Source organism: Paenibacillus sp. IHBB 3054 (assembly GCF_051594305.1).
Lineage (GTDB): Bacteria > Bacillota > Bacilli > Paenibacillales > Paenibacillaceae > Paenibacillus_AQ.
Window position 1 is genome coordinate 230,685 of the sequence record NZ_JBOFBG010000004.1, and the last position, 57,526, is coordinate 288,210.

53 protein-coding genes, 1 pseudogene and 1 other annotated feature (2 of these 55 only partly in view) are annotated in these 57,526 nt (G+C 48.6%); of the genes and pseudogenes, 10 read left to right on the plus strand and 44 right to left on the minus strand.

What is annotated here, in order from left to right; translation table 11 throughout:
- The 7 genes from ACQ76X_RS07795 to ACQ76X_RS07825 all read right to left on the minus strand — a co-directional run.
- Positions 1 to 265 carry the 5' end (the start) of an ABC transporter ATP-binding protein gene (locus tag ACQ76X_RS07795; RefSeq protein ID WP_438492773.1) on the minus strand. The gene continues 512 nt to the left of window position 1, outside the view, so 265 of the gene's 777 nt are visible here — the first part of the coding sequence; its start codon is at positions 263 to 265; its stop codon lies off the left edge, out of view.
- Between the two features lie 44 nt (positions 266 to 309).
- Positions 310 to 2,661, minus strand: a complete 2,352-nt coding sequence (locus ACQ76X_RS07800; protein WP_438492774.1) for an FtsX-like permease family protein — start codon at positions 2,659 to 2,661, stop codon at positions 310 to 312.
- Positions 2,662 to 2,896: 235 nt separating this feature from the next.
- On the minus strand, positions 2,897 to 4,072 hold the full coding sequence (locus ACQ76X_RS07805) for an alanyl-tRNA editing protein (RefSeq protein WP_438492776.1): 1,176 nt from the start codon (positions 4,070 to 4,072) through the stop codon (positions 2,897 to 2,899).
- 92 nt (positions 4,073 to 4,164) lie between these two features.
- Positions 4,165 to 4,929 (minus strand): TSUP family transporter, encoded by a 765-nt coding sequence (locus ACQ76X_RS07810; protein WP_438492778.1) that lies wholly within the window; start codon positions 4,927 to 4,929, stop codon positions 4,165 to 4,167.
- Positions 4,930 to 5,094: 165 nt separating this feature from the next.
- Positions 5,095 to 6,261 carry a metallophosphoesterase gene (locus ACQ76X_RS07815; RefSeq protein ID WP_438492780.1) on the minus strand — a complete coding sequence of 389 codons (1,167 nt, stop codon included), beginning with the start codon at positions 6,259 to 6,261 and terminating at the stop codon, positions 5,095 to 5,097.
- Positions 6,262 to 6,275: 14 nt separating this feature from the next.
- Positions 6,276 to 6,716 carry an NUDIX hydrolase gene (locus ACQ76X_RS07820; RefSeq protein WP_438492782.1) on the minus strand — a complete coding sequence of 147 codons (441 nt, stop codon included), beginning with the start codon at positions 6,714 to 6,716 and terminating at the stop codon, positions 6,276 to 6,278.
- A gap of 222 nt (positions 6,717 to 6,938) precedes the next feature.
- The gene (locus tag ACQ76X_RS07825) at positions 6,939 to 7,490 is read right to left on the minus strand and encodes a hypothetical protein (protein ID WP_438492784.1); all 552 of its coding nucleotides are present in this window, start codon (positions 7,488 to 7,490) and stop codon (positions 6,939 to 6,941) included.
- A gap of 234 nt (positions 7,491 to 7,724) precedes the next feature.
- Between ACQ76X_RS07825 and ACQ76X_RS07830 the strand changes: the two are divergent.
- Positions 7,725 to 8,293, plus strand: a pseudogene (locus tag ACQ76X_RS07830) (YdeI/OmpD-associated family protein).
- Between the two features lie 88 nt (positions 8,294 to 8,381).
- Here the strand turns inward: ACQ76X_RS07830 and ACQ76X_RS07835 are convergent.
- The 3 genes from ACQ76X_RS07835 to lysS form a co-directional block, all read right to left on the minus strand.
- Entirely contained in the window at positions 8,382 to 8,561 is a 180-nt protein-coding gene (locus ACQ76X_RS07835) for a hypothetical protein (protein WP_438492785.1), read from the minus strand.
- Between the two features lie 238 nt (positions 8,562 to 8,799).
- Positions 8,800 to 9,519, minus strand: coding sequence for a YebC/PmpR family DNA-binding transcriptional regulator (locus ACQ76X_RS07840; RefSeq protein WP_438492787.1), 720 nt, complete (start codon positions 9,517 to 9,519; stop codon positions 8,800 to 8,802).
- A gap of 91 nt (positions 9,520 to 9,610) precedes the next feature.
- A complete protein-coding gene (gene lysS, locus ACQ76X_RS07845; RefSeq protein ID WP_438492788.1) occupies positions 9,611 to 11,170 on the minus strand; it encodes a lysine--tRNA ligase in 1,560 nt (519 codons plus the stop codon).
- Between the two features lie 64 nt (positions 11,171 to 11,234).
- Positions 11,235 to 11,498: a binding site (T-box leader), on the minus strand.
- A 184-nt stretch (positions 11,499 to 11,682) separates the two neighbouring features.
- On the opposite strand from lysS, the gene ACQ76X_RS07850 reads away from it, so the two are divergent.
- Positions 11,683 to 12,252, plus strand: coding sequence for an ABC transporter permease (locus ACQ76X_RS07850; protein WP_438492789.1), 570 nt, complete (start codon positions 11,683 to 11,685; stop codon positions 12,250 to 12,252).
- A gap of 71 nt (positions 12,253 to 12,323) precedes the next feature.
- On the opposite strand, the gene ACQ76X_RS07855 is transcribed toward ACQ76X_RS07850, so the two are convergent.
- The 3 genes from ACQ76X_RS07855 to ACQ76X_RS07865 all read right to left on the minus strand — a co-directional run bounded on the left by ACQ76X_RS07855 (position 12,324) and on the right by ACQ76X_RS07865 (position 15,612).
- A complete protein-coding gene (locus tag ACQ76X_RS07855; RefSeq protein WP_438492790.1) occupies positions 12,324 to 13,439 on the minus strand; it encodes a 5-methyltetrahydropteroyltriglutamate--homocysteine S-methyltransferase in 1,116 nt (371 codons plus the stop codon).
- A 15-nt stretch (positions 13,440 to 13,454) separates the two neighbouring features.
- Positions 13,455 to 14,387 (minus strand): LysR family transcriptional regulator, encoded by a 933-nt coding sequence (locus ACQ76X_RS07860; RefSeq protein WP_438492792.1) that lies wholly within the window; start codon positions 14,385 to 14,387, stop codon positions 13,455 to 13,457.
- A 106-nt stretch (positions 14,388 to 14,493) separates the two neighbouring features.
- Positions 14,494 to 15,612 (minus strand): phosphodiester glycosidase family protein, encoded by a 1,119-nt coding sequence (locus ACQ76X_RS07865; RefSeq protein WP_438492795.1) that lies wholly within the window; start codon positions 15,610 to 15,612, stop codon positions 14,494 to 14,496.
- 172 nt (positions 15,613 to 15,784) lie between these two features.
- Between ACQ76X_RS07865 and ACQ76X_RS07870 the strand changes: the two genes are divergently transcribed.
- On the plus strand, positions 15,785 to 16,273 hold the full coding sequence (locus ACQ76X_RS07870) for a GNAT family N-acetyltransferase (protein WP_438492796.1): 489 nt from the start codon (positions 15,785 to 15,787) through the stop codon (positions 16,271 to 16,273).
- A 90-nt stretch (positions 16,274 to 16,363) separates the two neighbouring features.
- Here ACQ76X_RS07870 and ACQ76X_RS07875 read toward each other — a convergent pair whose 3' ends face one another.
- From ACQ76X_RS07875 to ACQ76X_RS07905, 7 genes are all read right to left on the minus strand, one after another.
- Positions 16,364 to 17,647 (minus strand): TPM domain-containing protein, encoded by a 1,284-nt coding sequence (locus ACQ76X_RS07875; RefSeq protein ID WP_438492798.1) that lies wholly within the window; start codon positions 17,645 to 17,647, stop codon positions 16,364 to 16,366.
- Positions 17,648 to 17,787: 140 nt separating this feature from the next.
- On the minus strand, positions 17,788 to 22,272 hold the full coding sequence (locus tag ACQ76X_RS07880) for a hypothetical protein (RefSeq protein ID WP_438492800.1): 4,485 nt from the start codon (positions 22,270 to 22,272) through the stop codon (positions 17,788 to 17,790).
- Complete coding sequence (locus ACQ76X_RS07885) at positions 22,259 to 23,017, minus strand: DUF6063 family protein (protein WP_038591513.1); 759 nt, start codon at positions 23,015 to 23,017, stop codon at positions 22,259 to 22,261. Before ACQ76X_RS07885 ends, ACQ76X_RS07880 begins: the two co-directional genes overlap by 14 nt.
- 11 nt (positions 23,018 to 23,028) lie before the next feature.
- A complete protein-coding gene (locus ACQ76X_RS07890; protein ID WP_438492802.1) occupies positions 23,029 to 24,537 on the minus strand; it encodes a hypothetical protein in 1,509 nt (502 codons plus the stop codon).
- A 176-nt stretch (positions 24,538 to 24,713) separates the two neighbouring features.
- Entirely contained in the window at positions 24,714 to 25,310 is a 597-nt protein-coding gene (locus ACQ76X_RS07895) for a GNAT family N-acetyltransferase (protein ID WP_438492804.1), read from the minus strand.
- Between the two features lie 147 nt (positions 25,311 to 25,457).
- The gene (gene thrS / locus ACQ76X_RS07900) at positions 25,458 to 27,371 is read right to left on the minus strand and encodes a threonine--tRNA ligase (RefSeq protein WP_438492805.1); all 1,914 of its coding nucleotides are present in this window, start codon (positions 27,369 to 27,371) and stop codon (positions 25,458 to 25,460) included.
- Positions 27,372 to 27,843: 472 nt separating this feature from the next.
- A complete protein-coding gene (locus ACQ76X_RS07905; RefSeq protein ID WP_438492807.1) occupies positions 27,844 to 28,524 on the minus strand; it encodes an HAD family hydrolase in 681 nt (226 codons plus the stop codon).
- A gap of 156 nt (positions 28,525 to 28,680) precedes the next feature.
- Here ACQ76X_RS07905 and ACQ76X_RS07910 point away from each other — a divergent pair, with 156 nt between their 5' ends.
- Entirely contained in the window at positions 28,681 to 29,166 is a 486-nt protein-coding gene (locus tag ACQ76X_RS07910) for a DUF6803 family protein (protein ID WP_438492809.1), read from the plus strand.
- Positions 29,167 to 29,205: 39 nt separating this feature from the next.
- Here ACQ76X_RS07910 and ACQ76X_RS07915 read toward each other — a convergent pair whose 3' ends face one another.
- Positions 29,206 to 29,802, minus strand: coding sequence for a TetR/AcrR family transcriptional regulator (locus ACQ76X_RS07915; protein WP_076109325.1), 597 nt, complete (start codon positions 29,800 to 29,802; stop codon positions 29,206 to 29,208).
- Between the two features lie 101 nt (positions 29,803 to 29,903).
- Here ACQ76X_RS07915 and ACQ76X_RS07920 point away from each other — a divergent pair, with 101 nt between their 5' ends.
- Complete coding sequence (locus ACQ76X_RS07920; protein ID WP_438492811.1) at positions 29,904 to 30,941, plus strand: alpha/beta fold hydrolase; 1,038 nt, start codon at positions 29,904 to 29,906, stop codon at positions 30,939 to 30,941.
- A 92-nt stretch (positions 30,942 to 31,033) separates the two neighbouring features.
- Here the strand turns inward: ACQ76X_RS07920 and ACQ76X_RS07925 are convergent, their stop codons facing one another.
- The 8 genes from ACQ76X_RS07925 to ACQ76X_RS07960 form a co-directional block, all read right to left on the minus strand.
- Positions 31,034 to 32,416 carry a sensor histidine kinase gene (locus tag ACQ76X_RS07925; protein WP_438492813.1) on the minus strand — a complete coding sequence of 461 codons (1,383 nt, stop codon included), beginning with the start codon at positions 32,414 to 32,416 and terminating at the stop codon, positions 31,034 to 31,036.
- Positions 32,413 to 33,120 (minus strand): response regulator transcription factor, encoded by a 708-nt coding sequence (locus tag ACQ76X_RS07930; protein WP_438492814.1) that lies wholly within the window; start codon positions 33,118 to 33,120, stop codon positions 32,413 to 32,415. Before ACQ76X_RS07930 ends, ACQ76X_RS07925 begins: the two co-directional genes overlap by 4 nt.
- Before the next feature lie 211 nt (positions 33,121 to 33,331).
- Positions 33,332 to 34,522 carry a cell wall-binding repeat-containing protein gene (locus tag ACQ76X_RS07935; protein WP_438492816.1) on the minus strand — a complete coding sequence of 397 codons (1,191 nt, stop codon included), beginning with the start codon at positions 34,520 to 34,522 and terminating at the stop codon, positions 33,332 to 33,334.
- Between the two features lie 288 nt (positions 34,523 to 34,810).
- Positions 34,811 to 35,323, minus strand: a complete 513-nt coding sequence (msrA, locus tag ACQ76X_RS07940) for a peptide-methionine (S)-S-oxide reductase MsrA (RefSeq protein WP_438492818.1) — start codon at positions 35,321 to 35,323, stop codon at positions 34,811 to 34,813.
- Between the two features lie 80 nt (positions 35,324 to 35,403).
- The gene (locus ACQ76X_RS07945) at positions 35,404 to 36,438 is read right to left on the minus strand and encodes a Gfo/Idh/MocA family protein (RefSeq protein WP_438492819.1); all 1,035 of its coding nucleotides are present in this window, start codon (positions 36,436 to 36,438) and stop codon (positions 35,404 to 35,406) included.
- Positions 36,439 to 36,471: 33 nt separating this feature from the next.
- Complete coding sequence (locus ACQ76X_RS07950; RefSeq protein ID WP_438492821.1) at positions 36,472 to 37,566, minus strand: Gfo/Idh/MocA family protein; 1,095 nt, start codon at positions 37,564 to 37,566, stop codon at positions 36,472 to 36,474.
- A gap of 15 nt (positions 37,567 to 37,581) precedes the next feature.
- A complete protein-coding gene (locus ACQ76X_RS07955) occupies positions 37,582 to 38,346 on the minus strand; it encodes a sugar phosphate isomerase/epimerase family protein (RefSeq protein WP_438492823.1) in 765 nt (254 codons plus the stop codon).
- A 45-nt stretch (positions 38,347 to 38,391) separates the two neighbouring features.
- The gene (locus ACQ76X_RS07960; protein ID WP_438492825.1) at positions 38,392 to 39,555 is read right to left on the minus strand and encodes a Gfo/Idh/MocA family protein; all 1,164 of its coding nucleotides are present in this window, start codon (positions 39,553 to 39,555) and stop codon (positions 38,392 to 38,394) included.
- A 156-nt stretch (positions 39,556 to 39,711) separates the two neighbouring features.
- Here ACQ76X_RS07960 and ACQ76X_RS07965 point away from each other — a divergent pair, with 156 nt between their 5' ends.
- Positions 39,712 to 40,539, plus strand: coding sequence for a helix-turn-helix domain-containing protein (locus ACQ76X_RS07965; protein ID WP_438492827.1), 828 nt, complete (start codon positions 39,712 to 39,714; stop codon positions 40,537 to 40,539).
- Between the two features lie 14 nt (positions 40,540 to 40,553).
- Here the strand turns inward: ACQ76X_RS07965 and ACQ76X_RS07970 are convergent, their stop codons facing one another.
- The gene (locus ACQ76X_RS07970; RefSeq protein WP_438492829.1) at positions 40,554 to 41,627 is read right to left on the minus strand and encodes a YeiH family protein; all 1,074 of its coding nucleotides are present in this window, start codon (positions 41,625 to 41,627) and stop codon (positions 40,554 to 40,556) included.
- 197 nt (positions 41,628 to 41,824) lie between these two features.
- On the opposite strand from ACQ76X_RS07970, the gene ACQ76X_RS07975 reads away from it, so the two are divergent.
- Positions 41,825 to 42,730 (plus strand): LysR family transcriptional regulator, encoded by a 906-nt coding sequence (locus tag ACQ76X_RS07975; RefSeq protein WP_438492831.1) that lies wholly within the window; start codon positions 41,825 to 41,827, stop codon positions 42,728 to 42,730.
- A gap of 82 nt (positions 42,731 to 42,812) precedes the next feature.
- On the opposite strand, the gene ACQ76X_RS07980 is transcribed toward ACQ76X_RS07975, so the two are convergent.
- The 4 genes from ACQ76X_RS07980 to ACQ76X_RS07995 all read right to left on the minus strand — a co-directional run bounded on the left by ACQ76X_RS07980 (position 42,813) and on the right by ACQ76X_RS07995 (position 46,725).
- A complete protein-coding gene (locus ACQ76X_RS07980; protein ID WP_438492833.1) occupies positions 42,813 to 43,490 on the minus strand; it encodes an ABC transporter ATP-binding protein in 678 nt (225 codons plus the stop codon).
- Entirely contained in the window at positions 43,487 to 44,605 is a 1,119-nt protein-coding gene (locus tag ACQ76X_RS07985; protein WP_438492835.1) for an ABC transporter permease, read from the minus strand. The genes ACQ76X_RS07980 and ACQ76X_RS07985 overlap by 4 nt, the downstream gene beginning before the upstream one ends.
- Before the next feature lie 69 nt (positions 44,606 to 44,674).
- The gene (locus ACQ76X_RS07990) at positions 44,675 to 46,051 is read right to left on the minus strand and encodes a sensor histidine kinase (protein ID WP_438492836.1); all 1,377 of its coding nucleotides are present in this window, start codon (positions 46,049 to 46,051) and stop codon (positions 44,675 to 44,677) included.
- Complete coding sequence (locus ACQ76X_RS07995; protein ID WP_076109310.1) at positions 46,048 to 46,725, minus strand: response regulator transcription factor; 678 nt, start codon at positions 46,723 to 46,725, stop codon at positions 46,048 to 46,050. Before ACQ76X_RS07995 ends, ACQ76X_RS07990 begins: the two co-directional genes overlap by 4 nt.
- A gap of 202 nt (positions 46,726 to 46,927) precedes the next feature.
- Between ACQ76X_RS07995 and ACQ76X_RS08000 the strand changes: the two genes are divergently transcribed.
- Entirely contained in the window at positions 46,928 to 47,359 is a 432-nt protein-coding gene (locus tag ACQ76X_RS08000) for a hypothetical protein (protein WP_438492837.1), read from the plus strand.
- A gap of 218 nt (positions 47,360 to 47,577) precedes the next feature.
- Here the strand turns inward: ACQ76X_RS08000 and ACQ76X_RS08005 are convergent, their stop codons facing one another.
- The 5 genes from ACQ76X_RS08005 to ACQ76X_RS08025 form a co-directional block, all read right to left on the minus strand.
- Complete coding sequence (locus ACQ76X_RS08005) at positions 47,578 to 48,387, minus strand: NAD(P)H-binding protein (protein ID WP_438492839.1); 810 nt, start codon at positions 48,385 to 48,387, stop codon at positions 47,578 to 47,580.
- Between the two features lie 134 nt (positions 48,388 to 48,521).
- The gene (locus tag ACQ76X_RS08010) at positions 48,522 to 48,971 is read right to left on the minus strand and encodes a MarR family winged helix-turn-helix transcriptional regulator (protein ID WP_438492841.1); all 450 of its coding nucleotides are present in this window, start codon (positions 48,969 to 48,971) and stop codon (positions 48,522 to 48,524) included.
- Positions 48,972 to 49,055: 84 nt separating this feature from the next.
- A complete protein-coding gene (locus ACQ76X_RS08015) occupies positions 49,056 to 49,292 on the minus strand; it encodes a DUF3977 family protein (RefSeq protein WP_438492843.1) in 237 nt (78 codons plus the stop codon).
- Between the two features lie 139 nt (positions 49,293 to 49,431).
- Positions 49,432 to 50,625, minus strand: coding sequence for a metallophosphoesterase (locus ACQ76X_RS08020; protein ID WP_438492845.1), 1,194 nt, complete (start codon positions 50,623 to 50,625; stop codon positions 49,432 to 49,434).
- A gap of 182 nt (positions 50,626 to 50,807) precedes the next feature.
- Complete coding sequence (locus tag ACQ76X_RS08025) at positions 50,808 to 51,221, minus strand: bacteriohemerythrin (RefSeq protein WP_052092565.1); 414 nt, start codon at positions 51,219 to 51,221, stop codon at positions 50,808 to 50,810.
- A 329-nt stretch (positions 51,222 to 51,550) separates the two neighbouring features.
- Between ACQ76X_RS08025 and ACQ76X_RS08030 the strand changes: the two genes are divergently transcribed.
- Positions 51,551 to 51,694: a DUF5808 domain-containing protein gene (locus ACQ76X_RS08030; protein ID WP_438492847.1), complete on the plus strand. Its 144-nt coding sequence runs from the start codon at positions 51,551 to 51,553 to the stop codon at positions 51,692 to 51,694.
- On the opposite strand, the gene ACQ76X_RS08035 is transcribed toward ACQ76X_RS08030, so the two are convergent.
- The 4 genes from ACQ76X_RS08035 to ACQ76X_RS08050 form a co-directional block, all read right to left on the minus strand.
- On the minus strand, positions 51,687 to 52,169 hold the full coding sequence (locus tag ACQ76X_RS08035) for an NADAR family protein (RefSeq protein WP_438492849.1): 483 nt from the start codon (positions 52,167 to 52,169) through the stop codon (positions 51,687 to 51,689). The genes ACQ76X_RS08030 and ACQ76X_RS08035 overlap by 8 nt on opposite strands.
- Before the next feature lie 17 nt (positions 52,170 to 52,186).
- Positions 52,187 to 53,095: an NUDIX hydrolase gene (locus ACQ76X_RS08040; protein ID WP_438492850.1), complete on the minus strand. Its 909-nt coding sequence runs from the start codon at positions 53,093 to 53,095 to the stop codon at positions 52,187 to 52,189.
- Positions 53,096 to 53,316: 221 nt separating this feature from the next.
- Positions 53,317 to 54,180, minus strand: a complete 864-nt coding sequence (locus ACQ76X_RS08045) for a cation diffusion facilitator family transporter (RefSeq protein ID WP_438492852.1) — start codon at positions 54,178 to 54,180, stop codon at positions 53,317 to 53,319.
- Between the two features lie 326 nt (positions 54,181 to 54,506).
- Positions 54,507 to 55,010 (minus strand): ferritin, encoded by a 504-nt coding sequence (locus tag ACQ76X_RS08050; RefSeq protein ID WP_038591439.1) that lies wholly within the window; start codon positions 55,008 to 55,010, stop codon positions 54,507 to 54,509.
- Positions 55,011 to 55,125: 115 nt separating this feature from the next.
- Here ACQ76X_RS08050 and nagZ point away from each other — a divergent pair, with 115 nt between their 5' ends.
- Positions 55,126 to 56,457, plus strand: a complete 1,332-nt coding sequence (gene nagZ / locus ACQ76X_RS08055) for a beta-N-acetylhexosaminidase (RefSeq protein WP_438492853.1) — start codon at positions 55,126 to 55,128, stop codon at positions 56,455 to 56,457.
- A gap of 88 nt (positions 56,458 to 56,545) precedes the next feature.
- On the opposite strand, the gene ACQ76X_RS08060 is transcribed toward nagZ, so the two are convergent.
- Positions 56,546 to 57,526: the 3' portion of an efflux RND transporter periplasmic adaptor subunit gene (locus tag ACQ76X_RS08060; protein WP_438492855.1), read on the minus strand. 120 nt of this gene lie beyond the right edge of the window; the window shows 981 of its 1,101 coding nt (coding positions 121-1,101); its start codon lies off the right edge, out of view; it ends in the stop codon at positions 56,546 to 56,548.

Below are 57,526 nucleotides of genomic sequence, written 5' to 3' on the forward strand. Positions count from 1 at the left end.
CCATTTTATGCAGCCTCAGCTCAGCCATTCCCTTCTCGCTCAACTGTGAAAGACTCTGCCCGTCGAATAGAACCTCCCCTGCGGTCAAACGGTCCATCCCGCTCGCTGTATAGAGCAGCGTTGATTTTCCCGAGCCGGATGGGCCCATTACCGAAACAAAATCACCTTCGTGCAGCGTTAAGTCAATATTTCTCAGCACGTTATTCTGTCCTTTGTTCACGATATAGGTTTTGCATAAATTTTTAACTTCCAATACAGCAGCCATATGATTTTCCTCCAGTTATAGATTTCGTACGAATCTGTTATTGTTTATTCCTGATTCATGTTCCAAACCTGTATTTTCCTAATCTGTCCACAGCTGCTATACACGGCAAGCACCACTACAACCAGAATCAGCAGAGGATATAACCCATAGACCTGCAAGGGTACAATGTTGAAGTTTATTTCAGTCAGCCCAAACATACTAAAGATGAGGCCAATCAGCACTTCACCCAAATGATTAGCCAGCAGAACACCCAGAATAATAGAACCTAACATCAGGATAAGAATGCGCAGAACCTGCCATACACGAATCACTCCATTCGTGAAACCAAGGCTTTTCATCAACGCAATTCCTTGCACTTCCTTAGTAATCAGTAGCCTCACAAAGAGACTGGTAATAAAAAATGTAATTAGACACACGACGACAGTAAGCAGCGTATTAATGTTTTTCAGCTGTCCCATGAAACCGCCCGTAGTTACGCTAAGCAAATCTGAAGCGCTCATGATTTCAAGTCCGCTGAACTGCTGCTTCACCTCATTGATCACCGCTGCTTTTTGATCTTCCGGGAGCTTTATATTACCTGCATACTGATAGGCTGCCACTTGAAAAGGTGTGAAATCATCCGCCAGCCGCACCATATATCCTTCATTTGTAATTGTCTGAAATATGCCGGTAATCAGAAATGTATTTCGGATGCCGTCAATCTCCATCTCTATGTTCTCACCAAGATCCTTCTGGAAGTTCTTGGACATAATGCTGGTTATAGCAATTTCATTTTTCAGCTTCGGTGCAACGCCTTTTAGGTACGGACTATCTGTGGATGGCTCCGTTTTGGTTCCGCTAATCCGCCGGTTGCTCAGACCATCATCGGAAATATACTTGGTGTTTATCGTATAATCGGCGCTCAGCGATACGGGAATCCCTTTGTCACGGAAGTCTGCGGTTAGCTGAGCCAGCTCTAACTGAACCTCTGTTACGGGTTTATCTACGATCTCACTTTTAGTATAAAAGTCTGCTACGGTAGTACCGAAATAACCAATAAACTTTGGCGTTACGATGGTATTCGTGAGGTTAATCGGGATGATGATGATTGCTGTACTTAATATGAAGGTAAGAATCAAGGCAGTGTAGCTCTTCAACCGGTTCAGTACGTCACTGAGGGCAAGGAACATGGCTGTGGGCAAGGCTTTGCTTTTGTGCAGATATATCTTCCGGGAAGCTTTGAACCGTTCTCCAGTATGGCCCTGCCGGATCGCATCAATCGGTGACGCCTTATTGATCTTGCGCATACACATGGAGCAGAACAGAAGTGTTACGGCAACAATAACAACTGCACTAGCTATAGAAACCAGCATTCCGGCAATCCCGCCAGGCACGATGATATATTGCGATATTTTTCGGGACATCAGTTTTGTCAGCGGAAGGCTGATGCAGAACCCTGCAGTACCTCCGGCAACAGCCAGCCCTGAATACTTCGCCAGATAAAGTCCCCTGATTCCCGAGTTTTTGAAGCCGATCGCCTTCATCACCCCGATCTCCTTATAATCATCCTGCAAGGTGGAGATAATCGTAAACCGCAAAGTCAAAAAGGCAATGAAGATTAAAAACACACTGATTACAAATAACATGGCGGAAATAATCTGATCTGTCAGAAAAGAGGTTTTCACCAGCGCTTTTTCAATTTCGAAATTTATCGGCAAATCCTCCTTCGAAAAATCCGCTGACAGCATGCCGGAATCCGTTCCGGGTACAGCTGTAAAGCTCCACTGTCTGGACAATGACTCCCCCGGTTGCACTTTTCGAATATCTGCGAAATCTTCAGCCGAGATCATCATGCGCTTGAGACTTAGCAGATCCGAACCCATAAATGCATCCTTGAAGAACACGGTAACTGCAAAGGTCTTGGATATGCCCTTTAGCTCAATAGCAACCTTATCCCCCAGTTTTAAACCGGTTGCATTCTGTATACTCATGGGCAAGGCAATTTCCCCTTTCTGCAGGGTAAATCGCTCATCATCAGCTCCGAATACCAGGTTTACCTCAGCGGGTACCTCGGACAGCACCAGACCAATATTCCCGGCTATGCTTTTTCGGCCTTCCGGCATTCTGATTTCCTTGGACAACAGTCCAATCTGCAGATCAGAGTAAGATTTGCTGATGTTCTTGTCGCTTTTGGCCCAAACCTCAATGTCATGATTGTATTCCGGAGTGTTGGCCAGCGTAATGTTGAAATCCGCTACCTTGCTGTGTTCTATAAAACTGTTAATCGCCGTTGATGTGGAATACATCAGGTTGCTGCTGCTTGCCACCAGAGTGGAGGCTAAGGTGATAAGCACGAAGAGTACGATATTCATTGCTTTTTTGCGCTTCAGGTCCTTCTTGAGTATGATTAGAAACACGATTTGAACCCCTTTCCTATAAGCTCTATTGCGATTATAAAGGGGCAGTTATTAAATAATCCTTAAGTGGCTGGGAAAATATTAATTGCAAAACAAGCAACCCTCAACGCCAAATGACCGTATTCGCTTTTTAGCGATACGGCCATTTTTTATTAAGAAGTTTTATTTTTGAGAAATACTTCTGTCAGTGATTCAAAGTACGGCTTCGTGAATCTATGGCATCAGGGGATCTCGTCTAGACAAATTCTTTTTTGGTAAATTCATAAAAGGCCAGTGCGTTCTCCCATGCCGGAAAACCGGCCTGTGCCATCTTATCGCTGCCCCCGCCTTTACCCTGGAATTCTGCCAGGCTGGCTTTGAAGAAGGCTCCACAGGATTTTTCGGAGCTGCCGCTGTGGGCCAGCACCACTTTATTCTCCGCTGCTGAGAGCAGCAAGACCGGAAGCTCCGTCTGTGCAGTCAGCTTAAGGGCCAGGCTTTGCATATCCTTGAAAGATCTTTGCTCGAAGATCTGTGAGATCACATGACTGTCCGGTTCCAGGGCTGACAACAGCTCCCGGGCGGTGAAGCTGTCATTCTGGTCCTTCAATGCCGTGAGCTCCAGCTGCAGATCCTTATGTTCCTGCTCCCACTTCTCAATACGGTCAATGATTTCATCCTTGCCCGTATTGTATTTGGCGGACAGTACGCTGAGAATTTGCAGACTCTCATTAAATTCCTCCAGTGCGCGGGTTCCGCATTTGAAAGTAATTCGGATATTGCCCTTCTGCTTCTCTGCTTTCAGCAGCTTGATCATGCCGATGGCTCCTGTAGAAGAGACATGCGTCCCTCCGCAGGCGTTATATTCTACACTATCAATTTCGACAATCCGGATGTTCTCCGTCACTTTGGGCTGCTTCACAAGAGGCAGACGCGCCAATTCTGCTTCATTAACGAAATAGCTTGTAATGCTGTGATTCAGGTATATGTGCCGGTTGACCTCTCGTTCTACAAGCGCCAGCTGAGCCGGAGCCAGCTCCGGCAGTTCAATGTCGATCGTGGCATATTCAGTGCCAAGGTGGAAGCTTAATGTCATGGCCTGGCAGAGATCGAGGAATACGGCCGAGAGCAGGTGTTGGCCACTGTGCTGCTGCATATGGTCGAACCGCTTGTCCCAATCAATCCGGCAGCTGAGCTGGTTGTTTGCAGGTAAATGTTCTACCTTGTGCAGTACTTCATCGTCCTCCAGAATAACATCAAGGACTGGAAGTTCATTGATAAACCCCGTATCACAGGGCTGCCCTCCACCGTGAGGATAAAAGGCCGTTTCTTCCAAAGCTAAATACAAGCCATCTTCTTTCTCAACCACACGGCTGATTTTGGTTTGCCATTCCTTCAAATAGGCAGATTCGTAGTAAAGCTTATTAGTCATAACTGTGTCCCACTCCATTTCCGTCTCCGGTTGTATCGAAGAACCGTTCCATTACGATGTATTCTTTCCCACCACTCCGCCATTTCTTCTTGTTAATGCATCGTATCCCAGATTTGCTTGCTGATCAAGATGACCGTCACCGCAATAAATAACGGACGGATATATGCGGCACCTTTGCGGATGGCAATTCTGGACCCAACAACGGCCCCGATCACCATCGGGATTCCCATAATCAGTCCGTAGGAATAACTGACCGAGCCTAACGCTACAAAGGTCAATAAGCTTGAAATATTGCTGGCGAAATTGAGCACTTTAGCATTTCCTGCGGCTGTCACGAACTCGAACCCCATCATCAGGAAGGCAAAGATCAGAAAGGAACCGGTCCCCGGACCAAAAAAACCGTCATAGAAACCGATAAGCAGAGCGACTGCAATACCGATTAGACGTGATTTTTTGCTGCTGCCGGCGAATGTGGATACATCTCCCCAAGCTTTTTTGAACAATGTATAAATTGTGATCACGACCAGCATGACAATAACCAGAGGCTTCAGAAACTCCGAGGGCACCTGCCTGACTGTAAGTGAACCTGCCACTGCACCGATGATGGAAAAAGGAATGAGTACTTTGACCAGTTGAAAGTTGATCTTCCCGGAACGCATAAAAGAGGCGGTACTTGTGAAGGAGCACAACGTCCCGGCTAATTTGTTGCTCCCGAGCAGTAAGGGTAATGGGATACCCGCAGACAGCAGTGCCGGAATTGCAATCAGCCCGCCGCCTCCAACTACAGAATCAATCAGTCCGGCCAGAAATCCGCAAATGACCAGAATAGCTATCATACTTATGCTTGCATGCTCCATACTGCGCAAATCCTCCTGCTATGTATTTCAGAGACTGCCCTCTAAACAAACTCCAGCATACACAATTTTGGATGAGCGCACCATAGATTTATTTCCCTGTGCTAACTTTAGCTACCTAATGAGTCAACCGCTTATTATTTAGCTCAGCATACCTTTACCCAGACCTCACACAAACTCCTTTGCTCCATCCGTATCCTTGAAAATACTAAATTTATCGAATAACGCTCCTTGATGATCGATCGCGCGAATTTCCAATTGTCGTGGAGTTACTGCTACTTGCAGAAAATGCGGCACTGCCAGCGATTGTGAAGTAAACCATTCCCGCTTGGGCAGCAGCCACTCTGGCATTGCTCCGGCTCCCCCAGCTACGACATATACGATCCCGTCCTTGAAATCCAGCTTGCCGGAGCGCAGCGGATAACTTCGTTCATACACAATCGTATGGGAACTGAGTACAAGATCCACACTATGCTGCTCCAGCAATGGACAAAGCGCCCGCAGTGCTTCAACCTGATACCCGCCGGACACATAAGGAGAATAGTGAAAGTAGACAATTTTCCATTTGGCGGAAGTGTTTTGCAGATCTTGAACCAGAAAATCATATTGCGCATATCCTGCCTGAAATTTCCCCGAGCTGTCAGGATAAGTATCATTGTTTATGAAATCGGTGCTGTCCAGAGCAATAAAATGAGCATCTCCATAATCAAAGGAGTAATAATTCTTCGGAGCGGTAAAAGCAAAAAAATTATAATACCATGAGCCTCCGTTCTCATGATTGCCTAAGCAGCTAAAGCAGGGGGTGTCTTGCAGCAGCTCTTTTCCGGGACTGAAAAAATACTGATCCCAATCGGCATAATTTGTTCCATCGTTAACAATGTCACCGATAAACAGGCTGATGTCCGGACGGTACTTTTTCATCTGTGCAAAGATGCTGTTGTTGATCTCTCCGCCTGTGATATCAAAACCGCTGTAGCCGCCGGTTTCACTGGTTACCGTAAATGAAAACGGCACTCCTGGCAACATAGCTGTCTTAAAGGGAAATGGCCCTGCTTCTGCCGCCTCCTGCTCATTCTGAGAATACACCTTGTAGAAATAAATCGTTCCTGGCTCCAGTCCGCTAACCGTAAGCTGATGGATTAGGGAATATCCTGAATTCTCAGCACCGGCGAGGATCTGTTCCGGCTGCTTGTAGTTTCCTTGATAACCGCTATGTATTCGTTCTGCCCTCATCACTTCCACTCTGGATGTAGCAGGCTTAGAGGTTTCCCACATGAAGGTCATAGACTCTTCGGTCGGCCACTGCAAATAAGGCCCCTTTATCATAGTCAGCATAATTTACTCCTCTCTCATTGCTGGTTCCACCCATGTTCCGAAAAACATACTCCCTGCCTGTATTGGTCCAGCGCCTGACCGGCAACAGGCAGAAGATTAGCTGGCAGCCGGTCTAATGGAAACCAGCGAAGATCATCACATTTGTGGGGTTCAGCGTTGCTTATTTCACCTGACCACTGCTTGGCGATAAAGAAAAAATCAACCCGTTCGTCATGGGGAGTTTTAATATGCATTACTCCGGTCATTTCTAAATCCCCGGGAGCAATTACAGCGCCGCATTCTTCCTGAACCTCACGAATTGCGGCGGCCATTACCCCTTCACCACGTTCCAGACGTCCCGCCGGGAACGCGTAATATCCATCATCATGTCCCGTATTGAAGCGCCTGAGGAGCAGCAGCTGCTGGTTTCTAATCATAAAGACATGCACAACACTTAAGAGGCGGAATTCAGACATTCTGAGGCGCACCTTCTCTCTTTAGTCATATTTATAGGAACATACGTTTGTTAAAAGCCATGTGAAAAATATAGCATAAATAATTCCACTTATCTACTTCATCTATAACTTAGATACGGCTTGGCAGTTGATAAGGGCGGTGTTCTTTACCCTAGAAATAAAAACTCCTTCACAGCAGCAGCCGTGAAGGAGTCTAGTATTCGATCTATCGAAGCGACTGTGTTATTTGGCAGCTTTGGCTGCGTTCAAAATAGCCGTTAAGTAACCCTTAGTATCCACCAGCGTAGCCCCGCTAACGGCATCCACCATTTCTTCTTTGCTCTTCTTGGCGAGCGTAGCTTCAAGCGATTTAATCGTCTTGCCGGTCGCAAATTTCTCAACAGCAGCTAAGTTTTTGTCATAAGCAACTGTGGATTTGGCTTCTTCTTTCATATGCTCACTGTAATATTTGTTATTGGCCTTCTTGGAGGCCAGAACCATTGCAGGGTCTTTATAATTTTGTCCGAAATCGGCATCGGAGTTAGGCACTCCCTTGGCCACATCTGTGCTCAGGAATTGATAATCATCCAGCGAAGCAGCCACGATTACACCGTTTTGAACTACGGCAACAGCTACGGTGAAGCATTTCGTGCCATGTGCTGCCGCTTCTACCCGGCCTACCTTGAGTGGTGCACTGGCGGCTGATGATACATCATTCAGCACGTTGCTGTTGCCTACTCCTACAACTGCCAATGAAATACCGGCTACCAGCAATATCTTTGTTACCTTTTTCACAACCATTCCCCCAGTCATGTTATAAAAACGCTTACAATTTATATTTATCAATTTTTGCCCATCAAGTCAGTTACAAATGTTACTAATAAAATGTAAATACATGGAATGGTGTACGTCTTTTACCGAAGCCCGGAAGGCAGTAAGATTATGTATGGTCGTAAACTTATACTAAAAGCAAGCCGCCTTTGCTATGATGGAGGTATGAATACTAGGAAAGGAGAATATTTTTCATCTATGGAAATTGAATATCTAATTACAGCAGTATCGAGAGAAGATTTGAGGGTTTGGCTGCAGGAAAATGGCACGACTGAAAAATATTGTTGGGTCGTAGTGAGTATGACGCCAACCCCAGATACGTTGCTATACTGGACGCGGTCGAAGAATCTTTATGTTTTGGCTGGATCGATGGAGTCAAAAAGAAAATATCAGAAACTGAGTTGGTGCAGAGACTGTCTCCTAGAAGCAAAAAAAGTTCTTGGACTGAATTGAATAAAGAACGTGTCCGCCGCCTCGAAAAGTTGGGGTTAATGACTGATGAAGGAAGAAAGGTACTTCCTGATATGGACCACGATTCTTTTAAAATAGAAAGGGTTATTGAGCAAAGGCTTAAAGAGGAAAGGCAAGTGTATGAGAATTTCTTGGCATTTCCAGCTCTTTATCAACGAGTTCGGATCGACACGATACAATGCAATATTAAACAGCCTGAATTATTTAAGAGTAGACTAGACAAATTTATAACAAACACTAAAGAAAATAAAATGTACGGTCAATGGCATGATAATGGACGTCTTCTGGATTATTAAGATGCGCTAGACCAAATGGTGTATAATTGACAAAAAAGCGACAGAATATCTTCTGTCACTTTTTCTCGGTGCTACTCAAGTGGAAGGATCACTTATACGTGTTTTGTTCATTTTTCTTATAAGTCGTCCTATCATCTCGGAGCGACTCTTTGCGGATGTCGAGCTTTTTCTGCTCCCTTTGCTGGGCTTCCTGGCTGTTGACGGGTGCGTTCTCCAGTTCTTCTACCGTATTGATCAGGTTCTTATCGGGCGTTGTTTCATGCGGCACTGTGTTGCCTCCTTTAAGTTGGATACTTATTAGTGTTCCAGCTTATTTTGGCATTTCCACAGCCAGATTATTCTTTCCAGCGTCCCCTAACAAAATAACCCCACATAAAGTGGGGTCATGGCATCGAAACATGCTCAGTTACTTCTTGGGTCCCTGAAGGCATAATTGCTGTCTCATATAAAAAACGGCCAGAGCAGACAAAACATCTGCTGGCCGTCTTCGGATGAAATCAGTGCTGCTATTCTTCGGAATCTACATTATGATATACCTGCTGTACATCATCCAGTTCTTCCAGAGCATCAATCAGCTTCTCAAATTGAGCCTCGGCATCTTCGTCAAGCGCGACATAATTCTGTGGAAGCATGGTTAGTTCTGCCACGGTGAAATCGGTTATGCCTGCATTGCGGAACACTTCCTGTACCGCATGGAACTGGTCCGGCGCGGCATAGACAATGACAGCCTCGTCCTCTTCCAGAACATCGCGAACATCCAGGTCCGCTTCGATCAGCATTTCCATCACTTCATCGGCAGATTTGCCTTCCAGACCGATAACGGCCGTTTGATCGAACATATACGTTACCGAACCACTGACACCCATGTTGCCGCCATTCTTACTGAATGCGGAACGTACCAGGGGAGCTGTACGGTTAACGTTATTCGTGAGCGCATCAATAATGATCATTGAGCCGCTTGGTCCGAAGCCTTCATAACGAAGTTCAACATAATTCTCATCACCGCTGCCTTTGGCTTTTTCCAAAGCACGGTCGATAATGGCTTTCGGCACATTGTACGTTTTGGCGCGTTCCAGAACAACCTTCAACGCCCGGTTTGATTCCGGATCAGGTTCGCCCTTCTTCGCGACTACATAAATCTCTACCCCAAACTTGGCGTAGACCTTACTTGTATTGGCATCTTTCGATGCTTTCTTTTCTTTAATATTATTCCATTTACGACCCATATAGTTTCCGCTCACTTTCCAACATTAATTATAAACAGTCGACTTCTATTATACCTCTGATCGAACGATCACGTAAAGGGCAGCCCATTTGCTAGGAAAAGTCTAACAAAGCCAGTAATTGTTCCGCTCCCAGCACCTGAATTAACACGGGAATCCGCGGTCCCTCCTGTTGATTGAGAGTGAATTGATAGATGATTTTAAACAAACGTTTTTGATTGTTTTTCATTATTTTTTTGTCCTTATGGTGACAAATTGCGTAAATTTCCGTCATCAGCTCTTGTTCATCCATTCCTCCTCTTCGCAGTAAGCTGCAAAAATCTTTAATCCATTCCTGTTCGCCGGGCTCTAAAGTCTGATAATAGGCGATGTCAGGTTCAGTATTCACCGTAATCATGCGCTGCGGAACCCATTGTCTGATCCAATGCTCCGCACGGTTTGCGGTTTGTTGCAGCAGCTCCTCATCATCATGCCCTCCACCGCTACGTGCCATTATCTCCTTCAGCAGTTCGAAATCGAAGTTCACAAGCGGCAGAATACCGGAGACCTGACTGAAGCTTGGAGCCTTGGCCTCTGCAACATGGTTCATGGACAGCTCCAAAGCAGCTTTGATCTCTTCAGGGAGTGCTGGAGACGGGTAGGCTTCACGAAAACGCTCAAATTCTGCATAATTTCGGAGTACATCTTCATCCATCCCAATATGAAAAGCGGCATTCGGCTGATATTTTGCGAACAGAAACAATAGATTTTCCGGGGTATACACTTTCAGAAGATCCGCAGGCGTGTAATGGTTTCCCGACGAGCTGGACATTTTGGCGTGGCTGCCTTTGATGCTGATGAATTCGTAAGGCACGTAATATGGCGGTTTATTCTCAAAGATTTGTGCGGAAATCACACTGGCTACGTTGAAGCTGCCTGTTTCAGAGGAATGATCGCGTCCACCGGGCTCGAAAACTACCCCTTCCATTCCCCAGCGCATCGGCCAGTCTATTTTCCAATGCAATTTGATTATAGCAGCCTCCGGGACAGAGATAGTGCTATGCTGACCACATGTACATGTATAGGTTAATGTTTCTGCCTGATCGTCAAAATCCACAACCGTAGTGCTATCCTTTCCACATTGCTCACAATATACATGAACTGGATAAAAAGCGGCTCTGTCTTCTGCACTGGCTTCCCCTGTTTTAAATGACATGAGAATATCGTAAATCTCCCCTCTGCGGCGCAGCGCTTGAAGGATGGCCGGATTGTAGCGGCGCGACTGATACTCCCTGCTTTGATAGATGAACTCGGGTGTTATCCCAAATGCCGTCAGCGCTTGTTCAAATTCTTGCTCGAAATGCTCCGCATAGGAGGAATGGCAGCCATAAGGACACGGAACCTTGGAATAAGGCAATCCAATATACCGTTCAAAGCCGGGATCTACATGATTAGGAACCTTCCGGAAGCGGTCGAAGTCATCCCATGAAAAAATAAACCTCACTTTTTTGCCCGCTTTTTCGAGCGCTTTGCTTACAAAATAAGTCGTCGCGATCTCCCGGAAATTCCCGATATGTACCGAACCCGACGGGCTGATCCCCGAAGCACACACAAAGGATTGCTGCTCAGGATGCATTTCAATTAACTGACTCGCTATTTTTTCTGCCCAATGCATAACCAATCACCTCTACTTTTTTAGTTGGGAAAAGCAAAAAAGCTCCCGTCCTCAAGATTGTCATCTTGAGGACGAGAGCTATAATTAGCGTCGTGGTACCACCTCTGTTTGCGAACAGGTTACCCTGCTCACCTCTTCGGGTACGGCCATTACACTTATACCCTATCTCTGTAACGGGAGATCCCGTCATACCATCCTTGAGCAAGCGACTCAATTCTGTATGAAGCTCGGAGACTTTATTCGTTGGAATCATCGCTGCTCCATTTCACCAGGCTGGAGCTCTCTGTGAACAATACGTTCCAATTACTCTTCTCTTCATTGCTGTTGTTGATGTAAGTTATTGTAAGCAATAGTAACCCGGTTCATGTACATCTGTCAATAACATCCTTTTGATGAATAGGTATATCACCATAAATGTGCTGATATCCCCTGTTATTCACCTATTTCAATCAACTGCAAGTGCCATATATATAAGTTGAATGAGGTAAACACCTACACTTAGGAGGGATATCATGTATAAGCCGATCCGCAAAAAAAATTTCAGAAGAAGACCTTTGGTCATAAAAATCCAAAAACATAAAAGAGTTGAACCGAAAAGAATAAGACCTCTGGATATCTGGAGCACAATCCGTCCATCGGCTTTTAGGGCAATCGGTGCCCCTAACAGCGTTGTCAGCATAACTAAAGCAGATCAGCTTACCAAAATTCCTTTTCCTGTGGTTCAATTCGATTTATGCGGTGAATATGATCCCATCCACTCCGTGTTTATTCCAAAAACTTCAGGCGTTTATTCCATCAGTTCATTGATTGCCGTCAATCCGGTAAACCCTGTTGTCAATTACGTCATTGCACTTGTGATCCTGGTGAATGGCATTCAGTCTCCTAATACACCGGTAGACAACGATTTTTTCGGCACCAATGTAAACAGAAGCAACGCCACAAGTGTTTCTACGATCTTGAAACTGAACGGCGGCGATCGGGTTGAAATCTTTGCCACCACCACAACTCCAGGCTTTATAGATCAATTTTCATTTGTTGTCACCACTTCGTTCGAAGCTGCCAGATTCCCGTCTCCTTGCTAACTAACGAATCTGCATTGAGAGACCGCTCCTAATTTCAGGAGCGGTCTCTCAGGGGGTAACTCGTATTCTATTCAGATCCAGACTTCATTAGCGGTTTCAATAACCAGGCGCAGCTTATCCCACTGCTCTTCCTCGGTCAGCATATTGCCTTCCTCCGTGGAAGCAAATCCGCATTGCGGACTCAGACACAGCTGCTCAATATTAACATATTGGGCGGCTTCTTCAATTCGGAGCTTAAGCTGCTCTTTACTCTCAAGGCCTCCATGTTTGGTAGTCACCAGCCCCAGTACTACAAATTGATCACGGATAAACCGCAGCGGCGCGAAATCACCGGACCGTTCATTATCGTATTCAAGGAAAAAGGCATCGACCTCCGCCTGAGCAAACAGCACTTCGGCAATCGGCTCATATCCCCCAGCGGCGAACCAGGTGGAGCGGAAATTCCCCCGGCATACATGCAGGGCAATCGTCATATCCGCCGGACGTAGAGAGATGCTCTCGTTAATCAGCCGCACATAGTCCTGCGCCAGCTGGTCCGGATCAATTCCCCGGCTGCGCAGATGCGCCCGGTGTTTGCCGCTGCAGAGCGTTCCCCAAGTCGTATCGTCCAGCTGCAGATAGCGGCAGCCCGCATCATAGAAAGCCTGAATCGCTGCCCGGTACACTGCAATAATATCTGCGTACAGCATTTCACGCTCCGGATAAATTTCATTCCCGTTATAATCCTGCACGAAATGAAACAAGGCAGGAGAAGGAATCGTCATTTTTACCGGCGCATCTCCGGCTAACTGCTGCGTCTTGATAAATTGTCCGATCATGGGATGATCCGTAAAGGCGATTTTACCGACAATCTTGAAGCTCTCCGCCCGCTGGGCAGTTTCTTTCGAGCCGCCGCCTTGGTTCAGGCTGATTTTCTGTGTGCCTTGGATTCCGAAGAAGAAATCAAGATGCCACCAGGAACGCCGGAACTCACCATCTGTGACCGCCTTAAGTCCCAGCGCCTTTTCCTGTTCCAGCAGCTTGGAAATCTCTTGATTCTCTATCTCATAAAGCTGCTCTGCCGTGATTTCACCCTGTTCAAACAGATTGCGGCCGGTCTTAATCTCATCTGTACGCAGGAAGCTGCCGACGATGTCGTAACGAAAGGGAGGAGCATTTCTTTTGGAGCCGATAACTGAACTGATCATACGTCCCTCCTGCTGTTATAGTAAGGATTGATTGAAGTCGAAATATTGTTCAGACACCAGATCATTCAGAATTTCAATGAACCCGGACATGATTTCGCTTGGCTTGCGGTCCTTGTGGGCAATCCAGCCAACCGTGAACACTTCATTGCTGTCAAAAGGAACCGTTACGAGCCCTTCGCCGTTCAGCTCAGAGGCCATAATGCCCGTGCCTATCGTATAGGAATCACTCCCCAGCAACAAATGGGTCAGCGTGGCCCGGTCTGTCACTTTAACATTTTTCTGAATCTGCGTGAAGCTCAGCATCTCTTCGGAAAAATGCAGCGAATTGTTATCCCCTTGCTCAAAGGTAATATAGGGGAACGGAAGAATGTCGTCCTGTGTAACCCGTTCCTTGGCGGCCAGTGCGTGGCCCGTTCTGACATAAACATGCGGGTTCGTATTGAACAGCGGGGTGAATTTCAGGTTCCCGTCGCTGAACAGCTTGTTCATCACTTTATAGTTGCTCTCGTTGATATACAGAATACCGAGATCGCTGCGCAATGTGCGGACATCTTCAATAATTTCATAAGTCTGCGTTTCTCTCAGGCTGAAATTATATTCCGCCACATTGCGCTCGTTCATCAACCTGACAAACGCATCAACGACAAAAGCATAATGCTGGGTCGATACGGAAAAATAAATCGGGCTGCGTTTCTTGCCGGTATACCGGTTCTCCATAAACTCGGTTTGTTCAATGATCTGCCGGGCATAGCCCAGAAATTCCATCCCTTCAGCAGAGATGCTGATCCCTCTGTTGTTTCGTTCAAATATAGTAATTCCCAGTTCGCTCTCCAGTTCCTTAATGGCGTTGGAGAGACTGGGCTGCGACACAAAAAGCCTTTTGGCCGCTTCATTCATCGAGCCGCTGTTGGCAATTTCAATTGCGTAGCGGAGCTGCTGCAATGTCAACCCTGTTCCCCCTCCGGTCCTTAAGCGATAATTCAGCATCACAGAAGATATCGTAGCATAGAACCTTCTGACGTTCCACGTCTGTTCTGTCTAGGATACCGGCAGTTTAATGTGTCCGCTTCTTTCCAGCATCGATCTTCGCAGGGTCCAGGCCTTCCCAGATGTTCGTAATATCCGCCTGCTCCGGGTGCTCAAACACCAGAAAAGCCGTAGGCAAATAACGTTCTCCGTATTGCGAAGAAGGTTTGTTAACGATCTCGTTGTCCTTAACAAGTACGGTGGATGAACCTCCGTCCAGATTGGCAGCGATCACCGCTCCGTGCTTCAGCATGATTTGCTGCACATCATATAGATTGGCGCCGATGCTGTATCCGGGCTGTCGTCCGTCGATCACCACAAATAGAAGGGCACCGTCATCACGTTGACCCATCGCCGTTCTTGGAGCAATCCCCCAGCCTTCGGCCGCATTCTTAATGAGGCCCTTGCCGTTGACGATCAATCTCGGTTGAAAGGACACTGCCTCCTGTACACCAAGATCACTGAGCTCATTCAGCGAATAATTGCCGGCGATCATTTTGCCTTGCTTATCGAGGCCGACGATTTGTGTTGATTTTTTTCCGCCCAAGCCATTGTAAAATAATTTTCCTTGCGATATCACGAGACCTATCGGCTTAAATCCGTTGCCTTTCCAGTTCGGGTCGGCGAAGCCGCCACCGTTCACACCGGCAATCGCGCCGGTTCGTGACACCATGCTGGACACTTTCTCGCCCGATCCAATTTTGCCGGGAACACCCAGCCGTACCTTGGTCGGATCATTAACGGTCATGACATAACCTGAATAACCCGTGCCGGACACTTCCTCAATCTCGACCAGAGGTTTCTCTACCTCCACCGGCGGCTGTACAATGGTATGGGTGTCCTTCTCATCTCCCATATGCACAAAGCGTTCATTGTACTCCTTAACCCGGTCTTTCAGTTCATCTTCACCAATGATATATTTCGCCATATAGCGGTGCTGAGTGGTAATCAGCGTATCTGCGATCAAGTAGCGAAGATTATGCGCGGAAGGCGCAAAATATAGCCAGCTCCCGCCGGCGATTAGTAATAGGATCAAGATTAAAAAAAGTCTGGAGAGTGTGCGTAAAAAGCTTTTTTTCTTGCGCTTGCGGACCGGTTTTTTCTTCTTCTTGCTTACAGCATTGCTCTGAGGTAATGATGAGCTCACTTCGTAAAGCCTCCCTAATACTTCTATTAATGGTAATAAGCATGAAAACATATACTTTCATCATAGACGATAATGAAAGATTAAAAGTTTCATTTTTTTCAATTCTGCTGCCGAAGGTTAGGAGACCCGTGTACTATAATGAGGTTAAATGTCGTTTGGAGGGGGATTGCCAATGAATTTTAAAAATTTTGAGATTAGAAAGTTTCGGCTTTCGGATATCGAACAAATTGTTACCTTGTTCTATGAGACGGTTCATTCCGTAAATAAAAAAGATTATTCTGAGCAGCAACTTGACGCCTGGGCAGATAACAATGACCGGGAAACCCGGCAGAATGCCTGGAAAGAATCGTTAAGCAGCCACATTTCTTATATAGTCCAGTTCAATGACAACATCATCGGTTTTGCGGATATGTCACCTGAGGGATATCTGGACAGACTATTTACGCATAAAGACTTTCAGGGACAAGGCATTGCTTCGGGATTGTTAAATGTACTTGAAGCCGAGGCCAGAAGCTTGGGACTGGTCCAAGTAACTGTCGATGCAAGCATCACGGCAAAGCCATTTTTTGAACATCACGGCTATAGGTCCGTTCAGATGCAGGCGGTGGAGCGAAAAGGTGTTATCCTGCATAATTTCAAGATGATCAAAGAGTTAGACTAACAAAGTAATATTAAACTTCACATAAAAAATAATGCCCGTTGACCTTGTAGGGTCACTCGGGCATTGGATATTGCTTTTTCCGCCATCATTTCATCCGTGTCTTTCCTTGCGGCTGCCGCTGCTTGAACCGCCGTCTCCGTGATTCGTCAACGCTGAACTTAAATTGCCCGGTTGCCACAAGCTGCTCTGCAACTGATTTGTTGTTCTACGACGCGGACGATGACTGCGGTTATACCAGCGGCTGCCATAACCGTATAGTGCGATTTTTCTGTTCCGCCATACTATCGCAAGGCTAAATAACAGGATAAACACAAGAAACCGACCGCTGACTATTATACCTTTGGATATAGAAACAGGCTGGTTTTCCACTACCGTTGCTTTGTCAGCCGGTAATGCAGCCGTACTGGAAACGGCAATAGTCTCTGAACTTGCCACTGTGGAACTCTGGGGAATATCTGCTCTTGCCAACAAGAATTTGTGCAAAGCATTGACTGTTGCTACCGCACCACCTGCGTAATTTTTTCGGGCAAATTCCGGTTCAAGCACCGTATCCAGAATTTCTTGCATCGCCTCATTGGTCAGCATTCCGTCGATATCCTTGCCTTGCAGTATATGGTAATTGTCCTCGCCGATGTCCAGCACCAGCATTACATCCTTGGAACCCGCCCCAATGGAGGCGAATTTCGAATACGTACTTTCCTGCAGGTTTTTGTCTGCGGAATTTTTAACCGTAACCACATAAATGCCGCTTTCGGTCGTTGTCTTGAAACGGTTGCTGGATTGGTTGAGATAAAGCTTGCTGACCTGTTTGAGAACTCCGGCATTATCGGACACGTAGGTTTTGGAACCGACCTGCTCCTTCCAGACTCCGCCCAGCTTTTGGATCAGTGACCCGTAAGTTTTACGTGCCCCGAAGCTATACTCCTTCTTGACAAAGTCCGGCTCAAGCGACTGGGAAAGAATTTGCGATAAAACAGCGTCATTAAGCTCGTCCTCCAGGCCTCTGCCCCTAACCGCCCAGTACTCGTTATCTTTGATCGAGAAGAGCAGCAGCACACCCTTGTTGTTGTCAGCTGAGCCTACTTCCCAGGCGTTGAACAGCGAGGTTGCATACTCCTCCATCGCAGCTCCATTTGTAGAGTCCACTGTCACCAGCACAACCTGTGAACCGCTCTGCTGATGCAAACGAATTCCATAGTTGACGATGTAATTTTCGGTTTTCTCATCAATCACATTGGCGAAATCATTTACGTAAAAAGAGTCCGTGTGCTCAGGCACGGCAGTTTGGGCCAAGCTAAAAGCGGGCAGCAGCATACTCAGCAGCAGTACAATTAAAGCTATGATAAACGTCTTTTGTCTCATCCGAATTTCCATGATCTTCATCTCTCCTTCCATACGAAAATAGTATATTCAAAACATAGCCTGATAGAACAAAAAGAGACTCAGCGTGATGCCGGGTCTCTTACTTTATTTCTATAGTTGCCGATAAATAGCGCGACTGATTAATGATATGGTCAGAACAAAGAGGCAGGGATCAGCTTTCGGCCACCTTTAATGAGCGTGGATTCCAGCATTTCTCCTTTATCTCCCCCAAAATACAGCTGCCAGTACACGCCGAAACGGATGCTGACATCATTCTTAACCAGCTCGGGCGGCGTAACGATCAGCCACTGGAATTTGAGTGCTTTGGATATTTCAAATACCGGATCAAGTACGTTGTTCGAAACCATCTCACCAAATGGATTATCGTACAGGAAAACCGTCCAGCCCTTGTTCTCGCGGTTGACCCGCTTATGGGTCATGATCATCATAGCAACCAGCAGCTGCACAGACTGGCGTTGCCCGCCGCTGCCGACAGCCTCATCCAGTGCTCCGCGGTTAATAACTTCCCAGTCGGAATAATGGTACTCTTCGGGAGCCGCATACAGGAAATAGTTCTCAGTCACCGGCTTGTAGACCTGAAGCACCGGAAAACGGTTCTGCATCGCGGCGTATACGATCTTTCCGTCATTGATCATCTCTTTGATAGCGGCTGCCGGCACCTGCTCAATCTTGGCATATTTCTCCAACAGCCCGCTAATGCAGCGATTGAAATAATCACTGACCAGCGGCTCGATATCATCACTAGTCTTCGGCACCGTAATGTTCTTGTAATTCAGGCGGACCAATGGAAAAGCATGTCCATTCTCATTAAGAATGATCATCCGGCGTTCCATACGTTTCAGGATGTCGACTATCTGCACGACACGTTTGGCGGCGCGGCCAACCCACAGCTTGCGGGACAGCTCCATCCCTTCCTTGTCGCTGCGGATGCTCTCAATCTGATCGCGCGAGCTTTGGAGCATGGAATCAAGCACCTGCCGGGCTATCGAGAAGTCATCCCAATGTACAGTGTTCAGCCGCTCCTGGATCTTGGTCTCAAGCTCGGCATTCCAGCCGCTTTTCGCCAATTTGCTGCTTAAAGACGTCTTTTCTTCCTTCACTTTACGGGAGATTTCTGACCGCTCGCTGCGGCTTTCCTTGCTGCGCAGCAGCCAGTCAGCTACCAGCGGCTCACAATTATCTTTTACCCGCTGCTGCAGCTCTTCAGGAACATCCCGCAGTTGGACCCGTCCCTCAACATGGGTATCCATGATTTTGCTTTGGCTTACTAATGTTTGAATCCATTGATCCATAACACTCAAGGCTTGTTTGCAGCTGTTAAGCAGCTGTTCATTCTCCCGGAAACGCCTGCTGATCTCTTCTTCCTTCTGATCCAGCGGATCACGCCATATTTCTACAGCACGTTCATGTTTTTCCTTAATCGCTTTTTCGGATTTCCGGAGATCCTTCTGCAGATTCTCAAGAATGGTCTGGGCGCGGATAAACGAATCGTGGACAAGCTGGTAGTCCTCATCCAAATATACCGTCTCGTTCTTCTGTCTCCCTCTGGCCGTCAAAATCACCTCGGCTGTATCCGTTGGAAGAGGGGCATTCCGCCAATCCTGATCCACCTGGACCACCGCAGCTTCGATCTCCGCCAGCTGTTCACCGGCCCGTTTGATATTCCCTGCTCTCGTACGGATCTCCAGTTCATTCTGCGTTAAGGACTGTTGGAGGCTTTCCACCGTGCTGAGCAGCTGCATCAGCGTATCTTGCACAGCAGGATCAAGTACGGGCTCTTCTTCCAGAGCAGGAGCAGCCGGATATTCGCCGGGGAATCCAATTTCGGGAAACCAGTTCTGCAGCCTTGGAAAAAGTGAATAGCGGGTATCTCCAATCCACTTCTCCCGCTGCTGCGCGGTACTGCCCAGCTCGGCCTTTACCTGAACCAGCCCCTGATCCTTGCTGGCGATTTCTTTGCTCAATTCTTTTTTGCGTTCTACCGCTTTTTGCTTATTCTTATAATCCTGTTCCTGCTTCTTTGTCCGTTCATCCCACTGGCGCAGCGCCTGTGCTCTTTCTTCATGCTCGGTCCGATCGGCTTCAGATTGTGCCAGCTCTCTCTGAATAACCGCAAGGCTGTCTTCATTCCTGCTGATTTCCGTGTTCAAATCCCCGAGCTTTAGATTTAGCTCATTCTGCAGCAATTCAAGTGTATTCAGTTTGGCTTTCTGGGCCAAGGTATGTTCACTCTGGAACAAGCGCTCGAATTCCTGCCGCGCCGATTTGAGCTTCGACAGATAGGCTTCCGCATCCTTAAGCTCTTCCTCCTGTTGCTTAAGACTGGAGGATATTCCGCGTTTCCATTCCTGGAAATGATCCGGCTGCAGAACCATCTGCGGACCTTGATTGGCTAGCAGCAGGAAAGGACCGGATGCGGCTTCCGCCATCTCTTCCCGGATGAAAACCGGCACCGCTGACTTGAGCAGGACTTCTTTCAGCGTATCCGGCTGGAGCTTGGCAGCTTCGCGCTGCGTCACAATAATTCCGTAAGGAAGAAGCGGATGCCGTTCCATTTCCTCTTCACGGCTCAGGTAAGGCAGGTCATTCAGGTAGGAGCTGCCGATCATGGAACTGATTTTGAACGAATCCAGTGCGTCCTTCACTCTCAGGATATCCGCATTCGGCAGCCAGAAGGATTCCTGCTGCAGCTCTACATCGATCAGCTGGTTGTAATAATCTCTTCTCAGCCGTTTCGTCTGCTGCTCAGCTTCATCCAGCCTGCGGATAAACCGCTCCTGAATGGCCGGTTTTGCTTCAAATAGCGCCGTAACCCCCAGTTGGTGATGCTCTTCATACATTTCCAGCAGCACGACCAGCTGTGACCAGAGCTGTGACTCCCTGTTCATCTGTGATTCCAGCAGATTCTGAAGCTCATCGCTTTGGCTCTGCCCGGCATTCAGTTTCACCTTCAGCTCGGTCTGCGTTTGGTGCAGACTGAGCTTACGCTCTTCAGCAGTTTTGCGCTGCTCGTTTAAGCCGCTGATTTGGTCTGCGATACTCTTAGCTGCTATTAACGTGCGCTGCAGTGCCGCTCCTGGCGCCCCGGCTGCTTCATGCCCATGGCGTGAGGCAAAAACGCCCAATTCCTCGGTGTATTGGCGGATAGCCCCTGTAAGTTCATTGATCCGGTTATCCAGACCGCCCAGTTCCAGCAGCAAGCTTTCCCTTTCTTTGCGTAAGCCATTTTCTTCAGCAGTCAGAGAATGCTGGCGGGTTACGAACGACGAGAGCTGTCCCTGCCAGAGCTGAAAGACTTTGTCCCACTGCAGCCGCAACTCTTCCTTCGCTCCCTGAATAACCTCTTGGCGTTCCTTCATTTCCAGCGAGCCTTCGATAGCTTCAATTTCCTTCTGCCATTGCTCGATCTGGCGGAGCTGCGCGCTGCGTTTGGCCAGATAATAAGCTACCTCAAGCTTTTTCTCTTTCAGCTTCGACTCATCCAGCCGCAACTTGGCCCGTGTCTGGTTGTCTGAAATCCTGGTGAATTCATCCTGCTTAAGATCCTGTTCCTCTTTGCTGCGCAGATATTTCAGATTATCGCCCTCAAAACGCAGCTGGCGCGCCTCCTGGTGATGCTGAACCAATGCATCAGCAGTTTTGCTGCGTTCCGCCTCTGCGTTCTTAAGCTCCTCGTGAATGACCGTGGACATCTGCCGACCCAGCAGTTCAGTCTCTCTGAAGCTCCGCTCGGCTTCCGTTCCCTGTTCGACCAGCTCATACAGCGGTGCGGCCAGCGTAGTGAATTCGGCAAAAGCCTTTTCCCTCTGCTCCAGCATCGGAAGTCTCTGGGCAATGGTTGCGGTATCGATAAACATCCGCTGAAGCGAGCCATCCTCTTCTTTGACACCCTCGTTCAGACTGGAGCCAATCTCCGGAATAATCAGCTTTTCGAACAGATTGTGGTTGGTAAAGGCCTCATTTTTTTGAAAATAGCCCTTGATCCCGCCCTCTTCACCATTGATCCGTTTCATGTTACGCCATTCACCAATATGAATATCCCGTTCAGCAAGGAAGCTGTAGTACTTCTTAAGATCGGAGCTGTGGCTGCCGAAGGCAACAATTTCATTCCGCCGTTCCCGTACAAATTGTTGAATCGTCTCAAAACTTACAGGACCGCCTTCCGCATGATCATACAGCGGCAGCGTTGAAAGGGTCAGCTCAGCCTGTTCCTCATAATCCATCAGCGCGTAGAGCAGATAGTCAACCTTAATCTCCAGCTGATCTATCGAGCTGTGGGCAGTCATGGCAATGCCGGTCGTCATGTATTCGTTACGCTCACTGTTGTCCAGCCGCCACTCAATCGCTACGTGAAAGGTATAGGGCTTGAGCTGTTTTTTATGATTATGGAAAAAAGCCTCGACCTGGTTCTCGTTGTCTTTCCCCCAAGCCGCCTTAGGCAGGAGCAGTTGGAAGATGGACTGCAGCAGCACCCCTTTCCCGCCGCCGTTCATCAGGGTAATCAGGGTATTGGCCGGGCCTTCCTCATTGCAAAGATCAAGAATCATATCATCATACTTCTTAAGCATCTTCTCGTATTTCAGTCCGGCAATACGGATTCGTTCAATGCGCGGCATAGCCTTCCCCCTCCTTCTCCGTCAAGGTCCGGCCGATCAGAGCTTTCAATTCCTTGTAACGGTCTACATCGTGGTACAGATACCGCATTCTTTCATATAACTCTTCCCGGGGGAAAATCCGCTTCTCGTTCTCGGAAATAAACACCAGATGTTCCTCCTCCAGCAGCTTCATCCCTTCATGAATCAGTCCAATCCGTGAACCGGAGCCTCTCGACAGGGAATCGCCTTCCTCCTGGCTTTTGGTCTGCATATAAAGGCTTGCCCATACTTTATGCATTGCCTGAATATCCAGACGCCACTGCTTGCTGAAGCTGCCTTCCTCATCCAGCTCGATCCATGCTTGTAGAAGCGAGGACACCTGATCGGAGATTTGGATATAGGACATGCTGTCCTGACCGGGCTTAAAGTGCTGCTCATCCTGATCCATTTCCGCCAGAAAAACCAGGATAATGACGTTGATAATATGTAAATGGGTTTTACGTTCAATCCGTGAGTATTTATTCCGCAGCTGTGTGAAGTTGGACGCGAACCCCGATCCCAGCGGATTGACCAGCAGGTGAAGGCGGTGCCCGGAATTCATAATCCGGCAGCCTCCCTCTTTGGCCATATACTGCAAGGCGTCATAGGCCCCTGTATCCTGCAGGCATTCCACTGCGGCTGGATCATCCAGGGATATGACTTTCCGCCGAAGCAGATCAAAAAACAGCCGCGAAGCCTGCTGCAATTGTTCCAATGAATAGCTCATGCTGTATTCTCTCACCTCTCTACTATAGTAATGGTATAAGGGCTCATTTCCAGACCGGGCCAACTCACGCTTGTCCCCTGATCCGGTTCAAGTATGGTTGTCCGCAGCACTTTACCCCGCAGCATCTCCAGCTCGGGACAATCCGTAAGCAGCCGCTGAATCAGCTTCTGGCACTCGTCACTTCCGCCAGGGTTGTCTTCGTTTCGCTCCTGTACGATGACCTCGGTATGAAAGAATTGTACCCACAGGTCAATGGCATCCGGGAGCCGCGCCCATCGGGACTGTTCCTCCGGAGAGAAAGCATCCGCTTTAAACGTAAAACGTCCTTTGCCGGCAAGCTCGGTAAAAATCGGTTTCCACAGCTCCGCAACCTCAGTCCAAGGTATAGACTTAGGCGTATAAGTTGCAAGTTGCTCCTCCCCTTCTTCATCGGGCTCATCCAGATATTCTTCCGGCAGAAAACCGACATCCTGTTCTTCCCATGCCCAGGCGAGGGGGTAGATAAAGTCCTGGCTCGGTGTGAACAGTCCGCTTATCAAGGTTTCCAGACTGTCCCCGCTCGGCAGGCCTTCAGTTTTCACCCATTCCTCCCATACATTCGTGCGAAAATTAAAACCGGCAGCTCCCCAGAACAGCTCCGGAAAGTTCAGTCTTAAATTGGTTTCGGCTTCAAAAATGCTAAGCACAACCTCCGCGAGCTCGTCATGCACTTTTCTTGACAGCTCCACCCGTTCGGATAACAGGCGAAGCTCGTTAAAGTCGATAACATCCTTCTCGTCATTCGCCAACCGGGCCAGGGAACGGTGAATATTATCAAAATGCTTGCGTTCTTCATCAAACTGCTGGTGAATTTCCTCCAGCCGCTGATGCCGCATAACCCCATATTCGCTGAACATATGCTTCGGGTTGCGCCGCAGCGCATTGAGGTATTCCTGCTGTTGCTGGGTCATCTTCCGAACCCGCGAGATCAGTTCACCCACATCCTGCATCGCCCGGGTGACGCGTCCATGCTTAATATGCATTTGGATCTCCAGCAGTTTAATGCTAATCTGAAACTCTTCTATAATCTCATGGCTCATGAAGATAAGCTCCATCGCATATTCGGAAAGGCGGTACACTGTCTTGCCGCTCTCTTCCCAACTGGTGCGGGTCGCATCCTCGTCTACCGTAAAGTATTTGTACTTTTGCAGAGTCATCTGCCGGGTCTGATCATCATAATAAAAGGCTTCAAAATCCCCGCCGCCCCCGCTCCACAACAGCCCGTCTACCAGCCGTTCCACAGATTCGATGGTGCCGATCCTGGCAATATTAAACCGCTCCAGTGAGCTCCAGGCCAGCTCAATAATATCCTCTTTGGCTCTTCTTTCATTGGATTCCAGCTCGAGATAATAGACCTGCAGCAACACACTGAGCGCAATCATTTCCTTATAAGGCTGCAGTTCTCCAAGATTCATGCCCGCCCCCAGCGTCCACAGTGGGTTAAGGCGTTTGTTCCGTTCACCAAAATCAGACCAGTTCATCCTTGCGCCAACCTCGCCATCACTTCGTAGTTTAGGAGCATTTTTGCATAGCCCTCACAAAATAACATAAACCCATATCTGCCCCATGAAGGGAGAAATATGGGCTGGGTACCACTGATAACTTACGTTTATTGGGGAATATATGTTTCTATTATACCAATGAATTGAGGATAGTTCTACGAATATTTAACATTCAGCAGGTAATGCAGATTCTCTTTGACCGCAGGCCACTCCTCGTCAATAATGCTGTAGAGCACATTATCAAGAACGGTGCCCTCCGACGTAATTCTGTGCTTGCGCAGAACGCCTTCTTTTACAGCGCCAATACGTTCGATGGCTTTCTGTGATCTCAGATTGTATCCGACTATCGTAAAATTGACCCGGATCAGCCCCAGTTCTTCGAAGCAGTAATGTAGCAAAAGTGACTTGGATTCGGTATTGACTGGCGTTCTCCAATACTCTGGTGAAATCCACGTACAGCCAATCTCCGCATTGCGGTGAATCCGGTCCAGATGCATAATCCGCGAGGTGCCGACGACTTTTCCAGAAGCTTGTTCAATCATGACATAAGGAAGGTCGGCCCCATTCTCCTTATTGCGCAGCGCAGTTTCTATTAGTTGTTCCACTTGTTGGATTGTTGTTATTTTTCGCCAGGTGTATTCCCAGATTTGCGGATTGTGCAGGAGCTTGAGCAGATCCGCCCTATGATCGGCTTCCATAGGAATAAGCTTGATAAACTTGCCGTTTAGTTGTTTGATGTTGTTTGTAATCACAAAGGACGCCTCCAGTATTGTCTATTCATCAAGCCCGAGATCATTATAAAATACCCGAAACATCCTTGTCTGCCTATTTACGTAAAATGACTGCCCCGTCTATGAAAACGGAGCAGTCACTGGAGTTACATTATAATGTAGAAACACCTATTGCCGGGCGGAAATCTCGCTAACGATACGCTGAATGATCTCCTGAATACTTACAGTACCGAGATCGCCTACTACACGTTGTCTTACGGAGACAGTAGCGGAATTCTGCTCATTTTCTCCGAGGACGAGCATGTACGGCACCTTTTCCAGCTGAGCTTCGCGGATCTTCAGGCCCAGCTTCTCCTTGCGGTGATCAAGCTCGACCCGGATTCCTGCCGCTTCCAGCGCCTGCTTCACCTCATAAGCGTAATCGGCAAAGTGCTCGGACACAGGCAGCAGTTTGGCCTGCACAGGGGCCAGCCATACCGGAAATGCCCCGCTGTAATGCTCAATGAGAATACCCATGAACCGGTCAATGGAGCCGTAGACCGCACGGTGAATAACGACAGGCCGGTGCTTCTGGCCATCTTCGCCGATATAGGACAGGTCGAACTTCTCCGGCATCTGGAAATCCAGCTGGATGGTTCCGCATTGCCAGCTTCTCTTGAGCGCGTCCAGAATATGAAAGTCGATCTTCGGCCCGTAAAAAGCTCCGTCTCCCGCATTCACCCGATAAGGGATGCCGCGTTTCTCCAGTACCTTTTGCAGCGCCAACTCGGCCTGATCCCACAGTGACTCCGCCCCCATATAATCTGCCGGCCGTGTAGACAGCTCTACCTTATACTCAAAGCCGAATACTTTATAAATATGGTCGATCAAGGCGAGTACCCGGCCGATCTCTTCCTCAATTTGCTCTGGCAGAACGAACAAGTGGGCATCATCCTGACAAAATGTACGGACTCTCATCATTCCGTTCAGCGCGCCGGAAAATTCATGGCGGTGAACCTGGCCGTATTCCGCAATGCGGATTGGCAGCTCCCGGTAGGAATGCAGACTGTTTTTATAAATCATCATATGCCCCGGGCAATTCATCGGCTTAAGTGCGAACTTGTTCTCATCGACATCTGTGAAGTACATTTCATCTTTGTAATGATCATAATGTCCGGATTGCTCCCACAGCCGGTTGTTCATCATCAGCGGTGTACGGACTTCACTGTACTCCCTTTCCCGCTGAATCCCCCGGGAGAATTCCTCCAATGCTGTACGGACGATCATTCCCTTTGGCAGATAAAATGGCATTCCCGGCGCTTCCTCGGAGAACATAAACAGCTCCAGTTCCTTGCCCAGCTTGCGGTGGTCGCGTTTCTTCGCTTCCTCCAGCATATACAGATGCTCTTCCAGCTGAGCTTTCTTCGGAAAAGAAGTCCCGTAAATCCGCTGCAGCATCTTATTACTGGAATCTCCCCGCCAATATGCACCTGCTACACTCAGCAGCTTGAAGGCTTTGATCCCACCTGTCGAGGCCAGATGCGGCCCCCGGCACAGATCCGAAAATTCGCCTTGATCATAAATGCTGATTACTGCCTCCTCCGGCAGATCCCGGATCAGTTCCAGCTTCAGCGGCTCTTCAAACGCCTCAAAAGTCTTCAGCGCCTCGCAGCGGCTGACCTCCCGGCGGACTATGGGCAGGTTCTCTTTGATAATGTTGCCCATTTCCGCCTCTATCGCAGCCAGATCTTCTGTAGACAAAGGCTTCTCGATGTCCACATCGTAATAGAATCCGTCTTCGATGACCGGGCCGATGCCCAGCTTGACATTCTTATCACCGTATATACGTTTAATGGCTTGAGCCAACAGATGCGCTGTGCTATGTCTGTGGATCATCAGGCCATCTTCACTGTCCAGCACTACGATTTCAACGAGGCTGTCCTGTGTAATCGGTTGATGAAAGTCAACAAGTCTGCCGTCAAGTTTACCGGCTACTGCATTTTTCTTCAGTGTAGGACTTATGGATTCTGCGACTTGCGCAATCGTGGTGTTACGCGAATACCTCCTAATTGTTCCATCCGGCAGTGTTGCTTTGATCTCCATGATTCAGCCTCCATTTCTTTAAGTTTTTTTGTATGTTTGAACGCAAAAAAACGCATCTCATCCCAGAAAGGGACGAGTGCGTTTAGCTCGTGGTTCCACCCTAATTTGATCTGCGCGATAGCAACCCCCTGCTGTTCGGCGGAAGTAAAGCTGCAAGATCCTTATTGGTATCCGATATCGGGGATAAGACGGTGACATTTACAGCCTTCCTAACAGCAGGAGGGGTTCAGTGCCACGGCTGCAAAGGGGTAAATTCCGGCCGGTTCTGTAAGAAGCTCTCACCTTGCACTTCTCTCTCTGGTCAGTCCGTGAAGGAACTCATGTCTTTGGTCATTGCCTTGGTTATGGTGTTTATGGTGTTGCTGGTTACATATTACTCAATCAAACACGGAAAAGTCAATACACAGGTGAAAAATAGTTTTTTTGTCCTTGTAAGGTAACCAAACGGGTAAAAGACGCTTTGAGCGACAGATTAACGTCTGCTGCCCCTTGTATTGAGCTTGAGATGTGAGATAATCTCACCAACCTCTTTTACTTGATGTGCGATATAATCGGCCCCTGCGTTCACAAGCTCCTCCTCCGAACCATAGCCAAAGGTTACCCCAAGCGAGACCACGCCGCAGCCTTTTGCCCCAATAATATCATGCTCCCGGTCTCCAATCATCAGTGCCTGCTCCGCGGCAATCTCGTTCTGCTCCAGCACATACCGGATTACCTCCTGCTTCTTGGAACGTGTGCCGTCCAAATTGCTGCCAACAGTGTGCATAAAATAGCCATCCAAGCCGTAATGCCGGAGGATTTCCTCAGCAAATACTGTCGGTTTGGAGGTGGCTACATACAGCTTGTATCCTTTCAGCCGGAGCTCTTCCAGCAATTGCGGAATACCGGAAATCACACTGTTTTCAAACATCCCCAATGTACGGTAACGCTCCCGGTAAAATTCAACAGCCTTCAAGGCATTATCCGTGGTAAAACCCTGGATCTGGATAAAAGAATCATATAACGGCGGCCCTATGTAAGGAATAAGCAAATCGAGATGCTCTACCTCTATTTCGAACTTGTTCAGCGCGTACTCCACGCTTTTGGTAATCCCCTCTTTGGGGTCGGTTAAGGTACCGTCCAAATCAAATAAAATACTCTTCAGTTCTCCCATGACGTATGCCTTGCTCCCTCCAAAATTCAATTGCCGCAGTCTCTTTCCCCTCATCAGCTGCAGCTTTTTCAATCATACCTGCGTTTCTCCATACTTTCCACATACTTATCTTTTAACATTACAGGTGAAGTGATTTTATTTCCTGGAGGACTTAACATGAATATGACGCATTACATGTCCCTGCTTGCGGACAACCAGCCGTGGAACTTAATTCTTTTCATGGCGATTCCGGTCATTTTTGCAGAGACGATCACCGTTACAGAATTTATCTTCCTGTTTACGAAGAAGCTGGATGGACCGCTCCGAGCGTTTAACCGGATCTGCAGCATTCTTGCCGGACTTTACTTTACCGGCGTTTTTCTCTATTTGTTCCCTACCGCGTTTGTCCCGCTCACCGTAAATGGCGAGTGGCATACATGGGTGGACGTAGTAGCGGTAGGCTTCTATCTGAGCGGCGTGTTCTTCCTGCTGCCGCTGGCCTTGCTTGACCTCGGCCTGATTGGACGCAAATATCCGGAAGAGAGCAAGCTGAAGCTGCATTTCATGCTGATCAGCGGCTTCCTGGTGGTGGCGCATATCGCCATGATCTTTGGCATGATCAACCCGGAAATTATGGGCGGCATGGCCGGGATGAATCATTAATCAATCTTCGAAGGGGCCTCTCCGATTTTGGATTGGCCCCTATTTAAGATCACACAGTATAAGTAAATGCTGCTCAAGCATTTGCTCAAGGCGCTCATCGGACAACCGCCCGGGCTGCATCAGCTGATGCATGGCCAACCCGTCAATCAGCGCATACAATTTCTCCGCTTCCAGATCAATATCGAGCTCCGGCTTCGCCGCCTTCTGTTCCACTAATGTTGTAATAACAAACATCGAAACCTTGTACACCTCTTCCTGCATGCGGTCGTTCAGTTTCGATAACTCCGGGTAGATCAACACCTTGGCATTAAAAGAAAACCAAACCTCGCTTTCCATAATTCTCTCTTCATCCAGCGGAATCAGTTGCAGCAGCAGACGTTTCATATCCTGCAGTAGGTTGCCCTCCGGCTGGAATCCCTCCACCCGCTGTTCAATTCTCGCAAGAAAAAGATTCATGCAAAATGCGAACAATTCTGCCTGCGTAGAGAAATAATGACGCATCGATCCTACCGATAAACCGGATTCCTTTGCGATATTACGGACAGTGGCTTGTTCAAGACCCGAGTTATGTATAATTCTCAGAGCGGCGTCGGCAAGCCGTTTTCTTTGTTTCTCATGATCAACTTTTTTTGGCATATCTCTATTATACCTGCTTATCTTTTTATAATACAATGTGCTATAATGTTTTATATAATACGTTTGTATTAAATAAAACATCGAAAGAGGAGCATTATTTTATGACTATTCAACCACAACAACCGAAGAAACGATCCAAAAAAAAGATCTGGAAAAAAGTAACTCTCACCCTGCTCACCTGCATAATTTTACTGCTCGGGTCGGGATTTGCTTATGAATGGCTGGCATCCAGAAATGCAGAACAGAAATACCAGCCTCCCGGCAAGCTGGTTGATGCAGGCGGATACAAGCTGCACATTAACAAATTGGGGCAGGGTTCCCCAACCATTATTCTTGAATCCGGAAGCGGTGAAACCAGTTTGTCCTGGAGGGATATTCCTGAGAAGCTGTCTGAATTCGCAACTGTTGTGAGCTACGACCGAGCCGGATATGCTTGGAGTGAAAAAGCGCCTACAGCACGCACGGGAGAAAATATCGTTCGTGAGCTGCATACGGCATTAGAACGTGAGGGAATCGACGGACCTTACCTGCTAGTTGGGCATTCTTTGGGTGGGATGTATGCCCGGTTATTCGCTGATACTTACCGGGATGAGGTTGCTGGTATGGTACTGATTGATGCCAGACCGGAAGATGACGAGCGCGAGACCAAACCTATTCTGGCTGCGGAAAAATTCGCGGGCAATCCCCCGGCATCAGTCTTGCAAGTGTTGAAACTATCAGGGGCTATGCGTATATTCCAGGATGTGTTGCTGGATGGCCTGGTTGCGAAAGAAGATAGAGGGCAGTTCATAAATGTCATTTCAAAGCCTAGTTACTTCAAAGCTAAAGAACAAGAAGGAAATCTGGCACATACCACAGAGGACGCTATTCGGGGTCAAGACCTCGGTTCTCTTCCGGTAAGAGTCCTGTCACGAGGAATTCCTCAGGATTATGCAGGCTTCGGCTTCTCCGAATCCGCCGGTAAAAAACTGGAAGATATTTGGCAAAAGGGTCAGCGCAAAATGTTGGACCTTTCCACAGACAGCAAGCAGACTGTCGCAACCCATAGCGGACATATGATTATTCACGACGAACCTGATCTCGTCATTCAGACGATCCGCAGCTTGCTGACACAACTACAATCACCATCCCCTCAATAATTCACATTATGCTCACGGGCCCGGACCCCGGTCTTGTTTATGGACCGGGGTCCGGGCCCGGGACCATATAATGAAACGGCCATGAAATCCGGCTATTTATAAAAAACAACCCTACACCGTGTTCCGGCTCCGGCCCTGCTAGTAATCTCAATCTCGCCCCCGAGCAATTCCACCAATTTGTTCACAATGGACAACCCCAGACCGGTGCCTCCGTACTGCCGTGAACGTGATTTCTCTACTCTGTAGAACCGGTCAAAGATATACGAAAGCTCCTCCTCAGGAATGCCAATCCCAGTGTCCTCGACGATAAATGTAGCTGAGTCTACGCAAAAATCCAGCTGGACGCTGACCTCTCCTGCATCGGTATAACGGATAGCGTTTTCCAGCAGATTCATTACGATTTGCTCCATCCGTTTGCCATCCCCTTGCAAACCAAACGGTTCACCGGTATATCTGGAATTTAGCTGCAATCCTTTTTCTTTAGCAGTCAGTTCGACTTTGCGGACCGCCTGATCGACGAGCAGCGCCAAATCGACCTCTTCCAGATTCAGCGGTATTTTCCCCTCTTCCATTTTGGCCAATTCGAACAAATCGTCTACCAGATGTTGAATCCGGTGCGCCTCTTGGTCGATGATGTCCAAGTAGAGTATTTTTTCTTCTTCCGTCTCATACAGCCCTCCCTTAACCACCTTGGCATACCCCTGCAGATAGGTGATCGGCGTCCGCAGCTCATGGGAAATATTAGCGAGAAACTCCTGACGTGTATCCCTGTAGTGCTGCAGATCCATAGCCAAATCGTTGATGGCACCAGCAAGAAAGCCAATCTCATCGTTGCCGCTGATCGTGAGCCGCGTTTCCAGTTCACCAGCCGCAATCTTGCGCGTAGCCTTCTGCATTTGGACAAGCGGACGCGATAATATGCGGGCGATGAACCAAGTGATGCCCAAAGCAAGCACAAAAGCGCCCAGGCCAGACAGCAGCAGTATATCTCTCACCGTAGACAGGGAATGTTCCATATTCTCCGTGGAAGACATCACATAGAGTGCCGAGGTAATAATGTCACCGCTTGAGATGGGTTGTCCCGTAACAAAATAACGGTAGCCGGACGGGTCTTTGTACAAGAAACTCACCCTTTGTCCGGTGGAAATAGCTTGCATATCCTGAGCCCGGATAAAGGAGCGATCTGTAGAATCATGAACACCGGAGTGCAGCATCACTTTGCCATCCAAGGAGATGTTAAAGATGCTGACATTGGAAAACTCCGCAAAGGACATCATCATTTGACCGTTCGTGGTATCTTTGGATTCGGCCATCGCTGTGAAATGGGAGGCCAGCTCCTCAGCTTCCGTCTGCATTTCCTGGTAATAAAAGCTTGTAAACATCCGGTCTATCACTATCCCGAGTAAGAGCAGAACAATCAGAAACACCGACATAATCACGACACCCAGCTTAAAGCCGATGATGTTGTTTTTCATTGGACATTACCGGGGATTTGGAATTTATAGCCGAGCCCCCACACGGTTTGCACCGGAACATAGGAAAGACCTGCCTTCAGCAGCTTCTCGCGGATATTCTTAACATGCGTATCAATAACCCGCGTCTCACCGCCGTAGTCATTGCCCCAGAGCTGTTCTACCAATTCTTCCCGCGTAAACACGCGCTGCCCGCTGCGCGCCAGCAAATGCAGCAGATCAAATTCCTTCTGTGTAAAGAGGATCCTCTCACCTTGAACCTGTACTTCTCGTGCCTGCGGATAAATCCTTAACTCCGGGTGCTCCAGCACCTGCTCCTGTGACGCGGAAACCCGGAACATATTCGAACGCCGCAAGAGGGAATGGATTCGTGCAAGCAATTCTTCCGGTTCAAACGGTTTGGTTAAATAATCATCCGCACCGATGCCCAGCCCATGTACTTTATCTTTCGTTTCAGACCGTGCGGTAAGCATCAGAATGGGCGTCTGACTGCTCTCCCTTACCGCCTGGCAGACCTGCCAGCCATCCATATCAGGCATCATTACATCCAGCAGGATCAGGTCGAAGTTATGTTTCTCTATCATGGACAGGGCTTCGCGCCCGGTGGAGGCTTCCTTAATAGCAAAACCCTCCTGCAGCAAGTAAATGCGCAGCAAATTCCGCATGTTCCATTCATCGTCAACGATGAGAACCTGTGCTTTGGACAAGCTGTTCCCCCTTTTCGTGGCCTATATATAGTGAACTTATAATTCTTCTATTTTGGGATCGACCGTGACTACAGAGAATGTTTGGACTCCCGCCACTTTTCCCTAATTGTAATTCTCAAGTTCAATCTATACAGTTTCTTATTCTTTTCTCAATTATACCTAAAAACAAAGAACAAGCCGACCACGGATGTCCGCAGCCAGCCAGCTTGCTTTAGTGCCCCGAATGGGGATTGTCTCCAGAGGCGGAGGTGATTTCGAGCATGTCATCTATTTCGCTCTGTGTACTGCTGGTTATTGTGCCGGTATCACCGGTTAGCCAGGCATGGTTATAGGGACCTTCTGCCGGTGAATCCTTGAACTTGGGCTGAAGCTCCATCATATAATTCATGACCGAATCCGGTAGTCCGTCTTGTTCCGTAAAGATTAACGGTGCATGTTTTCCCAAATGGGAGAATGGCGCAGCGGCGATGGCCAGCATGGTGGAATCCTTCGTCAATAAGGATAGGTTATGGCCCGGAGCCGTGATACCCCAGCCGAAGCCGCTAACCTCATCCTTGAATTTGGCAAAAGCAATCGCATTCGCATAAGGATCATCACCGGAGATGCGAGTTACCGTACCATATGCTCCCAGCTGCTCCTCGACTTTTCCCGAGACAACAGAAGCTGGTCCTAGAAGGTAAATGGCAGCATTGCCTCCGCGCTTTTTGAGCGCCTCTGCCGTGGAGGCCGGGATATCTTCCTTCGATACGTACAATAAAGGCTCCGGCATATGCGCAATCCAGTTGACTGCAGGCAGCGTATATTCGGGGCTGTCCATTGAACCGATAATCACACTCTGCGGCAACTCGCCGGACACTTTGGCATAATAAGCGTCAATCGCCTGAGCCACAGCAGCAGGATCTTCGCCTTCTATTTTGTCCACCTTTAAATCCAGTGCCTTAAGCTGCTCTTCCACACCGTCCGCGACAGGTCCGACCAGAACGACCTGGATGCCCGCATTGCTCTCAGCACCCAGCGGATTCAGCCGTTTAAGCTCTTCCAAGGTAACCTCCGGAACGCCGTCTTTGCTCAAGAACAAGACAGGCCCGTTGCTCGGATGGTGGATTAAGTCAGTACTCACTGCAGCAATTTGCCAGTTATCCGCATTGGTTAGGACTACGCTTGCAGGCCGGTTGGCTTTAGTTTCTGCCGTCCATAAAGACCGGGACACCAGTACCGCTGCCTGAACCGGGTCCGAGGTATTGATCCGGGTCGTGTTTTTGGTTGCAATCCAGGGCATAGAAATTGCAGCAGAAGGATTCTGTTCACTTTGCGGAGCTGCTGATTCCTTATCCGATTGACAGGCGGTCAGCACCGTACCAAGCAGCAATGTCACAGCGCTTAATTGTATGATTTTCTTCATGTGTATCCCTCCATTTCATAGCTATCACGGATACATAGAAGTTTACCCATCAAATATGTAGAAAGAATGTGGAATTCCAACAATTTAAAAATGAGTATTAAGTAGGAATTGGAGCAGCCTGAAAGTGAATGCAAGTGGAAACGGATCGCCGTCCTCAAAAGGACGGTATCCGTTTCAGCGAGAAATAGAAGGATAATTTATAGCGTGAAGCATATAAGTTCTTATAATTAAAAAAAGCTGAACGGAAAGTGCTCCGTCCAGCTGATCCTGATCAATCTTCTTCTGTATTTACCAGTGCTTCGCGATAAAAGTATCCCGGCCGGACTGTTCCCGGTCTTCCTTATAATTTTTCGGGTTCTTCTTGTGATAATCCTGATGATAGTCCTCTGCCGGGTAAAAGACCGGTGCGGGCAGAATCTCCGTAACGACAGGTCCCTCGAAACGCCCGCTGGCCGCTACCTGCTCTTTGGAAGCCAAAGCTGCGAGTCTTTGCTCTTCATTATAATAAAACACCGCAGTCCGGTACTGGGTTCCCCGGTCCTGGAATTGTCCTCCGTCATCAGTCGGGTCAATCTGCGGCCAGAACAATTCTAACAGCTTCTCGTATGGGAAAAGTGCCGGGTCAAAGCTGATCTGCACTACCTCATAGTGTCCTGTAGTGCCAGTCTTGACCTGTTCATAGCTTGGATTCTCCACTGAACCCCCGGCGTAGCCTGATACAATTCCGTGTATACCCGGCAATTCTTCAAAGGGTGTAACCATGCACCAGAAGCAGCCTCCTGCAAACATTGCCTGTTCCATACCTGTAATCCCTCTCCCTATCTATATATCTCTACATACTATAACGTATGTTAAGAAGATAAGGTTAAATCTGCCTAAAGTCAATTTGAGGGAGCGGTCTGCCAAGGATAAGTCTTTTTTTCAATCCCGGAGGAGCTGTATATGCCTGCGATCAGTTCCAGTGTTTTGAGCCCTTCTGATCCGTCAATCCAGAATGGTCTTCCTTCGCGGACATGGTCATAAAAGTCATGAATCAGTCTTTGATGCCCCGTTCCCCAATACGACTTGCCTTGAATACCTGACACCCCCGGCTCACTGAGCAGCGTTTCCCGGCCGTCCTTCCACAGATACAGGCAATCCCTCCGCAGCAGCAGCGTCCCCTGTTCGAACACTATTTCCAGCTCGACGGGTGAGTTAACCAGGTAGGCATTGCTGCCGTAAAAAAGTCCTCTGACCTTATTCCTGAAGTTGATGCAGGCATGTGCCGTATCCTCCACTTCAATAACTCCGTCCAAGACATCTGTGCTTACGCTTCCCTGCACTGATGAGATCTCACCGCCGAACCATTGCAGCAGATCCAGCGTGTGGATCGTCTGGTTGATCAGCACCCCACCGCCCTCTGAGGTCCATTTCCCCCTCCAGTTGCTCTCCTTGTAGTACTCAGGAGACCTGTGCCAGGTGACAATCCCCTTCATACATACAAGCGGCCCCAGCACACCGGATTCAATGGTCTCCTTAATCTTGATAGAGGGTTCATTGTAGCGGTTCTGAAATACGATGCCGAGCTGGCCTTTGCTGTGCTCCGCAGCTTTCAGCATGCGCTGGGCAGAAGGCAGGTCAACCGCCATCGGTTTTTCTGTTAAGACATGCTTGCCGGCCTGCAGCAGATCGACCGCCATTTGCGCATGCAGATCATGCGGTGTGCAGAGGTGGACGATATCAATATCAGATCTGTTCAAAAGCTCCTTATAATCTGTAAGCGCGCCGCAGCCATATTCTTCTCCAAATGCTGCCGCTTTGGCCACATCAATATCTACGGCTGCCAGCAGTTGTCCCACTGATTGTGCCGCGATCGCCTTGGCATGCAAGGGAGCTATTGCTCCGCAGCCGATTATGGCTGCTCCAAGTATTGTCATCTTGTGCACCTTCCAATCTTATTTCCGTTCCTATCAAGCCTTTATGAGTGTCTCGGGCGTAAGATTTACCGCTTGTGCCTGAGCTTCCAGGCATAGCTCCGCCGCTTTGAAGACATGCTGCTGGGTCATAGCAAATTCTGTCCGTTGCAAGCAATCCAGTATCAGCTCGCCAAAGAACGGAAAGCCGATTTTACCGGCAACATGCTCATAATGCTCTCCTTGACGGTCTGCCCAATAGACATGATCCGTTGTATTGGAGCGGGCAATATCGCTGTATTTGCGCAGCTCGATATACCCCTCCGTTCCCATAATGATCGTTCGGCCGTCCCCCCAGGTGCCCAGTCCGTCCGGTGTGAACCAGTCGACACGGAAATATTGCGTCGCCCCGTTGTCGCCGACAAGTGTTGCATCGCCGAAATCCTCCAGCTCAGGGTAAGCAGAATTGTTGTAGTTGGCAACCTTGCTGTGCAGTACCTTGGCATCGCGGCAATCCGCGTAATACAGGAATTGTTCAATCTGGTGACTGCCAATGTCGCAAAGGATACCGCCATATTTGTCCCGCTGGAAGAACCACTCCGGACGGCTTGGTGCGCTCAAGCGGTGAGGGCCCATTCCGATGATCTGAAGCACACGGCCGATCGCTCCCTGCCGAATCAGCTGTCCGGCATACACCGCACTCTCCACATGAAGTCTCTCGCTGAAATAAGTCATGTACTTCTGCCCCGTCAATACAGTCTGAGTCCGCGCTGCTTCCAGCTGTTCCATTGCCGTAAATGGCGTTTTGTCAGTGAAATAATCCTTCCCGTGTGCCATCACCTTGAGTCCAAGCGCCCCTCTCTCGGAAGGAACCGCTGCCGCTGCAATGAGCCGGACCTCGGGATCCTCAAGGATTTCTTCAGCGGAGCGTGCGGCTTGAACACCAGGATAAGTGCTGACAAAAGTTTTCACCTTCTCCGGATCGGGATCAAAGACCCATTTCAACCGGGCTCCTGCTTCGACCAGACCATTGCACATCCCATAGATATGACCGTGATCCAGCGCCATCGCAGCGATCATAAATTCACCCGGTTTTACAACCGGTCTAGCTTCATGAGTAGGTGCATACATCATTCCATCTTTTCTGCTCATCTTCAACCCTCCCGGTCACAGCTTCGAAATCAGGTATTTGAGGCTGATCTCCAGACTCTCGTAAGGATCGCGGCGGCAGACATCCTGCTCAACAACAAACCATTCCACACCCGTTTCACGGCCAGCCTCAATAATAGCTTCATAATTCATGTTTCCTTCACCGATCTCAGCAAAAACCTGTCCCCTGGAGATGATAGCCATATCCTTCAGATGCATGACCTGCATCCGGCCCTTTACCTTGTGAACCCAGTCCACCGGATTAGCTCCCCCGGCTTGAACCCAATACATATCCAGTTCAAAGCCGAACACCTCGGGATCGGATTCCTGCAGCAGCACTTCCATACCCGTAACCCCGTCAACCCGTTCGAACTCAAAATCATGATTATGATAAACGAATTGCAGGCCATGCTCCTCCTTCAGGGTCCGCGCAATCCCGGAGGCAAGTTTGGCAAATGTCCGATAGCCCTCCTGGCTGCTCTGATATTCTCCCGGCAGTCCGCCAAGACCAATGTATTTGCAATTCCACAGCTTATGTTCTGCAGCCAATGCGTCCAGGTCATTCACCAGCCGGTTCCACGGCACATGGGTTGCGCAGATGGTCAGCCCAGCTTCATCCGCGTATTGTTTGACCAGCTGCGGATCAATCGGACCAATTCCGGAAATCTGCACAGCCTGATAACCCATCACTTTCAGCTTCTGGAAAGCGGCCCTTAAATCCTCTGCAGTCTTGGTAAAATCACGTAGCGTGTACATTTGTGCAGCTATTGTAGAACGTTGCATATGAGCAATTCACTCCTTATTAAGTTTGTCTGTCCTATAATTAAATTAATGAGTGCCTTTTACATCAAAAGCCCGCTGCTCTACAGCTTCCTTCCGGAAGGTAGAGCTCTTCACCCGTTCCATGAGCTTCTCATGAAACAAATCACTATCAATCGGAAGATCGACCCAATTGTCAGTCCAAGCGGACAAGTACATTGCATTCGAAAGTGTCAGGCCGCGAATTCCCTCTTCCCCGGGAGCGAGCAGCGGTTCGTCATGCAGAATGGCATTGGTGAAGTTGCGCAAGATTCCCTTGTGCTGTTCTCCTCCGCCTTCTGGAACCGGAATCTCACATTTCCAGCATTCGGGTCTTCCGAAGCCTTCGGCAAATTCGGCATTGAACTTCGGCTCCGGGATGCGCAGACGCCAAAAGGTCAACTTGCCGTTCTCCACGACGATTTTTCCGTTATCCCCATTGATTTCAAAGCGGTTGGTTCCCGGCGCCTCCCCGGTAGTGGTGATGAACAGGCCTGTTGCTCCGTTCTCATACTCGACATAAGCGGTTACATCATCTTCCACCTCAATATTGCGGTACTTGCCGAACTGGCAGAATGCACGCACACGCTTCGGCATCATTCCGGTTGTCCATTGCCAAAGATCCAGCTGATGCGGGTCCTGGTTCAGCAGCACACCGCCGCCTTCTCCAGCCCATGTAGCCCGCCAGCCCCCGGAGTTGTAATAGCTCTGCGAACGATACCAGTCAGTAATGATCCAGTTGGTGCGGCGGATCTCACCCAGCTCACCGGACTGAATCAGCTCTCTCAGCTTTTGATAGAGCGGGTTGGTCCGCTGGTTGTACATAATGCCGAATTTGCGGCCACTTTGCGCAGCGGCTTCGTTCATCTCCTGCACGGCTTTCGTATATACACCGGCGGGTTTTTCAATTAATACATGATAGCCGTGCTTCAGCGCCTCGATCGCAAGCGGCGGATGATCATAATGCGGAGTGGAGATTAATACGGCATCAATACTTTTGGAGGCAAATAATTGAGCAGGTGTGCTGAACCTGAGCACCGTATCAGGCAAGTGCTCTGCCGCCCACTCCAGGCGTTCGGGGCTTGTATCACAGACAGCCGCCAGCTCAGCTCCTTTTACTTCATGAATCAGATCGAGCGCATGGGCCCGGCCCATATTTCCAACTCCAATAATTCCATAACGAACCTTCTTCATCCTATGAATCACTCCTATGTGAGTTATGATATGAGAATAACCCTATTTCCAGACAGTGAACATGACCGGAATTAAGGTTTTTTTGTACATAATTAAGATGTTTTAGTTAAATGAAAGCGATATACTGGATTTATTACACATTAAAGGAGTTTTATAATGAATCACTCCGGCAACCTTACGGGAGCGTTACTGCAGAACCTGAGCGTCACCGTTACCCATGCCCACTTAAGCAGCAGATACCCCGGATGGAACCGCTTGAATGAGACGCCATCCTTTAACAGACTTTATTTCATTGATGGCGGCGAGGGTAAGGTGATCCTGAACGGGCAAGCCCATTATCCGCGCCCCGGCCAATTGATGATCATGCCGGCAGGCTCGACGCAAACTACAGAAACCTCCCCTGACAATCCCTATAAGCGGTACTTTTGTCATTTTGATGCCCATATCGGAGAATGGCCCTTGTTTCATACAGGCAACAAGTTGTACATATGCGATGTTGCGGAGCCGGATGCCATTCGGGAGATTTTCACAGAGATGATAACACGGTTTCCGGAAGAGAACCTGCTCTCCACCATGCGGAATCAAGCCGCACTACTTCATCTGCTAGCACTTTGCCTGGAGGACGGCGGATATTCCGATTTCATGGGTGAGCTGGCTCATACCAGTGGTCAAAGACAGCTAGCGAACGTCCTGCAATACATTGAACAGCGCCTTACGCAGCCTATGGAGGTAGAGGAACTGGCCGAGCTGGTTCATCTGCATCCGAACTATTTCATCCCCTACTTCAAGAAATACATGGGGATTCCCCCCATGCATTATGTGCAGCTCAAGCGGATGGAGCTGGCTAAAAGACAGCTCTCTTACTCTACTTCCAGCATTTCCGATATCGCTGCGCAGGTGGGCATGGAGCTGGCCCATTTCTCCAAATATTTCAAGAAAACCACCGGCGTATCTCCCTCTGCCTACCGGAACAGCACAAGGTAGAGGGGAGAAACGGACTATGCGAGTCCAAGGAGATGAACCAGCAGAAATCCAAGTCCCGAGAGCAGTAACGAGCCGATTAAGCCAGCCAGCAGCGGTTTTTTACCCATTAGGGCAAAGGTCTTGATATCCACACCAAGCCCGAGTCCCGCCATCGCCATGGCCAGCAGCATATACGCCAGGATAATCAGATCAGCCGTTACTTGTTCAGGGATTATTCCCAGCGTATTTACACCGCTCATCAGCAAAAAACCGCCGATAAACCAGGGCACCGGAAGTTTCCTCCACTGAATTTTGGAATGCGGTGGCTGTACAGCCGCCACTTGCCCCCTACACTCCCTCTCTGCTTTACGCTGTCTATAGGCTTCCCAGACTCCGATAGCAAGAGCTACCGGAACAAGCATCGCTACCCGAGTCAGCTTCACGATCACCGCGAGGTCTGCTGCCTTTTCACCGATGGGGGCGGCAGCGGCGATCACATGCGCTACTTCATGAAGAGTGGCTCCGGCAAATATCCCATACCCTTCTGGACTAAGGGACAACACCGGATAAATTAACGTATAAACCAGCGTAAATATCGTCCCCAGCACAGCTACCGTTGCCGCGCTTATTGCGGTCTCATTGTCCGAAGCCTTTAGTTGGGGAGAGATTGCCGCGACGGCTGCCGCTCCGCATATGGCAGTTCCGCAAGCGGTCAGCAGTCCAAGTGTCCTATCAATTTTCATCCATTTGCAGAGTCCATAAACGGTGAACAAAGTAAATACAATATTAATCAGGGCAATCGCCAACACTTTGGGACCGGCCTGCACAAGTTGAAACAGGTTCAATCTCATCCCGAGCAGGATGATCCCCGCTCTGAGCAATCTCTTGCTGGAAAAGCTGATGCCCGGCACCGCCTGCTGCGGTACCCCTCCTGCTGTACGAAGCAGAACTCCTAACAGAATGGCAATTACCAGCTGGCCCATGATGCCAAGGTAAGGCAGCAGCGCCAAATATTTGGCCGCTATGGCCAGTAGTCCTGTAAGCAGGATTCCTAGAATAAATCCGCTGTATTTATCGTTCAAGCGCTGAAGCTGATGTGCATGATTCATCTCAAACCACTCCCTGTTTACGTTCAATTACGTTGCTAACTTGTAACCTCACTATAAGTGCAGCCAGCAGGGAAGTGAAATACGTCTTTGCTATCTCTATCATTACAAATACTTATGATTGATGATAATAACTATGTTAAAATGGATAATAAACGGCCATACACAAAGAATTTCAAGGCTAATAATGAGGTATAATTATGATAGTAGATGCATTACGTGTATTTGCAACCGTTGCTGAGCAGCGCCATTTCTCCCGTGCCGGAGAGCTGTTGAACCTCTCCCAGCCCGGTGTGAGTCTGCATATCCGCAACCTGGAAAATGAACTGGGAACCAAGCTGCTTCACCGTTCCCCGAAGGAAGTCCGGCTGACAGAAGCGGGAGCTATCCTCTATAAACATGTGAAGCAGATCCTCTCGCATTATGAAGAAGCGGGCAGGGAAATCCAACTGCTGCGCGATGAGGTCACGGGGAGTATTCATATCGGGGCCAGCTTTACGATTGGAGAGTACATCCTGCCTGGCAGAATTGCCGAGTTCGCCAATCAATACCCGCAGGTGAATCTGCAGGTCACCATTCACAATACCGAGGAGATCATAGCTGCCATTAAGTCGAACACCCTTGACATCGGGTTCATTGAAGGCGAAACGTCTGACCATGAGCTGTCCGTGATTCCCTATATGAAGGATGAAATGATCATTGTAGCTCCGTGTAGCCATCCCCTCTCGGCTGCAAATGCCGTAGATAAAGACATGCTCCAGAATCAGGTATGGGTGCTGAGGGAGCCTGGCTCCGGCACCCGTGCCTTCAGCGATCATTTTCTGCAGCATGCCCAAATCTCCCATAAACGGTCTTATGTATTCAACAGCAGCCAGGGGATTAAGGAAGCCGTCTCGGCTGGATTAGGAATCGCCATGCTCTCGAGATGGATCGTGCGCAAAGAGCTCGCCCGGGGTGAAATCAGCGAGCTGCGAATCAGGCATCAGCTGCTGGAGAGAAATTTCTCAATCATCAGCCGCAAGGAAAACGCTGCTACCATGGCCATAACCGTCTTTATCGAGAAGCTGCTTGCACCGGTTAATCCAGACCGTAAACCGCCAGTCTAATTCTCATAGACAACATTTTTACAGGATAGCAAAAAACCTGAACCCTTGTTCGAGGGTCCAGGCCATTAAGGCATACATAAACTTAAGACTCAACCAGTACTCCATCCTCCAGATGCAGCACGCGGTCACACCATTCCAGCATCCGTTCATCGTGGGTTACCATGACTGCCGCTTTCCCCTCACTCTTCACTTCGTCGGCAATCATCCGCACCACTTCCTTGCCCCGCTCATAATCAAGGCTTGCAGTAGGCTCATCTGCGAACAGAATCGCCGGCTTGTTCATCCACGCTCTGGCAATCGCCACCCGCTGCTTCTCTCCGCCGGACAGCTGCTCGGGATAGTGGTTGCGGCGCTCCCAAATGCCTAACCGTTTGAGTAAATACGCAGCCCGCACTTTGGCTTCTTTGGTGCTGAGCTTCGCCAACTTGGCTACATAGAGCAGCTGTTCCTCAACCTTTAAATAAGGCAACAGCTGTGCGCTTTGAAACATAAAGCCGATTTTTTGCAGACGCAGTTCGGTTAGTTCGCTCTTTGCCTTATTGCCCAGCGGCTCTCCGTCAATAAGGATCTCCCCGCTTGTTGGTGTCAGTAGAGCTCCAGCGGCCGAGAGGAAGGTGCTTTTTCCTGAGCCCGAAGGACCCAGAACAGCTACAAATTCGCCGGCATTGACCGTCAGATCAAGGTTCTTCAAGACCGACATCGTGCTGTCCCCGTCTCCATAGGTTTTGGTCACTTGCTTCATGATTAATTTGGCACTCATGCTCCAGCCCTCCCTATCGCTTCCAATGCATCTACCTTAGCAACACTTGCTACAGAAATAAGTGATCCCAGCAGAGACATACCTATAAACAACACGCTGGTTAAAATAATCGTCGAGCTCTCCAACTGAAACGGCATCGAATCCGGCAGCCCCTTATTCATACCAAAGGTCAGCAGCAGGCTTATTACCAGACTGGCTACGGACAGTATCATTACCTGCCCTACCACACTCCAGGCGAGATAGGACATTTTGGTGCCCATGGCCTTCAGGATACCGAACTGGCTCGTCTTCTGAATTGTGATTACATAGAAGAATACTGCCAGTACAACGCCTGCGATGACAAACAGGAACACAATCATCATCATCAGGGAATTCTGCTCCGCCGAATATCCGGGTACACTGGAGATCGCCTGTTTTTGCGTGATGACCTCCACATTATCCAGTTTGGCAGTAATTTCATCAGCTTGTGCAGAAGATGCGCTGAGCGCTACCACATTGTAAGGCACTGACTGTGAATCAGCCTTCTCCTGCCGTGCCCCTTGTTTCATTTCCTGCCAGTCCAGATTATTGATATAGACAACCGGGGTATGACTGTAAGAACTATCGTCCACAATTCCGGATACTTTCCAGGACATCCCTGAAGCCTGATCAACGATGGTGCTTCCCAGCGTAATTCCCGACTGTGCAAGCTGGGAGTCCACAACTGCGCTGCCCCCGGCTTCATTCGATATCCCGGTTCCCTGCACCACCTTAGGAGCAAGCATACCATTCATATCTACGGCAAAAAAAGTAATGTCCGCCTTCGCATCCCCATTGTCCAATGTTACCGTGCTCGTCTGGACCGCAAGCGGTGTTGCTTTATCTTCGCCCACAATTGAACGTGCCGCAATCAGCTCGGCATCACTTAATTGAGAACGTCTGAAGGCATGATCGGCGTCACCCTGGACGACAAAATAGTTAGCCGGCATATTCTCCACCGCTGAAATATTGGCATAGGCAAGTCCTCTGGCCAGCCCGGTAACGAACAAGACGAGAAAGGAAACCAGCAGCATGATGACCATGATAAGGCTGTAACGTGCTTTGGAATGCCTCATTTCCCTTAATGCTAAAAACATAAAACCACTCCCTCTGCTCTGTATAAACACAGTGTAGAGGATGAAAATGAACGGAGTATGAATAAACAATTACAGAAGCGGCAGATTCACAGTGAAGGTGGTGCCTATACCGACCGTGCTTGATGCTTCAATGGTACCGCCGTGCGTTTCGATTATTTTCTTCGCGATAGACAGTCCCAGCCCGCTGCTGTTGCTGTCACGGGTACGCGCCTTGTCCACTTTGTAGAAGCGGTCGAAGATCATCGGCAGCTCTGCGGCTGATATTCCTTCCCCGGTATCCGCCACTGTAACTTTGCAGCTGCCCCCGGTGGCTTCCGCGGATAGGGTGATGGTTCCACCTGAGGGTGTATATTTAATCGCGTTGGACAGCAGGTTCATCCACACCTGATAGAGCAGATTCGTATCCCCCTGAAGTATTATATCCTCCACATGCAGACGAACCGCCAGGTCCTTCTCCGTAAGTCTCCACTCCATAATCTGCACGACCTGGCGCAGCTGCGCACGAAGTTCGAAGCTCTTCTTCTGCAGCGCATTCTCGTCATAATCCAGAGAGGACAGGGTGAGCAGCTGTTTGCTGAGCATCGAGAGGCGGCGGCTCTCTCCGTCAATAATGGAGAGGTACTCCAGTCTCTGGTTCTCCGGCAGTGCAGAATCTTTAAGCGCATGGGCAAAGCCCTGGATGGAGGTCAATGGCGATTCGATCTCATGCGAGACATTGGCGACAAACTCCTGACGCGCCCGGTTCGTCCGCTCCAGCTCCTGGCTCATGATCATAAAATGGGAGGCCAGCTGGCCGATTTCATCCCGCCGCCGGGTATTGAGCCGGATGTCGTACCTTCCTTTGGAAATCCTTTTCGTAGCGGCGGTCAGCCTCGTAATCGGTTTAACCACATGCAGCACGGTAACGAGGACAAACCACAGGCTGAACAGAATACTTACCCCAAGCAACACGGCAAAAAAGATCCGCAGCTCCCCAAACTGCACCTCGGCATCCGGACGCATAAACAAGGCATAGGTCTGACCGTTGATATGCACCGGCACTCCTATCGAGTTGCTGAGCTGATTATCAAAAAAACCGGTCACAAACGCCTGGCTCGGAAACTCCGCCACTCCATGGTAGACCTCTCCGGCAAGCACGTTTTGCAGCACATCCTCGCCCAGATCATTTTTGCGGAATGGCAAGCCATAAAACTTCTCGTCGCCCTGACCATTGGACAAGTATAATTTATACCCCAGGGATGCCGTACTTAGCAGATATTCTCCCACCGCATCGGGATGGTCCTGGACAAACTGCTGCAGACCTATCGCCATTTTCGTGAGTTTGGCATCGTTCTGCGGTTTGATCTTGACCTGATAATAGAAATTGGATGCGAAAAATCCCATAAAACTGCTTATCAATATAATTGAGCAAAACAGCACACTCATCCGTACATAAAGCGACTTCATGCGTTCACCATCTCCACTTTATAACCGATTCCGCGCACCGTGCGGATCACAAAATCCTCTTGATAGTCAGCAAACCGCTGGCGCAGACGTTTGATATGCACATCCACCGTCCGTTCGTCGCCCTCGTAATCCGCTCCCCACACCAGCTCAATCAGTTCGCTGCGCGAGAACAGACGCCCCGGATACTGCGCTAGCTGCGCCAGCAGCTCAAATTCCTTCACCGGCAGCAGCAGCACATCGTTCCCGTTACTGATTTCATAATTTTTGCGGTCGATCACGAGCGAGTTGAGACGGATCTTGTCATCGGAGGCTATCGAATAGCGGCGGAACAGCGCTTTGATGCGGAATAGCAGCTCCTCTGGCTCAAACGGCTTGGTCACATAATCATCTGTCCCCCGCAAATAGCCCTGTTCTTTATCGCTGAGCTGCTGCCGCGCCGTCAGGAGAATAATCGGAATGTCGTACGTTTCGCGTATGTATTGGCACAGCTCCAGCCCGTCCATCTGCGGCATCATTACATCCACGACGGCAAGATCCACCGTGCTCTCCTTCATCAGCCCTACCGCTTCCCGGCCATCACCTGCTTCAACGACCAGATACCCTTCCCGGGTCAATACATGCCGCAGCAGTGTACGGATATTTAGATCATCATCGGCAACCAATATCTTTTTCATCTGAACACCTCTCCCATATCCCTTCTTAGCTGTCACCATAGTAGCAACATTGCTCCGTTAAGACAACCGGGAGTCCGGCAAGCAGGCTTTCATTATGTTCTAAATTACTGAAAATCGTCACACCGCATGTTAATATTAAGGCACTATTAAGACTTTAGGGGCTACATGAATATTTAGCTTGATCATAAGAGGAGGGCTTTTCTTGCATCCAATAACAGCAATGGAAATCACAGCCTCAATTATTTTTGTCATCGTTATTTTTGTTATAGCAGTGCTTTTACCAGATGAGATTAGGAAGATCAGTTTAATTACAGCAGGTTCGATAACTATACTTTTGCTTGTGTTTTTTGCAGTTCGTCCCTATTGGCTTGATTATCAAGTATCAGAAAAGACAGAACAACTTAACCAATATTTGGAGGAAAAGTACCCTAGTGAGGAGTGGGAAATTAGCCGGCAAGCAGGAAGACAATACAACCCTTATCACCTGGAGGTTCGCTTCAGCAACGAAAAAGACTGGATATATATCTATTCCGTAGTAGATGCGGACAGTATCCACCAGAGTGTATGGGGAGTTCCAGGAGCCATGTCTCCCAGTGACGGGAAGCATTATGAAATGTATCCATTGGAAAAATAATATATATAAGTTGAATTTTAGATTTAACGATCCGGCATTGAACGCAACTGCGGTGAATGTTTGGACTTCCGGCCGCTGTTGTCTACAGATTTCTTGATTTATACCGCTATTTGCGGTTGAAATCCGTAGACAAAGGCGGACGCTATCGCTCCTACAGTTCCAAACTTCCCCTCCGCTGCTTTTGCCTCTAGGTAGTTCTTTAGTTCAACTGATATAGACTAAACAAAAGGCACTATACTTTCCTTCAGCGAAGTGATGCTTCGCCCCATTAATTGCTCCAGGTCATTCGAAGTAGAGACCGTATCAATCTTCTTCAAAAAAGAATAAATCCAGTGCTGAACGCTGGCATCCTCCCGATGTGTTACCGGCTTGCCTGTCAGCGATGTCAGCGCTGCTGCGAGATCACTGAAGCTCCACGTATGTGGTGCAGCCAGCTCATAAATCCGATTGCTGTGCCCGGAGCCGGCAAGAACAGCGGCTGTAGCCAGGGCCAAATCTTCACGTGAAACGGAGTTGAACAGAAAGTCCCCCGGAGGTGTAATCAACTCACCGCTGCGGATGGCTTCTTTTAATCCAAGCACATTCACGAAATCAATATATAATGCGTTGCGGAGAAAGGTGTACTCTAGCCCGGAATCCAGAATCACCCGCTCTGTAAGCGTATGGACATTGCCGGAAGCAACATTAATCCGTTGTTGCGGGAAGGCAAAGCCCGTATAGAGGATATGCGAAACGCCTGCTTTGACTGCTGCTTCAATAACCCGTTTGTGCTGGGCAAGGCGAATGCCGTCATCAGTGTGTGAGCTTGAAATTAGCAGCAGTTGGGATATATCATGGAATGCAGCTTCCAGCCCTTCCGGGACATCATAATCGGCATAACGTATTTCTATTCCTTGATGCTGTAGTTCTATAGCTTTGTCCGGATGGCGGGCACCTGCAACAATCTGCTCCTGTGGCATTTTTTGCAGCAGATTATCAATAATCAGGCGTCCTAATTGGCCAGTTGCTCCCGTAATCATAGTCTTCATCGGTTTGCACCCTCTCTTTGGTTCATGGAATTTAGTTAAGCTATTAACTATATGAGCAAAAAAAATGTTACGTATCTCTACTATCAGATTAAATGTTAAGATGAGAGTTTCATCGGTGCTTTATACCTCCAAATTTATATAGAGCGGTTCAGTTTGTGCAGCAATGACATCAACTCCAGCAGTTCCTCTTCATCCAGCCGCTTCATGACTTCGGCAACCGCCTGACGGTTCTCCGGAAGATGCTCTTTCAGCAGTGCGCGTCCGCTACCTGTGATCGAAATGACCGATTTCCGGCCGTCCGTAGCATGGCTTGCCCGGCTGATCAATCCGTCCTTCTCCAGCGGCAAAAGCAGCAGGCTGATATTGGCTTTGGTCACGCCGATTTTCTCGGCAAGCACCGAAGGCAGCATAGTTCCGCCGTGTCTGGCGATTTCCACCAGAATGCGGATACGCGCTCCGTTCAGACCCTGATTCTGCCAGTATTTCTCGGATACCGCTACGACATTCGCAGTTGCCTCAACCAATGTGAAGAATGCCTCCGTATATAGCGGCGGCTCCATTACATATTTTTGTAGATCGTCCATAAATTCCGCTCAGCTCCAGGTAGTTAATGACTTAACTACTTCAATGTATGTGAATCTACCGCTTCTGTCAATCCTATAAGAGTTCTAATAACTACTGATTCCGATAACTATTTTGATTTTGCTTCTGCTCTTCCTTGCTTTTTTGCAGCCTTCTTTAAGATCAGCAACGAATACAGTCTTCCCTATCCATATCCTCAGGTACAGCGAATGGAAATGGATCGGCCGGATAATCCCCTGCTGCTCCATCTCCGTTCCATCCTCAAATTCTGTTTCCGTTCTGACTATCCACCGGTTGCCGATTCCAAATTCTATGTATTTCAAGACTAACACTCCTTGGACATGATTAACCCCCGCAGCTACTCTAATGAAGCCGCAGGGGTTCTATTTTGGGATTGGTCGTGACTACATGTAATTCTCAAGTTCAATCTATATAATGTGTAATATTAAATTCATCTACAGCTTAAATGAGCACTGTCTGTGAAGACAGCGGTTCCTCACTGTACTGTTTGCTGCCCTCCAGCAAAACTTCCAGCTTGATCAGCTCGGAGCGGCTGGCCAGACGGATCGGCGGCCCCCAGGTACCATAGCCGGAGGAGACGATTACATGCATTTTCTCCTTAAGCAGATAGCCCCAATCCAGCTCAAAGAGGCGTTTGGTGATCCAGTGATTCGGCGCAATCTGTCCGCGGTGTGTATGTCCGGATAACAGGATATCCACCCCTGCCTTTGCTGCAAGGTCAAAACCGGTAGGCTGATGGTCCATCATGATTACAGGACGGGAGAGATCCAGACCTTCCAGCAACGAAGAGACACTAAGTCTACCGCCAGCCTCCATAGCTTCCGCGGTTTTATCTTTCCGGCCGACAATATAGACGCCTGCAGTTTCCACCACTTCGTCCTGCAGAACTTTGATACCGATGCTATCCATCAGCTCAGTATACTCTTTGATCGAGCCGCCGTAATATTCATGATTTCCCAGAACGGCATATACGCCATGACGGGCTTTAAGCAGCTTTAACTGTTCACTCATTCCATTGCGGATAAACGGCTCGATGCTGTCATCCAGCACATCCCCGGCCAGCAGGATGACATCCGGCTTCATGTTGTTGATCTCGGTGACCATTTTGCGCAAATGACGGTTGCCTACAATATTCCCCAGATGCAAATCCGAAGCAACGGCTACCGTAAGGGGTGCGCTTGTTCCAATGGATTTATCAATTTTGATCGGATGAGTGCGTACAATAGTGCTCCAGGCATTCCGTGAGCCCCAGATGAGGAAGATGGCCAGCAACAGAACCAGCGTCGCTCCTGCTTCATAAGTAAATGCCGAACGGTTAACCCCCATAAGTCCCAGCACCCAATAGAGCAGATCAGTTAACGGCAGCACAATTACCGCAAACTCCATGCAGGCCAAATAATAGGACCCGATCACTTTGAAGAATCTGGCCGCCGGTTTCACAGCCTTTGGCCAGGGGACCATTCCGATCATATAGGCAAAAGCAATAACCATAAACACCGTCCAGTAGGCACCTGCCGAAATACCCGGCAGCCAATTCTCCAGCAGTACCCAGAGATGAAAGCCGATGTAGAAATTAACCAATCCCAATACAAGCAGCACTCCAGCTCCGGAAAATAGCATGCGCAGTATTTTCATTCAACCACTCCTTTAGCGTACAGCTCATATCTATACGTTCTACCTCAAATCATATCATAAAGTATTAGCCGAGTATAAACTGTGCCGGAGCATTGTAATAAATGAGAGGGTCTACCTCCTAACAGTCAAGCAACATAAAAAAGAAAATGCCCTGCGGCATCTTCATGATCTATCTATGTAAGTTAAACAGCCTTATTGCCCTTGGCAGCAATACAATCACCGATCAGCCTGTCACATTTGTGGATATGGTTGATCAACCAGTCCGTCAAGGTGCGGTTCAGTTTGATTGTGGACAGTACGGATACGCCTTTGGTCTTAATGCTTTCTTCCAGTTCAAGCACGGTCTGCACGAATTCGGCATGAGTCTTCTGGTGCTCGGCAAGCTCAGGGAAATCAATCTCTGACATTAACTGCTCTTCATTGCCAAAATGCTCAAGGGTATAGTCTTTAAGGAATTTCAGTGTTTCTTCAATCTTTTCTTTGCCTTTCTGGTTCGTGCAAGCATCAAAAAATTCATTAAGCTTCACAAGCAGCTGTCTGTGCTGGCAATCAATCTTCTCCACGCCGATATCATACGAATCCTTCCATTCAATCATGTACTCACTCACCTTATCCTTTACCACAATTTGCATATTTAGAGACATATCTAATTCTCTACAGAGAATGTTTGGACTTCCGGCCGCTGTTAGGTTTGGATTTCCTGAATTTAACCGCGAATCGCGGTAGAAATTCAAACCTAAAGGCGGACGCTATCGCTCCTACAGTTCCAAAATTCCCCTCCGCACTTTTCCCTAAATGTATATAAGTTCATTCTATATAGCCTAAAGGCTGCGCATCAGAAGTTATTGCAATTTCTCACCATATGATCAATACTTATCTCAGCATTTACACATCATAAAATTTACAGAGGACAGAGGTGCATGAAATGTTCAGCAAGAAAGCGCCAAAGCAACGTATATTTGTTCCGAAATCATCAGGAATCGGCTGGGGGTTAAATCCCAATCACCCGCTGTCCTGGATGGCAACTTTTGGTCTCCTTGTACTGGTAATCTATTTAACGATTAAATAGTAGAGCGAGTAAACTCTTCGCGAAGATTCGTCAGGATTTCCCCCAGCCAGTTGGTGCCGCGCCAGGTAGTTTTTCTGCGTATCCTCGGATCCTCTTCCGTTAAACCCACACCCCAGATCCGGTCCGTCGGACTTGCCTCTACCAGCGTTGTGCCTTTAGTATCCAGCAGCGCTTGCAGCAGGTCCTCGTTCTGAATAAACTTCTCCCAGTTTCCTTGATAGACAATCTCTTTGCAGTGTTGTTCCCAAATGGTTTTGTCGAAACCTCTCACCTGACGCCCCAATGCCTTCTGTTCTCTGGGAGTTGTGGCCCGCAAGATTCTCAATCCCAGCTCTCCATCCTTAAACAATTGTGCCTTACTGTACATCATATACTGCTCAGTGCTATTAAAGTGAAGCTCTCCCACCGTGAAACGGCAGGGATACCATTGTGAGAATGGTGAGCCGCTGCGGTAAAAATAGGTGAATTTCTCCATCTTGCTCTCTCCTCATATCATTGATTGGAACCCCGGTTCATGTTATATCGGTACAGCTTAGAGGGCCGGTGTCCGGCATCCCTGGTGAAATCCTCAGTTTCCATCACACGGTCAGCAATCTTCCGGCGGAAGGCGGCGGCCAGCAGCTCTTTGCCCAGAATGATTTCATAGACACGCTGAAGCTCCGACAAAGTGAACAGGGGCGGCATCAGATTAAAAATAATATCCGTATATTCAACCTTGCCGCGCAGGCGTTCGATCGCATATTGAACCATCATCAAATGATCAAAAGCGAAGCCTTCACTCTCCACGATCTCACGCTGGATCTTGCTGACATGGCCTTGAACAGATTCGGTAATTTTGACCACTCCTGATAAAGTCACCTTATCACTTTGCAGAGTGATCTTGATGAATTGGTCCTGCTCATATCCTTGCTCCAGCTCTCTCCGGCTTGCTTCGAGGATCTCATGTGATACCTCGAACCAGGCAGCATCCGCAGCATCATCCCCTGCCTGCACATTCAGCGCGGTACGATCAACCAAAGCCATATAGGAACAGCTGATGACCCGCATCCGCGGATCGCGCTGCACCTCTCCCCAGGTATACAGCTGTTCCATATAGATATTGTCTATATTCGTTTCTGTGAACAATTCCCGGCGTGCCGCTTCATCCAGGCTTTCATGTACACCGACAAAACCGCCAGGCAACGCCCATTGTCCCAAATAAGGATGTTCGCCCCGTTGAATCAGCAGCAGCTGCAGTGATTTCTCGGAAAGCTTCCGGTAATTATCCTGTTCCCGTTCCATCACGGTAAAAATCAGCATGTCGACCGTCACGGATGGACGTTCATACATTCCAGCATCATATGTTTTTAGGAATTGTTCCTCGGTTATACCGTTGCGGTCAGTGACCGGTTGTTTTGACATAGCCAAACTCCTTTGCAGCTGCGGATTTAATTATTATCTTTTTGTTAATATCATAATGATATTATATACATATCCAAGAGGTATAAGTCAAGCATTAGAGTATTCATGCAGAAAATTGCAATGCGCTACAATGAGGGTTCTGCCCGTAGGTTATATTGCAAAAAAAGCCTGACTGCTCCGGCTTTCGCCGTGCATATCAGACTTTGGTATCGATTCTATATTTACAGCGGCTCTATATGTACAAGCACATTGGAAACCTGGTGGCGGTCCTTCAATTGGTCTTCAATTTCTTCCGTAATATCATGACTCTGCACCACGTTCAGCTTCGAGTTCACCAGCACGGTTGTATCCACCAGCACATTGTTGCCATGAATGCGTGCTTTAATATCTTTTATCGATTCTACGCCATCGATTTGGGCAACGGTTTGCTTCATCAGCTCCAGTTCGCTTGCATCAAAGCCGTCCGTTAAATCATGGCTAGCCTTGCGGAAAATATCCCAGGCTGTCTTGCAGATCAGAAGCCCAACAATCGTCGCTGTCAGCGGATCCAGCCAGGGAATTCCAAACTGTGAACCGATAATCCCTATAAAAGCACCTATGCTTACGAGCGCATCCGAACGGTTATCCTGAGCTACCGCCTGCATGGCATTGCTTTTGAGTTCACGGGCAAGCTTGATATTGTACGCGTAAACGGCCAGCATTACCAACGCACAACCCGCAGCCGTCCAGGCAGCGATAAGATCTGGCGTCTCCAGCACCGGTTGGACAAATTTGTTGAAACCCTGATACAGAACCTGCAACCCTACGGCAATCATAATGAAAGAAGCAATCAATGCGGCCACCGTCTCCGCTCTGAAATGCCCGTAGCTGTGATTGGAATCAGGAGGTCTCCGGGAAATCTTAAGACCTGTCAGGATGGCGAGAGACGCAATGATGTCCGTACTATTGTTCAATCCGTCTGCAAGCAGAGCTTGGGAACCCGAGACACTTGCGATGAACAATTTGACGGCGGATAAAAGAATGTAGGCAAATAAACTGAGCCAGGCCCCTTTTTCACTTTGTTTAATGTCGCTGTAGTTTTCCAAAAAAAAGAACCTCCAAACAATAGTATTGTTCTATACTACACGCTGACATCCGGGTGGGTCTAGAGAAACAGTGTTGCCGGGCGGCGCATTAGTTAACCCTGCCAAATAGAGTTGGGAAGCAGGAAGTGTTTTGCAATACGCAACATTGTTTGCCCTAGTTCAACATCAGACAGTGATTGGTGTCGGGAACCGGAATTATTCTCTTATACAGAAAGGCTTTGCGGGCTCTCACCCTTCACACGGTAAACACAAAAAAGGACCTGTCCTATAAGACAGATCCCTTTTCTGCTAAACTATGGTAGAGCGGCTGCTCATACATTAAGCATTTATTCTGCCGGCGGAGTAAATGAGCGCGCCGCAAACTCGGCGTCCAGCATGTAGAAAGCGTTGCTATCGGATTCAATCCGTTTTAGCTTGGCGATAATATTGCTGAACAGCGCCTCTTCCTCAACCTGCTCATCAATGAACCACTTGAGGAAGTAGATGGTCGCGTGCTCACGTGCATCCAGCGCCAGGTCGGCCAGATGGTAGAATTTCCGCGTATTCTGCTGTTCATGGGCATAGGCATGTTCAAAGGCATCCAGCATGGATGTATATTCGTTCTTCGGCTCCGGTAAGGCAGCGAGCGTAGCGCGATAGTCGCGGTCATTAAGGAATTTGTAAATTTTCATAGCATGAAACCGTTCTTCTTCGGCCTGTACCAGAAAAAAGTTGGCGAAACCGTCCAGACTTTCACCTGAACAATAAGCAGCCATCGCCAGGTAAACGTGAGCAGAATAAAATTCAAAATTCATCTGCTCATTCAATGTATTCATTAATTCTTCCTTCATGGGTCCCTCACCTCGTCCTTTAGAGTAATTTGCTTGAAACAAGCCTTATGTAAAGTCTCCTCCATCTTATCATCCATGCCAGTGAATCGGCAAACGAAAGGAAGAATATTTGCAAATGAAAATGATTGGGCTGAAATACCGGCACTTCACCCCGCGAGACTGGAGCAGACTCTTTCCTGTGACTGCCGTACTTACCGGCTTGCTTGCCATCAGCGGATGTGCAGGAAACACCAATGTGCAGACAGGAAATATTTCTCCTACGGACTACATAACCGCATCACCTTCCGCAACAGCGGCTGCAGCAGCGACAGCAACAGCGACACCCATGCAGTCAGCGGCCAGCGGCAGCGATATAATTGAGAGCAAATTGGCAAACATGACGCTGGAGGAGAAAATCGGGCAAATGCTCCTGGTCGGCATTGACGGCACCAAGCTAGATACCCAGGCAAAAAGGATGATTGCCGAAGACAAGATCGGCGGAATTATCTTGTATAAAGATAATATCAGCAACCTGAAGGGTATGGTCAGCCTGATCAATGACCTGAAGAAGAGCAACGCGGAGAATCCGGTTCCGCTGTTCATGAGCGTAGATCAGGAGGGCGGCAAGGTCAGCCGCATGCCTGATGAATATGCCGCAATTCCGTCGAACGGGAGCGTTGGCGCAGCCAACAATTCTGGTGCTGCCGGAACGATGGGCAAGCTGCTCGCCAGAGAGCTGCTGTCAGCCGGGTTTAATATGGATTTTGCCCCTGTGCTGGATATAAACAGCAATCCCGATAATCCTGTAATCGGCGACCGTTCCTTTGGAAACACTGCGGACCTCGTCAGCAGATTAGGAATCGCTGAGATGAAAGGAATCGCCGGTGAAGGCGTTGTGCCGGTTGTTAAACATTTCCCCGGTCACGGCGACACATCCGTCGACTCCCATCTGGAACTGCCGGTCGTGAACAAAACTGCTGCCCAACTGGCCAAACTGGAATGGCAGCCGTTCGAGGCGGCCATTCAGGAGAATGCGGATGCGGTAATGGTTGCGCACATTCTTTTTCCGGAGCTTGATTCTGATAAGCCTGCTTCTTTGTCCAGGGCCATTATCGGAAAGCTGCTGCGTGAAGAGATGGGCTTTCAGGGAGTGGTCATTACCGATGACCTCACAATGGGTGCCATCACCGAGCACTACACGCTGGCTGCCGCAGCTGTCGATACCGTACAGGCGGGCAGTGATATCCTTCTTGTCGCCCATGAATACGGGAATGAGCAAGCGGTTCGGAAAGCGCTGCTGGCCAGTGTCCAAAGCGGCACCATCAAGGAGTCACGAATTGATGAGAGTGTCTACCGCATTCTTGCACTGAAGGACAAATACCGCCTGACCGACCAGCCGACAGCCGTGCCCGATCTGACGAAGCTGAACCAGGATATCACAAGCTGGCGAAGTTCGCTTAACAAGTAACAAAGAGGCTGTTGAGACTCTCTCAACAGCCTTCGACAAGCTAAACGGGCAACCTGTTGTTATATCAACAGACTGCCCGTTATTTTAACTACTGAATAACTACTTTATCCCCTGGCTTTAGTCCAGAGAGAACTTCTGTCTTGTCCGTAGTTTCCATTCCGACCTTGATTTCCTGCCGTACATATTGCTCATTTCCTTTATCCAGCATTACATACGCCAGATCACCTTCATGCATAACAGCGATGCTGGAGACTACTGTGGCTTTCTCTTTACGCAACGTCTCAATTTCGCCGCTAAGACTGAGGCCGCCGATTAAATGCTCATCCGGCTGGAGAGAAATAACCACCTCAAATTGCGGCACCTGACTTGCTGCCGAGTTCTGTCCGCTGGTTGTAGTGGCGAATTTCGATACCTCGGTCACTTCACCCTTAAGCGTAAGATTTTTCATTGCAGTCATCTTGACCTGAACCTTCATGCCCTTTTTGATGCGGAAGATGTCCTGTTCCCCGACCTGTGCAATAAATTCAAGCTTGCTCAGATCAACAATCTTACCGATGTACTGATTGTCCGTCACCATCTGCGGCCGTTCTTTGCTGCTGTCATACAGGAAAATGCCAGTTGCAGGCGCATGATAGATCGCCGTTTTGAGCTTATTCCTTTTGTCCGCCAGCTCCCGCTCTTGAATACCTGCGTTGACCTTATTCAATTCCTCATTCATGCGTGCCGTTTCCTGGGCCGCCAGCGCTTTGAGCCGCTCCGCTTCAGTTCCGATTGGAGCTGCAGTTTCCGCGTCCTGTTGGCTGACGAATGAATTCAGTTCCCCCTCCAGCTGCGCTTTGCGAATGGCAGCCTCTGTGGTGGCAATTTCGTTTTGCAATGTGCTTTGGTCCAGAGTGAACAGCACATCCCCCTTTTTCACCTGGCCGGCGTTCTCCACCTTCCACGCTGTAACCTTTGAAGCGTAAGGAGCATAGACCAGAGTCTCCTCTTGATACTGTGATTTCCCCTTCACCTGAACAGAACTCGTTATGGTCTCCTGAGTAACCGGAAAGCTGATTGCTTGCGTAGT

What these genes read in the sequence shown, in the direction of transcription:
- ACQ76X_RS07805 (WP_438492776.1), bottom strand. Translation starts at nt 4,072, where the DNA reads ATGACTAATAAGCTTTACTACGAATCTGCCTATTTGAAGGAATGGCAA.
- ACQ76X_RS07810 (WP_438492778.1), bottom strand. Translation starts at nt 4,929, where the DNA reads ATGGAGCATGCAAGCATAAGTATGATAGCTATTCTGGTCATTTGCGGA.
- ACQ76X_RS07815 (WP_438492780.1), bottom strand. Translation starts at nt 6,261, where the DNA reads ATGCTGACTATGATAAAGGGGCCTTATTTGCAGTGGCCGACCGAAGAG.
- ACQ76X_RS07820 (WP_438492782.1), bottom strand. Translation starts at nt 6,716, where the DNA reads ATGTCTGAATTCCGCCTCTTAAGTGTTGTGCATGTCTTTATGATTAGA.
- ACQ76X_RS07840 (WP_438492787.1), bottom strand. Translation starts at nt 9,519, where the DNA reads ATGGGTCGTAAATGGAATAATATTAAAGAAAAGAAAGCATCGAAAGAT.
- lysS (WP_438492788.1), bottom strand. Translation starts at nt 11,170, where the DNA reads ATGCATTGGGCAGAAAAAATAGCGAGTCAGTTAATTGAAATGCATCCT.
- ACQ76X_RS07850 (WP_438492789.1), top strand. Translation starts at nt 11,683, where the DNA reads ATGTATAAGCCGATCCGCAAAAAAAATTTCAGAAGAAGACCTTTGGTC.
- ACQ76X_RS07855 (WP_438492790.1), bottom strand. Translation starts at nt 13,439, where the DNA reads ATGATCAGTTCAGTTATCGGCTCCAAAAGAAATGCTCCTCCCTTTCGT.
- ACQ76X_RS07870 (WP_438492796.1), top strand. Translation starts at nt 15,785, where the DNA reads ATGAATTTTAAAAATTTTGAGATTAGAAAGTTTCGGCTTTCGGATATC.
- ACQ76X_RS07875 (WP_438492798.1), bottom strand. Translation starts at nt 17,647, where the DNA reads ATGGAAATTCGGATGAGACAAAAGACGTTTATCATAGCTTTAATTGTA.
- ACQ76X_RS07880 (WP_438492800.1), bottom strand. Translation starts at nt 22,272, where the DNA reads ATGCCGCGCATTGAACGAATCCGTATTGCCGGACTGAAATACGAGAAG.
- ACQ76X_RS07885 (WP_038591513.1), bottom strand. Translation starts at nt 23,017, where the DNA reads ATGAGCTATTCATTGGAACAATTGCAGCAGGCTTCGCGGCTGTTTTTT.
- ACQ76X_RS07890 (WP_438492802.1), bottom strand. Translation starts at nt 24,537, where the DNA reads ATGAACTGGTCTGATTTTGGTGAACGGAACAAACGCCTTAACCCACTG.
- thrS (WP_438492805.1), bottom strand. Translation starts at nt 27,371, where the DNA reads ATGGAGATCAAAGCAACACTGCCGGATGGAACAATTAGGAGGTATTCG.
- ACQ76X_RS07905 (WP_438492807.1), bottom strand. Translation starts at nt 28,524, where the DNA reads ATGGGAGAACTGAAGAGTATTTTATTTGATTTGGACGGTACCTTAACC.
- ACQ76X_RS07910 (WP_438492809.1), top strand. Translation starts at nt 28,681, where the DNA reads ATGAATATGACGCATTACATGTCCCTGCTTGCGGACAACCAGCCGTGG.
- ACQ76X_RS07915 (WP_076109325.1), bottom strand. Translation starts at nt 29,802, where the DNA reads ATGCCAAAAAAAGTTGATCATGAGAAACAAAGAAAACGGCTTGCCGAC.
- ACQ76X_RS07920 (WP_438492811.1), top strand. Translation starts at nt 29,904, where the DNA reads ATGACTATTCAACCACAACAACCGAAGAAACGATCCAAAAAAAAGATC.
- ACQ76X_RS07925 (WP_438492813.1), bottom strand. Translation starts at nt 32,416, where the DNA reads ATGAAAAACAACATCATCGGCTTTAAGCTGGGTGTCGTGATTATGTCG.
- ACQ76X_RS07935 (WP_438492816.1), bottom strand. Translation starts at nt 34,522, where the DNA reads ATGAAGAAAATCATACAATTAAGCGCTGTGACATTGCTGCTTGGTACG.
- msrA (WP_438492818.1), bottom strand. Translation starts at nt 35,323, where the DNA reads ATGGAACAGGCAATGTTTGCAGGAGGCTGCTTCTGGTGCATGGTTACA.
- ACQ76X_RS07945 (WP_438492819.1), bottom strand. Translation starts at nt 36,438, where the DNA reads ATGACAATACTTGGAGCAGCCATAATCGGCTGCGGAGCAATAGCTCCC.
- ACQ76X_RS07950 (WP_438492821.1), bottom strand. Translation starts at nt 37,566, where the DNA reads ATGAGCAGAAAAGATGGAATGATGTATGCACCTACTCATGAAGCTAGA.
- ACQ76X_RS07955 (WP_438492823.1), bottom strand. Translation starts at nt 38,346, where the DNA reads ATGCAACGTTCTACAATAGCTGCACAAATGTACACGCTACGTGATTTT.
- ACQ76X_RS07960 (WP_438492825.1), bottom strand. Translation starts at nt 39,555, where the DNA reads ATGAAGAAGGTTCGTTATGGAATTATTGGAGTTGGAAATATGGGCCGG.
- ACQ76X_RS07965 (WP_438492827.1), top strand. Translation starts at nt 39,712, where the DNA reads ATGAATCACTCCGGCAACCTTACGGGAGCGTTACTGCAGAACCTGAGC.
- ACQ76X_RS07970 (WP_438492829.1), bottom strand. Translation starts at nt 41,627, where the DNA reads ATGAATCATGCACATCAGCTTCAGCGCTTGAACGATAAATACAGCGGA.
- ACQ76X_RS07975 (WP_438492831.1), top strand. Translation starts at nt 41,825, where the DNA reads ATGATAGTAGATGCATTACGTGTATTTGCAACCGTTGCTGAGCAGCGC.
- ACQ76X_RS07980 (WP_438492833.1), bottom strand. Translation starts at nt 43,490, where the DNA reads ATGAGTGCCAAATTAATCATGAAGCAAGTGACCAAAACCTATGGAGAC.
- ACQ76X_RS07985 (WP_438492835.1), bottom strand. Translation starts at nt 44,605, where the DNA reads ATGTTTTTAGCATTAAGGGAAATGAGGCATTCCAAAGCACGTTACAGC.
- ACQ76X_RS07990 (WP_438492836.1), bottom strand. Translation starts at nt 46,051, where the DNA reads ATGAAGTCGCTTTATGTACGGATGAGTGTGCTGTTTTGCTCAATTATA.
- ACQ76X_RS07995 (WP_076109310.1), bottom strand. Translation starts at nt 46,725, where the DNA reads ATGAAAAAGATATTGGTTGCCGATGATGATCTAAATATCCGTACACTG.
- ACQ76X_RS08005 (WP_438492839.1), bottom strand. Translation starts at nt 48,387, where the DNA reads ATGAAGACTATGATTACGGGAGCAACTGGCCAATTAGGACGCCTGATT.
- ACQ76X_RS08010 (WP_438492841.1), bottom strand. Translation starts at nt 48,971, where the DNA reads ATGGACGATCTACAAAAATATGTAATGGAGCCGCCGCTATATACGGAG.
- ACQ76X_RS08020 (WP_438492845.1), bottom strand. Translation starts at nt 50,625, where the DNA reads ATGAAAATACTGCGCATGCTATTTTCCGGAGCTGGAGTGCTGCTTGTA.
- ACQ76X_RS08025 (WP_052092565.1), bottom strand. Translation starts at nt 51,221, where the DNA reads ATGATTGAATGGAAGGATTCGTATGATATCGGCGTGGAGAAGATTGAT.
- ACQ76X_RS08030 (WP_438492847.1), top strand. Translation starts at nt 51,551, where the DNA reads ATGTTCAGCAAGAAAGCGCCAAAGCAACGTATATTTGTTCCGAAATCA.
- ACQ76X_RS08035 (WP_438492849.1), bottom strand. Translation starts at nt 52,169, where the DNA reads ATGGAGAAATTCACCTATTTTTACCGCAGCGGCTCACCATTCTCACAA.
- ACQ76X_RS08040 (WP_438492850.1), bottom strand. Translation starts at nt 53,095, where the DNA reads ATGTCAAAACAACCGGTCACTGACCGCAACGGTATAACCGAGGAACAA.
- ACQ76X_RS08050 (WP_038591439.1), bottom strand. Translation starts at nt 55,010, where the DNA reads ATGAAGGAAGAATTAATGAATACATTGAATGAGCAGATGAATTTTGAA.
- nagZ (WP_438492853.1), top strand. Translation starts at nt 55,126, where the DNA reads ATGAAAATGATTGGGCTGAAATACCGGCACTTCACCCCGCGAGACTGG.